At 41.8% G+C, this 57,671-nt stretch carries 45 protein-coding genes and 7 tRNA genes (1 of these 52 only partly in view); 42 read left to right on the top strand and 10 right to left on the bottom strand.

The window, feature by feature from the left end; translation table 11 throughout:
- From AC1XUO_RS15725 to AC1XUO_RS15700, 6 genes are all read left to right on the top strand, one after another.
- Window positions 1–223 carry the 3' portion of a cytochrome c oxidase subunit 3 gene (locus tag AC1XUO_RS15725; RefSeq protein ID WP_483330728.1) on the top strand. Its footprint begins 548 nt before the window's first position, so the window shows 223 of its 771 coding nt (coding positions 549–771); its start codon lies off the left edge, out of view; its stop codon occupies window positions 221–223.
- Window positions 224–250: 27 nt separating this feature from the next.
- Window positions 251–580, top strand: coding sequence for a cytochrome C oxidase subunit IV family protein (locus AC1XUO_RS15720; protein ID WP_090339982.1), 330 nt, complete (start codon window positions 251–253; stop codon window positions 578–580).
- Window positions 581–592: 12 nt separating this feature from the next.
- Window positions 593–1,237, top strand: coding sequence for a hypothetical protein (locus AC1XUO_RS15715; RefSeq protein ID WP_483330727.1), 645 nt, complete (start codon window positions 593–595; stop codon window positions 1,235–1,237).
- An 11-nt stretch (window positions 1,238–1,248) separates the two neighbouring features.
- Window positions 1,249–1,788: a DUF420 domain-containing protein gene (locus AC1XUO_RS15710; protein ID WP_483330726.1), complete on the top strand. Its 540-nt coding sequence runs from the start codon at window positions 1,249–1,251 to the stop codon at window positions 1,786–1,788.
- The gene (locus AC1XUO_RS15705; RefSeq protein ID WP_483330725.1) at window positions 1,785–2,072 is read left to right on the top strand and encodes a hypothetical protein; all 288 of its coding nucleotides are present in this window, start codon (window positions 1,785–1,787) and stop codon (window positions 2,070–2,072) included. The genes AC1XUO_RS15710 and AC1XUO_RS15705 overlap by 4 nt, the downstream gene beginning before the upstream one ends.
- Window positions 2,073–2,232: 160 nt before the next feature.
- A complete protein-coding gene (locus tag AC1XUO_RS15700; RefSeq protein ID WP_483330724.1) occupies window positions 2,233–4,758 on the top strand; it encodes a glycosyl hydrolase in 2,526 nt (841 codons plus the stop codon).
- Between the two features lie 71 nt (window positions 4,759–4,829).
- Here AC1XUO_RS15700 and murI read toward each other — a convergent pair whose 3' ends face one another.
- Window positions 4,830–5,639 (bottom strand): glutamate racemase, encoded by an 810-nt coding sequence (gene murI / locus AC1XUO_RS15695; protein ID WP_483330723.1) that lies wholly within the window; start codon window positions 5,637–5,639, stop codon window positions 4,830–4,832.
- 250 nt (window positions 5,640–5,889) lie between these two features.
- On the opposite strand from murI, the gene AC1XUO_RS15690 reads away from it, so the two are divergent.
- From AC1XUO_RS15690 to AC1XUO_RS15605, 18 genes are all read left to right on the top strand, one after another.
- Complete coding sequence (locus tag AC1XUO_RS15690; RefSeq protein WP_483330722.1) at window positions 5,890–6,480, top strand: RNA polymerase sigma factor; 591 nt, start codon at window positions 5,890–5,892, stop codon at window positions 6,478–6,480.
- Window positions 6,461–7,261, top strand: a complete 801-nt coding sequence (locus AC1XUO_RS15685; RefSeq protein WP_483330721.1) for a hypothetical protein — start codon at window positions 6,461–6,463, stop codon at window positions 7,259–7,261. The genes AC1XUO_RS15690 and AC1XUO_RS15685 overlap by 20 nt, the downstream gene beginning before the upstream one ends.
- Before the next feature lie 19 nt (window positions 7,262–7,280).
- Window positions 7,281–8,393: a porin family protein gene (locus tag AC1XUO_RS15680; RefSeq protein WP_483330720.1), complete on the top strand. Its 1,113-nt coding sequence runs from the start codon at window positions 7,281–7,283 to the stop codon at window positions 8,391–8,393.
- A 165-nt stretch (window positions 8,394–8,558) separates the two neighbouring features.
- A tRNA-Tyr gene (locus tag AC1XUO_RS15675) sits at window positions 8,559–8,641 on the top strand.
- A gap of 58 nt (window positions 8,642–8,699) precedes the next feature.
- Window positions 8,700–8,772 (top strand) — tRNA-Gly (locus AC1XUO_RS15670).
- A 295-nt stretch (window positions 8,773–9,067) separates the two neighbouring features.
- Window positions 9,068–9,139 (top strand) — tRNA-Thr (locus tag AC1XUO_RS15665).
- Window positions 9,140–9,320: 181 nt separating this feature from the next.
- Complete coding sequence (gene tuf, locus AC1XUO_RS15660) at window positions 9,321–10,508, top strand: elongation factor Tu (RefSeq protein WP_483330719.1); 1,188 nt, start codon at window positions 9,321–9,323, stop codon at window positions 10,506–10,508.
- Between the two features lie 101 nt (window positions 10,509–10,609).
- Window positions 10,610–10,680: transfer RNA gene (locus AC1XUO_RS15655), tRNA-Trp, on the top strand.
- Window positions 10,681–10,698: 18 nt separating this feature from the next.
- Entirely contained in the window at window positions 10,699–10,890 is a 192-nt protein-coding gene (secE, locus tag AC1XUO_RS15650) for a preprotein translocase subunit SecE (RefSeq protein ID WP_090340809.1), read from the top strand.
- 32 nt (window positions 10,891–10,922) lie between these two features.
- Complete coding sequence (gene nusG / locus AC1XUO_RS15645) at window positions 10,923–11,477, top strand: transcription termination/antitermination protein NusG (protein ID WP_090339958.1); 555 nt, start codon at window positions 10,923–10,925, stop codon at window positions 11,475–11,477.
- Window positions 11,478–11,556: 79 nt separating this feature from the next.
- Window positions 11,557–12,006: a 50S ribosomal protein L11 gene (gene rplK / locus AC1XUO_RS15640; protein WP_090339956.1), complete on the top strand. Its 450-nt coding sequence runs from the start codon at window positions 11,557–11,559 to the stop codon at window positions 12,004–12,006.
- 33 nt (window positions 12,007–12,039) lie between these two features.
- A complete protein-coding gene (gene rplA / locus AC1XUO_RS15635; RefSeq protein ID WP_235151688.1) occupies window positions 12,040–12,738 on the top strand; it encodes a 50S ribosomal protein L1 in 699 nt (232 codons plus the stop codon).
- Between the two features lies 1 nt (window position 12,739).
- Window positions 12,740–13,270 (top strand): 50S ribosomal protein L10, encoded by a 531-nt coding sequence (gene rplJ / locus AC1XUO_RS15630; protein ID WP_090339952.1) that lies wholly within the window; start codon window positions 12,740–12,742, stop codon window positions 13,268–13,270.
- Window positions 13,271–13,366: 96 nt separating this feature from the next.
- Window positions 13,367–13,747 carry a 50S ribosomal protein L7/L12 gene (gene rplL, locus AC1XUO_RS15625; RefSeq protein WP_235151690.1) on the top strand — a complete coding sequence of 127 codons (381 nt, stop codon included), beginning with the start codon at window positions 13,367–13,369 and terminating at the stop codon, window positions 13,745–13,747.
- Between the two features lie 334 nt (window positions 13,748–14,081).
- Complete coding sequence (gene rpoB, locus AC1XUO_RS15620; protein ID WP_483330718.1) at window positions 14,082–17,945, top strand: DNA-directed RNA polymerase subunit beta; 3,864 nt, start codon at window positions 14,082–14,084, stop codon at window positions 17,943–17,945.
- A gap of 93 nt (window positions 17,946–18,038) precedes the next feature.
- Window positions 18,039–22,361: a DNA-directed RNA polymerase subunit beta' gene (rpoC, locus tag AC1XUO_RS15615; protein ID WP_483330717.1), complete on the top strand. Its 4,323-nt coding sequence runs from the start codon at window positions 18,039–18,041 to the stop codon at window positions 22,359–22,361.
- Between the two features lie 145 nt (window positions 22,362–22,506).
- Complete coding sequence (locus tag AC1XUO_RS15610) at window positions 22,507–22,836, top strand: DUF3467 domain-containing protein (protein WP_483330716.1); 330 nt, start codon at window positions 22,507–22,509, stop codon at window positions 22,834–22,836.
- A 175-nt stretch (window positions 22,837–23,011) separates the two neighbouring features.
- Window positions 23,012–24,100, top strand: a complete 1,089-nt coding sequence (locus AC1XUO_RS15605; protein WP_483330715.1) for a glutaminyl-peptide cyclotransferase — start codon at window positions 23,012–23,014, stop codon at window positions 24,098–24,100.
- Here AC1XUO_RS15605 and nfi read toward each other — a convergent pair.
- The gene (nfi, locus tag AC1XUO_RS15600; protein WP_483330714.1) at window positions 24,092–24,808 is read right to left on the bottom strand and encodes a deoxyribonuclease V; all 717 of its coding nucleotides are present in this window, start codon (window positions 24,806–24,808) and stop codon (window positions 24,092–24,094) included. The two genes, AC1XUO_RS15605 and nfi, sit on opposite strands and share 9 nt — an antisense overlap.
- 165 nt (window positions 24,809–24,973) lie before the next feature.
- On the opposite strand from nfi, the gene AC1XUO_RS15595 reads away from it, so the two are divergent.
- The 7 genes from AC1XUO_RS15595 (at window position 24,974) to AC1XUO_RS15565 (ending at window position 34,244) form a co-directional block, all read left to right on the top strand.
- Window positions 24,974–26,542: a glycoside hydrolase family 43 protein gene (locus tag AC1XUO_RS15595; RefSeq protein WP_483330713.1), complete on the top strand. Its 1,569-nt coding sequence runs from the start codon at window positions 24,974–24,976 to the stop codon at window positions 26,540–26,542.
- Window positions 26,543–26,767: 225 nt separating this feature from the next.
- The gene (locus AC1XUO_RS15590; RefSeq protein WP_483330712.1) at window positions 26,768–27,343 is read left to right on the top strand and encodes a TetR/AcrR family transcriptional regulator; all 576 of its coding nucleotides are present in this window, start codon (window positions 26,768–26,770) and stop codon (window positions 27,341–27,343) included.
- A gap of 460 nt (window positions 27,344–27,803) precedes the next feature.
- On the top strand, window positions 27,804–28,199 hold the full coding sequence (locus AC1XUO_RS15585; RefSeq protein ID WP_483330711.1) for a DUF2958 domain-containing protein: 396 nt from the start codon (window positions 27,804–27,806) through the stop codon (window positions 28,197–28,199).
- Window positions 28,200–28,460: 261 nt separating this feature from the next.
- A complete protein-coding gene (locus AC1XUO_RS15580; protein ID WP_483330710.1) occupies window positions 28,461–30,440 on the top strand; it encodes a T9SS type B sorting domain-containing protein in 1,980 nt (659 codons plus the stop codon).
- A 158-nt stretch (window positions 30,441–30,598) separates the two neighbouring features.
- A complete protein-coding gene (dndC, locus tag AC1XUO_RS15575) occupies window positions 30,599–31,945 on the top strand; it encodes a DNA phosphorothioation system sulfurtransferase DndC (protein ID WP_483330709.1) in 1,347 nt (448 codons plus the stop codon).
- 23 nt (window positions 31,946–31,968) lie between these two features.
- Entirely contained in the window at window positions 31,969–32,937 is a 969-nt protein-coding gene (locus AC1XUO_RS15570) for an HNH endonuclease (RefSeq protein WP_483330708.1), read from the top strand.
- A gap of 110 nt (window positions 32,938–33,047) precedes the next feature.
- A complete protein-coding gene (locus AC1XUO_RS15565) occupies window positions 33,048–34,244 on the top strand; it encodes a hypothetical protein (RefSeq protein WP_483330707.1) in 1,197 nt (398 codons plus the stop codon).
- Between the two features lie 28 nt (window positions 34,245–34,272).
- On the opposite strand, the gene AC1XUO_RS15560 is transcribed toward AC1XUO_RS15565, so the two are convergent.
- The 5 genes from AC1XUO_RS15560 to AC1XUO_RS15540 all read right to left on the bottom strand — a co-directional run bounded on the left by AC1XUO_RS15560 (window position 34,273) and on the right by AC1XUO_RS15540 (window position 37,441).
- Entirely contained in the window at window positions 34,273–35,424 is a 1,152-nt protein-coding gene (locus tag AC1XUO_RS15560) for a cysteine desulfurase family protein (protein WP_483330706.1), read from the bottom strand.
- Between the two features lie 147 nt (window positions 35,425–35,571).
- Window positions 35,572–35,645 (bottom strand) — tRNA-Pro (locus AC1XUO_RS15555).
- Window positions 35,646–35,704: 59 nt separating this feature from the next.
- Window positions 35,705–35,778: transfer RNA gene (locus AC1XUO_RS15550), tRNA-Arg, on the bottom strand.
- A 90-nt stretch (window positions 35,779–35,868) separates the two neighbouring features.
- The gene (locus tag AC1XUO_RS15545; RefSeq protein ID WP_483330705.1) at window positions 35,869–36,648 is read right to left on the bottom strand and encodes an enoyl-CoA hydratase/isomerase family protein; all 780 of its coding nucleotides are present in this window, start codon (window positions 36,646–36,648) and stop codon (window positions 35,869–35,871) included.
- Window positions 36,649–36,781: 133 nt separating this feature from the next.
- On the bottom strand, window positions 36,782–37,441 hold the full coding sequence (locus AC1XUO_RS15540) for a hypothetical protein (RefSeq protein WP_483330704.1): 660 nt from the start codon (window positions 37,439–37,441) through the stop codon (window positions 36,782–36,784).
- A 170-nt stretch (window positions 37,442–37,611) separates the two neighbouring features.
- On the opposite strand from AC1XUO_RS15540, the gene asnS reads away from it, so the two are divergent.
- Window positions 37,612–39,048 carry an asparagine--tRNA ligase gene (gene asnS / locus AC1XUO_RS15535; protein ID WP_483330703.1) on the top strand — a complete coding sequence of 479 codons (1,437 nt, stop codon included), beginning with the start codon at window positions 37,612–37,614 and terminating at the stop codon, window positions 39,046–39,048.
- Between the two features lie 16 nt (window positions 39,049–39,064).
- Here asnS and AC1XUO_RS15530 read toward each other — a convergent pair whose 3' ends face one another.
- On the bottom strand, window positions 39,065–39,787 hold the full coding sequence (locus AC1XUO_RS15530; protein ID WP_483330702.1) for a class I SAM-dependent methyltransferase: 723 nt from the start codon (window positions 39,785–39,787) through the stop codon (window positions 39,065–39,067).
- Between the two features lie 253 nt (window positions 39,788–40,040).
- Here AC1XUO_RS15530 and AC1XUO_RS15525 point away from each other — a divergent pair, with 253 nt between their 5' ends.
- The 3 genes from AC1XUO_RS15525 (at window position 40,041) to AC1XUO_RS15515 (ending at window position 45,015) form a co-directional block, all read left to right on the top strand.
- Complete coding sequence (locus tag AC1XUO_RS15525; protein WP_483330701.1) at window positions 40,041–41,261, top strand: serine hydrolase domain-containing protein; 1,221 nt, start codon at window positions 40,041–40,043, stop codon at window positions 41,259–41,261.
- 61 nt (window positions 41,262–41,322) lie between these two features.
- On the top strand, window positions 41,323–43,287 hold the full coding sequence (gene nuoL / locus AC1XUO_RS15520; protein WP_483330700.1) for an NADH-quinone oxidoreductase subunit L: 1,965 nt from the start codon (window positions 41,323–41,325) through the stop codon (window positions 43,285–43,287).
- Window positions 43,288–43,347: 60 nt separating this feature from the next.
- Window positions 43,348–45,015 carry a complex I subunit 4 family protein gene (locus tag AC1XUO_RS15515; protein ID WP_483330699.1) on the top strand — a complete coding sequence of 556 codons (1,668 nt, stop codon included), beginning with the start codon at window positions 43,348–43,350 and terminating at the stop codon, window positions 45,013–45,015.
- 90 nt (window positions 45,016–45,105) lie between these two features.
- Here AC1XUO_RS15515 and AC1XUO_RS15510 read toward each other — a convergent pair whose 3' ends face one another.
- Together AC1XUO_RS15510 and AC1XUO_RS15505 are read right to left on the bottom strand one after the other, a co-directional pair.
- Entirely contained in the window at window positions 45,106–45,309 is a 204-nt protein-coding gene (locus AC1XUO_RS15510; protein ID WP_483330698.1) for a hypothetical protein, read from the bottom strand.
- Between the two features lie 149 nt (window positions 45,310–45,458).
- Window positions 45,459–45,863, bottom strand: a complete 405-nt coding sequence (locus AC1XUO_RS15505) for a hypothetical protein (protein WP_483330697.1) — start codon at window positions 45,861–45,863, stop codon at window positions 45,459–45,461.
- A 278-nt stretch (window positions 45,864–46,141) separates the two neighbouring features.
- Between AC1XUO_RS15505 and AC1XUO_RS15500 the strand changes: the two genes are divergently transcribed.
- The 7 genes from AC1XUO_RS15500 (at window position 46,142) to AC1XUO_RS15470 (ending at window position 57,594) form a co-directional block, all read left to right on the top strand.
- Window positions 46,142–47,257: an acyltransferase family protein gene (locus AC1XUO_RS15500; RefSeq protein WP_483330696.1), complete on the top strand. Its 1,116-nt coding sequence runs from the start codon at window positions 46,142–46,144 to the stop codon at window positions 47,255–47,257.
- A 22-nt stretch (window positions 47,258–47,279) separates the two neighbouring features.
- Window positions 47,280–47,987, top strand: coding sequence for an ATP-binding cassette domain-containing protein (locus AC1XUO_RS15495; RefSeq protein ID WP_483330695.1), 708 nt, complete (start codon window positions 47,280–47,282; stop codon window positions 47,985–47,987).
- Window positions 47,988–48,193: 206 nt separating this feature from the next.
- Window positions 48,194–51,262 (top strand): serine hydrolase domain-containing protein, encoded by a 3,069-nt coding sequence (locus AC1XUO_RS15490; RefSeq protein WP_483330694.1) that lies wholly within the window; start codon window positions 48,194–48,196, stop codon window positions 51,260–51,262.
- Window positions 51,263–51,340: 78 nt separating this feature from the next.
- Window positions 51,341–56,221, top strand: a complete 4,881-nt coding sequence (locus tag AC1XUO_RS15485) for an Ig-like domain-containing protein (protein WP_483330693.1) — start codon at window positions 51,341–51,343, stop codon at window positions 56,219–56,221.
- A gap of 83 nt (window positions 56,222–56,304) precedes the next feature.
- Window positions 56,305–56,751 carry a nucleoside deaminase gene (locus AC1XUO_RS15480; protein ID WP_483330692.1) on the top strand — a complete coding sequence of 149 codons (447 nt, stop codon included), beginning with the start codon at window positions 56,305–56,307 and terminating at the stop codon, window positions 56,749–56,751.
- Between the two features lie 63 nt (window positions 56,752–56,814).
- Window positions 56,815–57,423, top strand: coding sequence for a superoxide dismutase (locus AC1XUO_RS15475; protein WP_483330691.1), 609 nt, complete (start codon window positions 56,815–56,817; stop codon window positions 57,421–57,423).
- 95 nt (window positions 57,424–57,518) lie between these two features.
- Window positions 57,519–57,594 (top strand) — tRNA-His (locus AC1XUO_RS15470).
- Window positions 57,595–57,671: the final 77 nt, after the last annotated feature.

Below are 57,671 nucleotides of genomic sequence, written 5' to 3'. Positions count from 1 at the left end.
ATACGGACCTCCTGCATTTGCAGACTTCTTTTTCTTCATCACAGGTTTCCATGGAACACACGTATTTAGTGGTGTTATTCTAAATATTCTTATTTTCTTCCGTTCAGCGACTGGTTTCTATGACAAACGCGGAAGTTATGAAATGGTTGAAAAAGTGGGTCTTTACTGGCACTTTGTAGACCTTGTTTGGGTATTTGTATTTACATTCTTTTATCTGGTTTAATCGTAGACCTTTTTAATTCTAAATCACATGGCAGAAGTACATCATATACACGAGCAGGATCCAAACGCAGGTGCGGAACAGCGTAAAGCGATCTGGAAAACTTTCTGGATTTTGCTCGTCCTGACAGCATTAGAGTTCCTTATTGCTTTCACTGTACCTCACGGAACACTGAAAGTTACAATTTTCATCGTGATGACTATTGTGAAGGCATTTTACATTGTAGGTGAATTCATGCACCTTAAGCATGAAACCAAGTCGCTGATTTGGTCTATTATCGTTCCGGTTATTTTTGTGGCCTGGCTGATTCTTGCGCTTCTTTTAGAAGGTAATGCTATTTTTGAAGCCATTTTCAAGTAGAGGCTATTCGTTATGATAAACTTCCGTAAAGCCGGATTACTAATATTGACATTAGTAATTCCGGCTTTAGTTTTTGTGTTCCTTAAGCTGTTTGCTACCAATCATTACGATTTGCCATATTACCACCCGCAATTTACCGCAACCGGTGATATAACATTGAATAATGGTGACACCGTGTTTTATAAGGTTCCGGAAATTACTTTGAAGAAAACCGACGGAAATTCTTTCGTTGCGAAATTAGGAGATGGCAAGATGAGGGTGGTCAACTTCCTGCCACAGGCGTGTGATGATAGCTGTAAAATTGTATTGGGACAGGTAGATAGAATTTATGCATTGACAGAGAGTATTCCTAATCTTCAACTGTTCACTCTTGCGGAAAATTGGAACGGTAAGAACGCAAGTTATCCAGCCTTAATGGATTCAAAAAATTGGCTTGTGCTAACAGGCTCGACTGAGGAAGTTGATGAGGTCTGTACAAGGGTTTTGAAAATGGAAACAAAAGTGCCGAAAGCTAAAACCAATTCGCTCGAATCTAAGTTAGTATTAATAGATACGAAAGGTCAGATCAGAGGATATTATAATTTATCTGATTTGGAAGAAACGGATAGGTTAATGGGTGAGATTAAAATTTTGGATTACGAGAAAAAATCTAATTAATACGAATTGTTATGGCAACTGTATTGGTTGAAGAAAATAAGAAGTACAGAAAAATTATTAATATCCTCGCCATCGCAATCCCGGTTGCAGTGGCCGTTCTGATTGGTATCAGACAAAAGATAGATTTGGGTGCCTGGACGAAGGTTTTACCGCATGTGATTGGGATGTTGAATACTGCGACGGCGATTTTACTTCTCCTGGGTTTTTATTTTATAAAAACTAATAATAGAAATTTACACCGGCTGATGATGACATTAGCGTTTGTCCTCGGAGCGATATTTCTGGTTTGTTACATTCTTTATCATATTTCAAACGAGTCGACGCCGTTCGGAGGTTCAGGATTTATCAGACCGATCTATTATTTTCTGTTGATTTCGCATATCTTGTTGTCAATCGTCGTTGTGTGGTTTGTATTGAGAGCTGTTTATTTTGGTTACAGCAATCAGTTGGCTGAACATCGAAAAGCTGTTAAATGGGCATTTCCAATTTGGCTTTATGTGAGTGTGAGTGGTGTAATTGTTTATTTATTGATTAGTCCCTATTACGTATGAAAAAGTTTCTGGCGATTTGTGGGTTTGTAATTATATTCTTTGTTTTAACGGTTCCGTCAACAATGGCGCAATGTGCGATGTGCAGAGGAAGTGTTGAAAGCTCAATGGGTAACGGAAGAAATAACGTAGGTGTGGGGTTGAATACGGGAATTGTTTATCTGTTTATGATGCCTTATATTTTAGTTGCTGTAATTGGATATATGTGGTATAGAAGCAGTAAAAAAAATCAACAGGAACGTCAATTCATTACTGCCCGCGTTCAGCAGGCTTTACATCAAAAATAAACATTTAAGATATTGGGTGAGGCGAAATCAGATTGTTGGTTTCGCCTCTTTTTGTTGTCTGGTGATGATTAAAAATACATTGCCTGTTTTGAAAAAAAATCGATTTTGTAGGTGTAGAAATTGAGGATGGAGTCTTTAAATTGAAAAACCAGTTTTGATAATGCGATCCATTCTTCTTTTAGTATTCCTTCTTTTTTGTTTGCCGGGCCATGGGCAGACCATTTCAACTTCAAAGCCGTGGACATATTGGTGGTGGATGGGGAGTGCTGTCACGCAGGAAGACATTACAGCGCAACTTGAAGGATTTTCAAAAGCCGGATTAGGCGGTGTGCATATTATTCCGATATATGGTGTTAAGGGTTACGAAAATGACTTCGTTCCGTTTCTTACCGATCATTGGTTAAAAGTGATGGAGCATACTGTCATCGAAGGAAAACGATTGGGCCTTGGTGTGGATATGACAACGGGTACCGGGTGGCCATTCGGAGGACCTAATGTTACCAAACAGATGGCTGCTAAAACAATAAACTTCAAAGATGGGAAATGGAAAATCCTACCAACCAAACAGGAAGTGAAACGTGCAGCACCCGGTGGGGAAGGATTGGTTTTTGATCCGTTTCATCCAACAGCGATGTCCGATTACCTGGTTAGGTTTGATTCCGCTTTTGTTCACGCAAAAGAATTGCCACGTTCCATGTATATGGATTCTTACGAGGCATACGGAGCGAACTGGACGGATGATTTTCTTCGTGAGTTTAAAAAGCGGAGGGGGTATGATCTGCAAAACGAGCCAGCTCTGTTCACCGACACAACAGGAAAGTCAGAATCTATATTGGTAAAAATTGATTATCACCAGACGTTATCAGAACTTCTCCGCGAACGCTACGCCCATGCCTGGACAAATTGGAGTAAGCAAAAAGGATTTCTAACCCGGTACCAGGCGCATGGATCTCCGGGAAATCTCCTGGATCTTTACGACGAGGCCGATATTCCGGAAACAGAGTCCTTCGGTACAAGCAGGTTTTCGATTCCTGGACTCAGAATTGATCCTGATTATTCGATCAAGCAATTCGGCACACCAAATCCACTGGCGATGAAGTTCGCGTCTTCTGCTGCTCATTTTTCTGGTAAAAAGTTGGTGAGTTCAGAAACGGGTACATGGCTTGCCAATCATTTTAAAGTTTCGTTGTCTCAGGTGAAGCCGCAAATTGACGAGTTGTTTACGAGTGGCATAAATCATATTTTCTATCATGGTACAACTTACTCGCCGGTTAAGGAATCATATCCGGGTTGGTTGTTTTATGCATCAACGAACTTTGGACCGGCCTCCCATTTCGCTGAGCATTTTTCATTGTTAAATCAATACGTAGAGCGTTGTCAGAAACTGTTACAGGAGAGTCAGCCGGATAACGATATTCTGGTTTATTTCCCCATCCATGATCTTTGGTCGACGCCCGCAAAATCCGGTGGCGGTGTGCATTTGCTGGAAGTTCATCATGTTGATCGCTGGTTATTGCAATTACCATTTGGGCAGCTGACAACAAAATTATGGAAGGAGGGATATGCTTTTGACTATGTCTCCGACAGGCAATTGTCAAGATTATCAGCCACAAAAAATGGAGAAGTTTCGTCCGGTAAATCTATTTACAAAACGATTCTGATCCCGCCGTCGACATATATGCCTGAGGAAACGTTGAACGAGCTGACCAGACTGGCAAAGTCGGGCGCTAATATTATTTTCGCAGATCATTTTCCAACAAAAGTTACGGGTTATAACTTGAACGGAACACGCCAGACGGAGTTCGTATCAAAACTCAGCGAATTGAAATCGAAAAACGCAGGCGTTGTTGTGTCAAAGGATTGGGAAATTGCATTGCAAAAACGCGGCGTTGTTCAGGAACAATGGGCCAAACTAGGGTTAACTTATATAAGAAAAAAGTCAGGGGGAAACTCAATATATTTTATAGCGAATCTGGCAAACGGGTTCAGCGATGGCTGGATTAATGTTGGTAAACTGACTGGAAATGTCGAGCGTTATGATCCTTTGACAAATGAATCCATTGTTTTATCTACGCGTAAAGAAAAAGGTAAAAATGAAGTTTTCTTAAATTTAATTCCAGGGGAATCGTGTTTTTTAAGGACATCAGATCAATCAACGGAAATCGTAGCTGCTTCAAAACCTGAAAAGCAGTATACAATCGACGGAAATTGGGCTGTTGATTTTGTTAAAGGCAAGCCTTCATTGCCGCCATCTGGTAATTTGAAAAAAGCGGGTTCCTGGGTTTCACTATCTGATACCGCCAAATATTTTTCGGGAACTGCCAGGTATACTCTCAACTTTGATATACCAGTGGAGTTGTTAGCTTCCAAATCGATTATCCTGGATTTAGGAGATGTTCGCGAAGTTGCTGTGGTTAAGCTTAACGGAAAAGAAATCGGAACGGCGTGGTCTATTCCCTTTCAGTTAAAACTAATTCCGGAGTTACTTAAAGAAAAGGGAAATAAAATCGAGATCGAAGTAACAAACCTTTCGGCCAATTACATGCGCCTGCGTGACAAGCAGGCTCCTGAATGGAAGAAATTTTACGATATCAATATTGTTGATATCACCTATCAAAAATTCAATGCGGATAACTGGGAACCCATGCCATCCGGCTTGCTGGGCCCGATTCGTTTCTTATACTAATTTTGTTAGCTACGAATACAGGAATGTTCACGAAGAAGATTTGTGAATAATCCTGTATTCGTAGCTAACAATTATTCCCACAAAGGATAATGTTCGAGCTGGATTTGCTGACCGAAAAATATGTTTGTGGACTGCTCGAAAGAAAGCGTGTAGTCAGAAACATAAAACTGCCGTTTGCCGGTACCTTTTTCGTTGACCAGATAATGTTGTTCAAGCCAGGCACGTAACGAGTGTGCAACAATTTCAGAAGTATCCAAGATCTCAACATCGTTTTCGTAATATTTACTGATCTGGTTTTTGATAAGCGGATAGTGCGTACAACCCAGAATCAGTGCCTCAATTCCATCCAGGGTCGGATCTGACAGATAACTATCAATGATGCTCTCGCTGATATTATTATCAAAAAATCCCTCTTCGATCATAGGAGCCAGAAGCGGCGTCGCCAGTGATTTTAAGTGGATGTTTTTATTTAAAGCATCAACTTTCTTCTTGTAAACATTGGATAAAACAGTTTGTTTCGTTCCAATAAGCCCGATCGTTTTTCCGTCATAGTGCTCTTTAATATAATCAACCACCGGGTCAATAACATTTAAAACTTTCGCTTTGCTGCCTACGTACTCCCGGACAAGTTCAAATGCTGCTGCGGACGCAGAGTTGCAGGCGATCAGAATCAGCTTACAATTTTGCTGTAAGAGCATGTTGCAAATCTTGATGGAATATGCCTGAATGGATGCGGTTGATTTGTCGCCATAAGGTAAATGTGCCGTATCTCCGAAATAAATGGTATTTTCATTTGGCAAAAGTCGGGTAACTGCACTGGCGACAGTCATGCCGCCGATGCCGCTATCAAATATGCCAATAGGCGCTGAGGAATCGAACATGGTAATCGGGAATAATAACTAATTGGCTATAAAACTAAACGAAGCGTAGTAATTATCTTTCTTATCACGAAAAATATATTTCTGTAATCATCATTTTAATATAGATATGGAAATAAAATGCTGATAATAAGTTGGATAGGAGTATAGGAAATCACTAAATTCTTTAATGGAAAAATATTTTTAAAAAATATCCTGTCTCATGCAACCTCGGCAATAGCTTTTAGCATCTTACCATTGAAACAACATTAGAATGGGTCGAATTTTATCATTTTTTAACCAGGAAGCACAGCTGATCAAAGCACTCCGGCAGGAAGACGCCAGGGCGCAGCGGCAAGTGTATGAAAAGTATGGCCCGCGCATGCTGGGGGTATGCTTTCGTTATCTGGGTGATGAAATGACGGCGGAAGATGTGATGGTGGAGGGATTCCTGAAAGTGTTTGGTAAAATTGACCAGTTTAACGGCGAGGGCAGTTTCGAGGGGTGGATCAGGAGAATTATGGTGAATGAGGCGCTGGGACTTTTACGGAAAAGAAAACAAATGCCAGAGGATATTTTGTCTGATGAGGCTGCGAATATTCCGGATTATAACTACGCCGACCAGCATATCGAAACCCAGGAGTTGCTAGATCTTATCGAACAGTTGCCAGAAGGGTATCGCACTGTTTTTAATTTATATGCAATTGAAGGTTATGCGCATAGCGAAATTGCAGAATTGTTAGGTGTAACAGAAAGTACGTCGAAATCTCAGCTTCACCGGGCACGTGCCTTGTTGCAGAAAATGGTGGGAGCCTGGGAAAATGACTTCAAAAAAAAACTGAATTATGAAAAAGCATCCGGTTGATGACCTTTTCCAAAAGAGACTCACTTCATTGGAGAAAAAACCTTCTGAACTCGCCTGGAAACGCATTCAGGAAGGGCAGAAAAAGAAATCGCGACGAATAGTCGCGTGGGTATGGTATGCGGCAGCGAGCGTTGTTTTGACTTTGATTTCAGGTTATCTGGTATGGCAGGGACAAAACGACATTTCGTCACCAATGTATGCTGGTTCTGAAATTGCAAAGGTCGAAAAAGCGGTAAGTAAACAAGTTGAGGTAACAGATTCAATTCAAACGGAAGGCAGAAGCCTGCCGAATGATGAGGTGAAAAGTTCTTTGCCTGCTGAAAAGCCGACTTTGGCAAAACAGGAAATGGTTAAGAAATCTCCTTCAATAAAACCCAATTCAGAACATCAGGCTGAAACCATTAATGCTAACCGTCCTGCGTCGGTCGAGATTGCTAAAATAGATCCTGTTAAAGTGGAGGAAGCGAAAATAGAAAATGCGGAGATCCAACAATCCATTTCTTCCGAAAAGGTAATTCCAAAAACAGTTGAATTAGCGCAACGCGATGAGAAAAGGCCGGATCGCACGATTATTGTCGAAGTTGAGGAGCCTGAAAGCGAAGTTAAAGACAAATCTAAATCCCGTTTATCGCGTGTTTTTCGTCAGCTTAAAAATGTCAGAGAAGCGGAGCCCGTTGATTGGGACGATGTAGGGTTTAATCCTAAAAGTATTATTGCGAGAGCAGATGACCGAACTAATGATGATGGAAAAATATCAGGAAAGCGTGAAAGAAAAAATTAATCGGTAACCCCATTATGTCATGAAAATGAAAATCATTTTTGCTGTCTTCATGCTTTTGTCTTTGACAGAGGTACAGGCAAAGAGTAATATTCCTCCTTCCGTTACAAACAATACAAAGAACGATTCGATCATTGTAAGATTTGGTAACAAAACCAGAATGGTCATCTACGGAGAGAATAAAAGAGAATTGGAGAAAATCCTGAAATACGATTTGAACGCGTTGCTCAAAGACCTGAAAATCCGTTTGGATAGTACACAGCAGGATACGACGTTAATTGTGGAGGAATTCAGCGGCGATGATTATTTAAAAAATAAACCGGACCTGGGCGACGACAAAAATTATGTGCGTATCGGAAAGCGTGGGGGGCTGCGCATTCGGAACGGGAATACGAAAGTGGAGATTGAAAGTGGACGTGTGGAAGTGAGTGATGACGAAGATGGTAATTTTGCCAGAATAGGACAAACAGCAAAATCTTATGTACCAAGCTGGGGATCGAGTCCGCGCAAAGGTTTTAACATTGCCTTGGGATTGAATACCTATGGAAGTAATACGCCTTTAAGCACAGTCGCGGGCACATTAGTCGAAATGCCTGATTTAAAACCATTTGGTTCAAGATACATCAGTCTGGGTTATATTGCATCCACAACGGTTGCAAGAGGGCAAAAAGCAAGGTTGAGCTTTGATTTCGGGATAGATTTTTCATGGTACAATCTGATGTTTGAAGGCAATAATAAAATTGTCAGAAATCAGGATATGGTGAACTTTGAACCTGTGCTGAATGATGAGAAAAACGAGATCAGTTTAAAGAAAAATAAGTACGTGCTGCCATTTGTAAATCTGTCTGTCATGCCGACGATAAGTTTTCGAAGATCTTTCATATCACATATTACAGCGGGAGTCTATGGTGGATACAGGCTGGGCAGTTATTCCAAAATCGTGGAACGCGAAAGTGATGACAAATCTTTCGATCGCCGTAACTTTTTTGCCAATGATCTCCGGTATGGATTAGGATTTGAGCTGGGTATACGCAGGTTTCCGGATTTGTTCGTAAACTATGATTTGAATGAATTGTACGAGAAAAATCAGGGTCCTTCGGTGAAAATGTTAAGTTTCGGAATAAAATTATTTTAAGTATAACCTATTGATTTAGTGTTTGCTAGAATTCTATTTCTGGCGGGCACTAATTTTTTTTGAAAATATTTTTCCAAATAAGTTGCAGCGTATTAAAAAAGGTCATAATTTTGCAGCTCCAAAAGTGGGACAAGAGGTTCTCACGGTTGTATTGAAATGTTGAAAGGGGGTGTACCAGAGTGGCCAAATGGGGCAGACTGTAAATCTGCTGGTGTACGCCTACGGTGGTTCGAATCCATCCGCCCCCACAGTTTAAACCAGCGTTTTCTTTATGTTTACCAGTGTAAAGAAAGGTTTATAACAATTGCGAAAGTAGCTCAGCTGGTAGAGCGATAGCCTTCCAAGCTATAGGTCGCGAGTTCGAACCTCGTCTTTCGCTCATTTTTAAGACACGTCAAGCGACTAGCGAAAACATTCATTTTGAAGCCCTTTCGCTGGTCGCTTTTGGCTGTGGTTTAAACTGAGATTAATTTCTCACGCGAATGTGCTTTACGTAGCATTTCGAAATATTGAATATTGAAATTTTGCTGTTGTAGCTCAGGGACGGTCCGCCGCGCGGTAGAGCACTTCCTTGGTAAGGAAGAGGTCAGGCGGTTTACCTGTGTGATTTAATTTAACCAAAGAGGTCAACAGGATAATGCCAAAAGTGGCATCATCAAAAATATTGAAATTTTGCTGTTGTAGCTCAGGGGTAGAGCACTTCCTTGGTAAGGAAGAGGTCAGGGGTTCAAATCCCCTCAATAGCTCGGAGGAATGTTTTTACATTCTCATCTTCAATTCCATCCTATGACGGATTCGAAGAAAGATTTTGATCCTTGCATTTAGTTTAATTGGTTTTGAAGGGCTTGGTAAATGTAAGCTAAAAGGGATCAATCAATAGTGTTTAATAAATTCGTAATAAATTCAAATTTTAAGCGTACTTAGGACATGGCAAAAGAGACGTTTGACCGCTCGAAACCCCACGTGAATATTGGTACTATCGGGCACGTTGACCACGGTAAAACTACCCTTACTGCTGCTATCACAACTGTGTTGGCGAAAAAGGGTTTAGCAGTACTTCGTGATTTCTCATCAATTGATAACGCACCTGAAGAGAAAGAACGTGGTATCACAATTAATACATCGCACGTAGAATACGCAACAGCAAACCGTCACTATGCACACGTTGACTGTCCAGGTCACGCGGATTATGTGAAGAACATGGTTACTGGTGCTGCTCAGATGGATGGAGCTATCATTGTAGTTGCTGCAACTGATGGACCTATGCCTCAAACTCGTGAGCACATTCTTTTGGCTCGTCAGGTGGGTGTTCCTCAACTAGTAGTATTCATGAATAAAGTGGATATGGTTGATGATCCTGAACTACTTGAACTTGTTGAAATGGAAATCCGCGAGCTTCTTAGCTTCTACGACTACGATGGAGATAACATTCCTGTAATCCAAGGTTCTGCTTTGGGTGGATTGAATGGCGAAGACAAATGGGTTAAAACGATTGAAGAATTGATGGACGCTGTTGACAGCTACATTCCAATTCCTCCACGTATGACTGATCTTCCTTTCCTTATGCCTGTTGAAGACGTATTCTCGATCACTGGTCGTGGTACTGTTGCAACTGGTCGTATTGAAAGAGGAGTAATCAACTCAGGTGAAGCCGTTGATATCCTTGGTATGGGTGCAGAAGGTCTTAAATCAGTTGTAACTGGTGTTGAGATGTTCCGTAAAATCCTTGACCGTGGAGAAGCTGGTGATAACGTAGGTCTATTGCTTCGTGGTATTAACAAAGAAGATATCCGTCGTGGTATGGTTATTTGTAAGCCAGGTTCAGTTAAACCTCACGCATCTTTCAAAGGTGAAGTTTATGTACTTTCAAAAGAAGAAGGTGGACGTCACACGCCATTCTTTAACAAATACCGTCCTCAGTTCTACTTCCGTACCACGGACGTAACTGGAGAAATCACGCTTCCAGCTGGTGTTGAAATGGTTATGCCAGGTGATAACATCACAATTGAAGTGAAATTGATCAGCAAAATTGCTATGGAAAAAGGTCTTCGTTTCGCGATTCGTGAAGGTGGACGTACCGTAGGTGCAGGTCAGGTAACTGAAATTCTTGACTAAGTCAGGAAAGATTTAAAAACAAGTGCATTTCTTATGAAATGCACTTGTTTTTTATAAAAATAGTGTATCTTTGCAGCCCGAAACATTGGTTCGCACGGAATACGGGTGTAGTTCAAGGGTAGAATAGCGGTCTCCAAAACCGTTGATGGGAGTTCGAATCTCTCCACCCGTGCATAAGCAAAAAGCAAAAATGGATAAATTTACTTCGTTTCTAAAAGCATCTTGGGAAGAAATGACCGAGCATGTTACGTGGCCTCCCTTTAACGAGCTTCAGGCGAACACAACATTGGTGCTTGTTGGATCCCTTATTTTTGCCTTTGTGGTAGGGATAATGGACTTTGTCTTTGAAAACGCACTCAGACTGTTTTATCAGTCTTTCTAAGGTATTTTTTTTAGCGACACCCCCTGAATGGTATGAGTGGATTAAATTGGTTTGTATTGCGTGCTGTGTCAGGACAAGAGAAAAAGATCAAGTCCTATATTGAGAATGAAATAACACGGCAGAAACTCACAGAATTCGTTCCGCAGATTCTTATTCCTTCTGAGAAGATATACGAAATGCGTAATGGAAAGAAGCGGGTTAGGGAAAAGAACTTTTTTCCGGGATACATAATCATTTCCGCCGATCTTTCAAAAGGAGAGGTTTTGCACATTATTACAAGTATTCCCGGAGTAATCGGTTTTTTAGGAAACGCAGAAGGGAATTCAAAAGTACCGGTGCCTTTGCGCCAGTCAGAAATCAACCGGATTCTTGGTAGAGTTGACGAAGCAGAACACCACGAAGAAGCACCAAACATGTCTTTCATGAAAGGCGAAACCGTAAAGGTTGTAGATGGCCCGTTCAGCGGATTTATCGGTTTGGTGGAAGAAGTATTCGATGAGAAGAAAAAACTCAATGTAGTTGTAAAAATATTCGGGCGTAATACACCCGTTGAATTAAGTTACGCACAAGTAGAAAAGGATAATTGATCGAAAGAACGGGCAGGGTAAGCTTCCACTTGCATGCAAACCGTTTAATTAATCAGTGAACCGCACAAATTCCAAAACAATGGCAAAAGAAATAGGTGGATACGTCAAACTACAGGTAAAAGGTGGCTCAGCCAACCCTTCACCTCCAATCGGTCCTGCATTGGGATCGAAAGGTTTGAATATCATGGAGTTTTGTAAGCAATTCAATGGCCGTACTCAGGATAAACCTGGTGTGGTATTGCCGGTAGTTATTACGTACTACAAGGATAAGTCTTTTGACTTCGTCATTAAGACTCCCCCGGCCGCAAATCTTCTTCTGGAAGCATCAAAAGTAAAAGTTGGTTCGGCGCAGCCAAACCGTCTAAAAGTTGGTTCAGTTACTTGGGATCAGGTTCGTACGATCGCTGAGACTAAAATGCCTGATCTAAACTGCTTTACAATTGATTCTGCTATGAAAATGATCGCGGGAACGGCTCGTAGTATGGGTATTACCGTAGCTGGCAAAGCCCCGTGGGAAGAAAACAACTGAGCGTAGTTTAATTACGCTAAAGAAACAAAGAACATGGGAAAATTGACCAAAAAGCAAAAAGACGCTCTTTCGAAATACGACGCAACCCAGGCTTATACCTTGGAACAAGCTGCGGAGGTCCTGAAGACGATTTCTTATACTAAATTTGATTCATCTGTTGATATTGACGTTCGTTTGGGCGTTGATCCTCGTAAAGCTGATCAAATGGTACGTGGCGTGGTAACATTGCCACACGGAACCGGAAAGGATGTTCGTGTATTGGTACTTTGTACTCCTGATAAGGAAGCCGAAGCGAAAGAAGCAGGAGCAGATTTCGTTGGTCTTGACGAGTTTATCACAAAGATAGAACAAGGATGGACTGACATCGACGTGATTATCACAATGCCTAGTGTAATGGCAAAAGTTGGTAAGTTAGGTAAAGTATTGGGTCCTCGTGGTCTGATGCCAAACCCTAAATCAGGTACAGTTACACCAGATGTAGCTAAAGCTGTGAAAGAAGTTAAAGCAGGTAAAATTGATTTCAAGGTTGACAAATCAGGAATCATTCACGCCAGCGTAGGAAAGGTTTCTTTTGGACCAGACCAACTTGCACAGAACGCGACTGAGGTTATCAACACCTTGATCCGCCTTAAGCCTTCATCGGCAAAAGGTACTTACGTAAAAAGCATTCACTTGTCGTCTACGATGAGCCCGGGTGTGACTATTGACAAAAACACGATTCCAGGATTATAATATGACACGGGAAGAGAAAGCAGTAATTATTGACGAGCTAAGTCAGAAATTCTCGAACACGCCATACTTCTATATCACCAGTGCTGCAGGAATGACTGTAAGTGAGGTTAACGTACTTAGAGGCCTTTGCTTCGAGCGCGGTATCGAGTATCGTGTTGTAAAGAATACTCTGATTAAGAAAGCATTAGAAACACTAGATACGGATTATTCTTCTTTCGACACAGTTTTGAAAGGTTTTTCCGGAGTAATGTTTCACCCGGAGTCAGGTAAAGTTCCTGCACAGCTGATTAAAGAATTCAAGAAAAAAGCAGGTAGTGACAAGCTTAAATTTAAAGGAGCTTCTGTTGATTCATCTGTTTTTGTTGGTGAAAGCCAGCTTGACGTTCTGATCGCTCTTAAATCTAAACAAGAGATGGTTGGAGAGATTATCGGTCTGTTGCAATCTCCTGCCAAAAACGTTATCTCGGCTCTTTCGAGCGGTGGCAACAAATTGGCTGGTATTCTTAAGACTTTATCTGAGAAAGAAGACTAATTTATTGAATATCTACCCGGGTGAGCTCTACGGGTCAGAATTAATACCGAGCTCATTAATTCATCTATTTGTATAATCACAAAATCAAAAATAAAAATGGCAGATTTGAAAGCTTTCGCGGAACAGCTTGTTAACCTTACGGTTAAAGAAGTGAACGAATTGGCTGCAATTCTTAAAGACGAATATGGTATCGAACCAGCAGCTGCAGGTGCAGTTATGGTTGCAGGTCCAGCTGGTGGCGGAGACGCTCCGGTAGTTGAAGAGAAAACGTCTTTTGATGTAATTTTGAAAGCAGCAGGTGCTAGTAAACTAGCTGTTGTGAAATTGGTTAAAGACCTTACAGGTCTTGGACTTAAAGAAGCAAAAGAACTTGTTGACGGTGCACCGAAACCAGTTAAAGAAGGAGTTGCTAAGGACGAAGCAGAAGCTTTGAAAAAACAACTTGAAGAAGCTGGTGCTGAAGTTGAAGTGAAGTAATTTGCTTTATACAGAACATCAATAAAATCTTGGGAACAAGGCCTGACATTCGTCAGGTCTTTTCCTATTTTGCATGTAAACCAAACAAATTTTACTTCTTTTCGTTTGGTATATATGGCCGAAGATAAAATTCTATTTTCGGTAATCTAATTCTCCTTCCGGATAATTGGTCTGAAACACTTCTTTACTCGTAGAAAAGAAGAAAAGGGACCGTTATTTTATTTTTCTCTACGAGGCAAACGATTAAGGTTTTAAACTAATTAGTGCGATTGCGTGTTGTAACTTGTTACACGTCGCTTTGTTTTCGTTCTACTAACCCAAATCAGACATAGCCTTGGCTACAATTAAAGCAACTCCCAGAATTAATTTCTCCAGGATCAATCAGATTATTGATTATCCGGATCTGTTGGGAATCCAGGTACAATCGTTCCGGGATTTCTTCAGTCTTGATACTTCAGTAGAAGATCGTTCTGACGAAGGATTGTACAAAGTTTTCGCTGAAAACTTTCCTATTGCCGATTCTCGCGACAACTTCGTGCTCGAATTTATTGATTATTTATTAGAGCCGCCAAAGTATTCTGTTGATGAATCTATTGATCGTGGATTAACTTATGCAGTTCCACTAAAAGCAAAATTACGTTTGATATGTAATGATGCTGATCATGAAGAATTTGAAACCATCGAGCAAGAGGTATTCTTAGGAAATATCCCTTACATGACGGACCGCGGTTCGTTTGTAATCAATGGTGCTGAACGTGTTATTGTTTCTCAATTGCACCGTTCACCGGGTGTGTTCTTCTCCATGAGCAAGCACACAAACGGCTCTAAATTATATTCTGCACGTATTATTCCGTTTAAGGGTTCATGGATTGAATTCTCTACTGACGTGAATAATGTCATGTATGCATATATTGACCGTAAGAAGAAATTCCCGGTAACTACGCTTTTAAGAGCCATTGGTTTTGGTTCTGATAAGGATATTCTTGATCTCTTCGGACTTTCTGAGGAAATCGGAGCGACACCTACAAACTTGAAAAAAGCTGTTGGTCGTCGTTTGGCTGCGAGAGTTCTTCGCACCTGGACAGAAGATTTCGTGGATGAAGATACCGGTGAGGTAGTTTCAATCCAACGTAACGAAGTATTGCTTGAGCGTGATTCAACGATCACTCCTGAGGATATCGAAGTTATCGTTGAATCTGGCCAGAAGTCAGTGATCCTTCACAAGGAAGATATGAATGTTGCGGATTATAATATCATTTATAACACGCTGCAAAAAGATAGCTCAAACTCCGACAAAGAGGCAGTTGAGCAAATTTACCGCCAGCTTCGTAACGCAGAAGCACCGGATGAACAAACGGCAAGAGATGTAATCCAAAGTTTGTTCTTCAGTGATAAACGTTATGACCTTGGTGATGTTGGTCGTTACCGTATCAACAAAAAACTGGGTTCTGATACAAGTCTTGACGTTCGCGTTTTGACAACAGGTGATATCGTTTCAATTGTTAAGTATTTGATCGGTTTGATCAATGCAAAAGCAGTTGTCGATGATATTGACCACTTGTCAAACCGTCGTGTTCGTACCGTTGGTGAACAACTTTACGCACAGTTCGGTGTAGGTTTGGCTCGTATGGCCCGTACCATCAAAGAACGTATGAACGTACGTGATAATGAAGATTTCAAGCCTGTTGATTTGATCAATGCGCGTACGCTTTCTTCTGTTATCAACTCTTTCTTTGGTACCAACCAGTTATCACAGTTTATGGATCAAACGAATCCATTGGCTGAGATTACCCACAAAAGACGTATGTCTGCGCTTGGGCCTGGTGGTCTTTCTCGTGAAAGAGCAGGTTTTGAGGTTCGTGACGTTCACTACACCCACTACGGTCGTCTGTGTACAATCGAAACTCCTGAAGGACCGAACATTGGTTTGATTTCATCTCTTTGCGTATTTGCCAAGGTTAACGGAATGGGTTTCATCGAAACTCCATACCGCGTAATCGATGGTTCAGGTAAATTGACGAACGAGCTTATATACATGACTGCCGAAGAGGAAGATTCCAAATACATCGCGCAGGCTAACGCCTCGGTTGATGCAGAAGGAAACTTTACGGTAGACAAAATCAAGACGCGTTTTGAAGGTGACTTCCCGATGGTTGATCCTTCTCAGGCATCTTATATGGACGTTGCTGCTAACCAGATTGTATCGGTTGCAGCTTCTCTTATTCCTTTCCTTGAACACGATGATGCCAACCGTGCCTTGATGGGATCTAACATGCAGCGCCAGGGTGTTCCATTGTTGCGCCCACAAGCGCCAATCGTTGGAACGGGCCTTGAGAAACGTGTTGCGATGGATTCACGTGCATTGGTAGTAGCTGAAGGTGACGGTGTGATTGAGTATGTCGATGCAACTAAAATTGTTGTCCGCTACGAAAGAACAGATGAAGAGCGTCTTGTTAGCTTTATCGAAGACAGCGTTTCTTACGATCTTGTTAAATTCCGTCGTACCAACCAGGATACTTGCTTAAACCTTCAACCAATGGTTCTTAAAGGCCAGAAGGTTTCAAAAGGTGAAGCATTATGCCAGGGATATGGAACAGAAGGTGGAGAACTTGCTTTGGGTCGTAACCTTTTGGTTGCGTTCATGCCTTGGCAGGGATACAACTTTGAGGATGCGATTGTAATCTCGGAAAAAGTAGTTCGTGATGATATCTTTACTTCGATTCACATTGAAGAATTTGAATTGGAAGTTCGTGATACGAAACGTGGAGAAGAAGAACTGACTGCTGAGATTCCTAACGTAAGTGAGGAAACTGTTAAAAACCTTGATGAAAACGGTATCGTACAAGTTGGTACGGAAGTAAAAGAAGGAGATATTTTAATTGGTAAGATCACTCCAAAAGGTGAATCAGATCCAACTCCGGAAGAAAAACTTCTTCGTGCAATCTTTGGTGACAAAGCCGGTGATGTGAAGGATGCTTCGAAAAAAGCACCACCATCTATGAAAGGTGTTGTTATCGATACTAAACTTTTCTCTCGTCCTACGAAAGAAGAGCGTGCAAAGCACAAAGACGAGTTGAAGTTACTGATGAAGAAATATGGCCGTGACCTGACAGCACTTCGCGGACGTATTATCGAGAAATTGGTTTCTTTGACTGATGGTAAAACAAGTCAGGGTGTTAAGCATAAATTTGGTGATGAGTTGATCAGCAAAGGAATGAAATTCAACGTGAGAAATATCTCTGAGAATTTGTTCCCTGCAAACAACCCATACCGTGATGAAAGCCAGTATGCAGTGGTTGAGGAAGTAAACTTGATCGGTGACGTATTGACTGATTCATGGACTGAGGATGCGCATACAAACCGTCAGGTTTCTCTTGCATTGAAGAATTATCTTAACGCTCGCAGCGAGTTAATGGGCCGTTTCAAACGTGACCGTTTCGCTCTTGAAGTTGGAGATGAACTTCCTGCTGGTATCGTGAAACTTGCGAAAGTATATATCGCTAAGAAACGTAAATTGAAAGTAGGGGATAAAATGGCAGGTCGTCACGGTAACAAAGGGGTAGTTGCCCGTATTGTACGTGATGAAGATATGCCATTCCTTGAAGACGGAACACCAATGAACATCGTGTTGAACCCGCTTGGGGTACCTTCACGTATGAACATCGGTCAGATTTACGAAACAATTCTTGCATGGGCAGGTCTTAAACTTGGTCGTCGCTATGCTACTCCTATCTTCGATGGAGCTACGGAAGCAGAAGTTGCGGCTGAATTGAAAGAAGCTGGTTTGCCGGATTGGGGACGTACTTATCTATACAACGGACTTAGCGGAGAGCGTTTTGACCAGCCAGTTACAGTTGGACTTATGTACATGATGAAACTGGGTCACTTGGTTGATGATAAAATGCACGCGCGTTCGATTGGACCATACTCGCTTATTACACAACAGCCGTTGGGTGGTAAGGCTCAGTTTGGGGGCCAGCGTTTTGGAGAAATGGAAGTGTGGGCACTTGAAGCATTCGGTGCATCCCACATTCTTCAGGAAATCCTTACCGTGAAATCGGATGATGTAGTGGGTCGTGCCAAAGCATACGAAGCTATCGTAAAAGGTGAAAACCTTCCGAAACCTAATATTCCGGAGTCATTCAATGTACTTGTTCACGAGCTTCGTGGATTGGCATTGGAAATTACGCTGGACTAATTTTTAGTCGTAAGCAGAGCGTCAGAAATGTCGCTCTGCTTAGAAATGCAATACAAATTGAGTTTCGACTAACAGACAAACGACTCTTTAATTATGTCTTTCAAAAAGAACAAAAAACTAAATAGTGATTTTTCCAGAATGACAATCAGTCTGGCATCACCTGAATCGATACTGGAAAGTTCATTCGGTGAAGTAACCCAGCCTGAAACTATCAACTACCGGACTTATAAGCCGGAAATGGGTGGTTTGTTCTGTGAGCGTATTTTCGGTCCTGTGAAGGACTGGGAATGTCATTGTGGAAAATACAAACGTATCCGTTATAAAGGTATCATCTGCGACCGTTGCGGTGTGGAAGTTACTGAGAAAAAGGTACGTCGTGAGCGTATGGGACACATTGAGCTTGTGGTTCCTGTTGCACACATCTGGTACTTCCGTAGCTTACCGAACAAAATCGGTTATTTGCTTGGATTGTCTACCAAAAAACTGGATCAAATCATTTACTACGAGCGATATGCCGTAGTTCAGGCGGGTGTTAAAGAAGAAGATGGCGTTAGCTACCTTGACTTCCTTACAGAAGACGAATATCTTGACATCGTTGACAAACTTCCTCGTGAAAACCAAGCGCTTCCTGACACGGATCCGAACAAGTTTATCGCGAAGATGGGTGCTGATGCGCTGGAAATGCTTTTGAACCGTATCAAACTGGATGAGCTTTCATACGAACTTCGTCACCAGGCTGCAACAGATACTTCCCAGCAACGTAAGGCGGAAGCGCTTAAACGTCTGAAAGTTGTTGAGGCTTTCCGTGATGCGAATACGCGTGTTGAAAACCGCCCGGAATGGATGGTAATCAAAATGGTTCCGGTAATTCCACCAGAACTTCGTCCACTTGTACCGCTTGACGGTGGTCGTTTTGCGACTTCTGACTTAAATGACTTGTATCGCCGCGTTATCATTCGTAACAATCGTCTGAAACGTTTGATCGAGATCAAAGCGCCTGAGGTGATCTTGCGTAACGAAAAACGTATGTTGCAGGAAGCGGTTGATTCGCTTTTTGATAATAGCCGTAAAGTGAACGCAGTACGTTCTGAAGGGAACCGTGCTTTGAAATCACTTTCTGATATGCTTAAAGGTAAGCAAGGACGTTTCCGTCAAAACTTACTTGGTAAGCGTGTCGATTATTCTGGTCGTTCTGTAATTGTTGTAGGACCAGAATTGAAACTGCACGAGTGTGGTTTGCCGAAAGATATGGCTGCTGAATTATTCAAGCCGTTTATCATTCGCAAGCTTATCGAGCGCGGAATCGTTAAAACTGTAAAATCAGCTAAAAAGATTGTAGATCGTAAGGATCCTGTGATTTGGGATATTTTGGAAAACGTTTTGAAAGGACACCCTGTTCTTCTAAACCGTGCTCCAACGCTTCACCGTTTAGGTATCCAGGCGTTCCAACCTAAGTTGATCGAAGGAAAAGCGATCCAGTTGCACCCATTGGTGTGTACTGCATTCAACGCTGACTTTGACGGTGACCAGATGGCCGTTCACGTGCCATTGGGTCAGGAAGCTGTTTTGGAAGCTTCAATGTTGATGCTTTCTTCTCATAACATCCTTAACCCTGCGAACGGTGCACCGATTACGGTACCATCACAAGATATGGTTTTGGGTCTGTATTATGTAACAAAAGGTCGTGTAAGTACGCCTGAGTATCCAATTATTGGTGAAGGAATGATTTTCTACGGTCCTGATGAAGTTATCATTGCGATCAACGAAGGCAAACTTTCCAAGCATGCCAATATCAAATGCCGTCTGCGTGTACGTAACGATGACGGAACTTTTGAAATTAAATTAGTCGACACAGTTGCCGGCCGTATCCTGTTCAACCAGGCGGTTCCAGCTGAGGTAGGTTATATTAATGAATTGCTTACCAAGAAAAAATTACAGCAGATCATTGGTCTGGTATTCAAACTTGCAGGTGTTGCCCGTACGGCGCAATTCCTGGATGAGATCAAAGAACTCGGTTTCCAAATGGCCTTCAAAGGTGGTTTGTCAATGGGGCTTAATGACGTAATGGTACCAGACGAAAAAGTAAAACTGATCGAGCAGGCGAAAATAGACGTTGAAAACGTTTGGAGTAACTACTTGATGGGTCTTATCACTGAAAACGAACGTTACAACCAGGTTATCGATATTTGGACGCGTGTTAACTCACGTATCACAGAAACGTTGATGAAGCAATTGGAAACGGATCAGGGTGGATTTAACTCCATCTATATGATGATGCACTCCGGTGCGCGTGGTTCCCGTGAACAAATTCGTCAGCTGGGTGGTATGAGGGGTCTTATGGCCAAGCCTCAGAAAAACATGGCTGGTGGAGCAGGTGAAATTATTGAAAACCCGATTCTTTCTAACTTTAAAGAAGGTCTTGACGTTTTGGAATACTTTATCTCAACACACGGTGCACGTAAAGGTCTTGCGGATACAGCCTTGAAAACAGCGGATGCAGGTTACCTGACCCGTCGTTTACATGATGTTGCGCAGGATGTTGTAGTGGTTGAAAACGACTGTGGTTCGCTGCGTGGTATTGCAATTTCAGCTTTGAAAGACAACGAAGATATCGTTGAACCACTTTCTGAGCGTATTTTGGGCCGTGTTAGTGTACATGACGTGTTTGATCCTTTGTCGGGAGAAATTATCCTTACATCTGGTCAGGAAATCACAGAAGAGATTGCTAACTACATTGATGAAACAAGTATCGAAAGCGTAGAAATTCGCTCTGTACTTACTTGCGAAACACGTAATGGTGTTTGTGCGAAATGTTACGGACGTTCTCTTGCTTCGGCTTATATGGTTAACATCGGTGAAGCTGTGGGTGTAATTGCATCGCAGTCAATTGGTGAGCCAGGTACGCAGCTTACACTTCGTACTTTCCACGTGGGTGGTACGGCATCCAACATTTCAGTTGATGCCAACATCAAAGCGAAGTTTGACGGAACAATTCAGTTTGAAGAACTTCGTCTGGTTGATTCTGTAAATAATGACGGAGATCCGATTACAGTGGTAATGGGTCGTTCAGGTGAGGTGAAAATCGTTAACCTTGAAACTGGTCAGTTATTAATCTCTAACAACGTTCCTTACGGTGCTCAGCTTCTTGTAAAAGATGGCGACAAAGTAACGAAAGGACAGGAGCTTTGTACCTGGGATCCATATCACGCGGTTATCCTTTCTGAATTCACTGGTGTTGTTTCTTTCGACGCTATTGAAGAAGGAATTACTTACCGTGAAGAATTTGATGAGCAAACAGGTTTCCAGGAATCAGTTATTATCGAAACACGTGATAAAACCAAAAACCCGGCTATCGTGGTGAAAGGTAAGAGCACATTGTTGAAAGATCAGACTGAAAAAGGTTATAACCTTCCGGTTGGAGCTCGTTTGGTTGTGAAGGCTGGTGCCAATATTAAAGCTGGTCAGCCTTTGGCAAAAATCCCTCGTGTGGTTGGAAAAACCCGCGATATTACGGGAGGTTTGCCACGTGTAACGGAACTATTCGAAGCACGTAACCCATCAAACCCTGCAACAGTTTCTGAAATCGACGGTGTTGTATCATACGGAGGAGTTAAACGTGGTAACCGCGAGATTCATATCGAATCAAGAGATGGTACACAACGCCGCTACATGGTTGCTCTTTCGAAACACATTCTTGTGCAGGATGGTGACTTCGTGAAAGCAGGTGATCCGTTATCGGATGGAGCGATAACACCAGCGGATATCTTGTCGATTAAAGGACCAACAGCAGTTCAGGAATATCTTGTGAATGAAATTCAGGAGGTATATCGTTTGCAAGGTGTGAAGATCAATGACAAGCATATCGAGTGTATCGTACGCCAGATGATGCAGAAAGTTGAAATCCTTGACGCAGGTGATACTAACTTCCTGGAAATGCAAGCGGTTGACCGCGTTGTGTTCCGCGAAGAAAACGATAAGATTCTTGACATGAAAGTGGTTGAGGAAGCTGGTAGCTCCGAAACACTGAAACCAGGTATGATTATCTCTGTACGCCGTCTGCGTGATGAGAATTCAAGCTTGAAACGTCGTGACCTTAAATTGGTGACTGCGCGTGATGCACAGGCAGCTGTGGCGAAACCTACTTTGATGGGTATCACACAAGCTTCGTTAGGTACTGAAAGTTTTGTTTCTGCGGCTTCGTTCCAGGAAACTACCAAAGTATTGTCTGAGGCTGCTGTACGTGGAAAACGTGATGAACTGAAAGGCCTGAAAGAAAACGTGATCGTTGGTCACTTGATCCCGGCTGGTACAGGTATGCGTAAATACATAGACATCCTTGTTGGTTCGAAAGAAGAATATGATGCCTTAGCTGAATCCCGCGAAAAACAATCACGTAAAAAACGTGAATTAGTTTAGTCGGAATTTTAATAGAATAAAAGAGTCGGTTCTGTGCAAGCGGAACCGACTCTTTGTTTTTAGATACTATATTATTTTAGTAATTTTCACCTTTGAAAATCATAAGTAATTCTCCAGCACCTGAATAACCACCGAAAACTTGACGATGGAAGATAACAACAAAGAAAACGAGCAGCAGATTAATGTAGAACTTTCGGAAGATATGGCCGAGGGTGTATATTCCAATCTTGCCATGATCGCTCATTCAAACAGCGAATTTATACTGGATTTTATTCGTCTGATGCCGGGTGTACCTCGTGCTAAAGTGAAGGCGCGTATTATCATCACGCCGGAGCATGCCAAGCGTTTAGTTGCCGCATTGAAAGATAATATCGAAAAATATGAGGATCAATATGGTCCGATCCAAAGCAATCACGACGCTGATCCGTCCTTCAACTTTCCGATCAGTTTCGGAGGACCTGGCGGAGAAGCCTGATAAGTAAATAATTTTTTGTTTAAATCCTGCTGCTCAAATACTCTGGCGGCAGGATTTCTTGTTATAAATCGGTTGAGTCAGCCATTTCAGTTCCAATAAATATATTTATCCCAACAAAGAAGAAATGGTTTTAGCCTTTTTGCGGATATTGCAATAGAATTGTAAAACACCATTTATGAATACCCGTAACACGCATTTTCTATTTATTCTATTCATAAGCCTTGCTGTATTTTCTTGTAAGCAAGAAAAGAAAACGGAAACAAATCCGGAAACTGAACAAAAACCAGCAACAGCAGTATTGGCCAGAACACGATTTACTATTGGAGATTCCATAAAAATAGGATTTTCCCAGCCTGTTTCTCAAATTGAAGTAAAATGGAATGGTGTGTTGGTTCCTGATGCCAAACTAGCTTCTGATTCCGTGTTCATAAGCGCAGCCTCTGAAAAAACCGGTTGGAAGCAACTGATTGTGCGTGGTACCACGAAAAGCAAGGAAACATTTGCTGACACTTTATCCGTTGAACTCTTGTCGGACCTTACTCCCAAGGTGCTCACTTACTCCGTTTTATCTTCCTATCCGCACCAGAAAACAAGTTTTACAGAAGGACTTGAATTTTATAAAGGTGAATTGTATGAAAGTACTGGTGAGAACGGAAAATCGCTTTTATTAAAAATTGATTTAAAAACGGGAGCTACGCTGAAATCAGTACCACTTACCGATCAGTATTTTGGAGAAGGTTTGACCATTTTTAAAGATAAAATTTATCAGCTGACGTGGACGACCGGTGTAGGCTTTCGATATAACATGGATTTTACACTGGATAAAACTTTTACCTATTACACCCAGGGCTGGGGGATGACGCATACCGATTCCAGTATTATTATGGGAGACGGTTCTAACAAACTATATTACTTCGACGAGGAGTTTAAAAAAACAGGTGAGCTGGAAGTATACGACGACAAGGGACCGGTTTTGAAAATAAATGAGCTGGAATATGTTGACGGTTATGTTTTCGCTAATATCTGGGAAACTGATAAGATTATCCAGATTGATCTTGCCTCTGGTAAAGTTGTTGGCAGTATTGACATGAAGAAAATTATCCCGGCCGAAGTCGATCAGACCGGATCCAGTGTTTTAAACGGCATTGCATACCAGGCATTCGAAAATGCATTTTACATAACAGGAAAAAACTGGCCGACTTTGTTTAAAATCAAAGTGTCTGGTGCTGCAAAAAAGACGCAAAAGACGCTGGCTTCAAAATAGTAATTTAGGAGTCAATTCATGATAGCCGGCTTCTAATTTTCCTGTTCGAAATAGGTTTACAAAATCATGTGCGCGGCGCGTTGGTTCGGGCAATCGGTAGCTGCCAGCACAATGCTGCATGATATCCAGACAATCCTGCAAATCCATTTTATTGCCTGGGGAAACAAAAACCGGATTGGTCTTCAATTTGGATCGGAACGCATAACCAATTGTTTCTTCCTTTGTCATGATGGGAGAAAAATCGCCTTTTTGAAATCCCGGCTCCTGCCATTTTCCGAATAATATATTTTTAGCACAGCCCATCGTTGTAGCTCCCGTTATTGCCCCGAAGTGAGCGGCAATTCCCATTTTTCTGGGATGGGCAATGCCATGGCCGTCAACCATAATGACATCAGGTTTAACCGGCATTTGTTCTAATGCCTGAACCAAAGCTGGGACCTCCCGAAATGCCAAAAATCCGGGAATATAAGGAAAACGTGTTCTGCTTTCTACGAGCGAATAGGCGATGGGCTGCAAATCGGGATAGCTCAGCACAACAATGCCTGCAAAAATGATCTCACTAAACCTGTTTAAAGAAATATCAGCACCTGCAATGGTCTGAATTGGTTTCGTCAAAGGTTTGATCAATATTCTTTCTCTAAGCTCCGATTGTATTACTTTGGCTTCTGCCAGATTAAGTTCGTCGTATTTTAAATTGTCCTCTTCCATCATGCTGTCATTTAGGATGCATGAATTACAAATCTCATTCCACATCCTTACTTCTGATAAATTACCAGTTCCCGACGAATTAACTTATTATGAAATTAACCTCAAATCGGCTGTCTTATATTAAAATAAATTACTTCCTTAGCCGACCAATCAATCCTGATCCGAATGAAAATCCTTTCAATAATATTATTAATCACGATTTCTCTGGCTGAAAACGCACTCGCTCAAAAGCTGAATCCCGGACCCGTAGTGACTTATCGGAACCCTGTTATTTTTGGTGATTTTGCAGATCCGTCCGTGATCCGTGTAGGTGATACCTATTATGCTGCCGGCACTTCCTCAGAATGGGGGCCTGCATATCCGATTTATAGTTCCAAAAATTTGGTTGATTGGGAATATGTAGGCCCTGTCTTTGCAGAATTACCAGCTTGGACCATGGGCAGTTTTTGGGCTCCGGAATTGTTTTATCGTAACGGTACTTTTTTCGTCTATTATACCGCCCGCCGCAAATCAGACAAACAATCTTTTATCGGCGTTGCAACTACGAAAGATTTAAAAAAGGGTTTCAAGGATCATGGTGTCATTATCGAATGGACGAAAGAAGCCATTGACGCTTTTATCGTGGAAGACAAAGGGAAATTATTTATTACCTGGAAGGCTTACGGCCTGGATAAGGACAGGGGAATAGAAATTCTTGGTGCTGAGCTGTCACCTGATGGTTTGAAAGTAGTTGGTAAGGAATTTAGTTTAATAAAAGCCGATCCTGCGGGATGGGAATCTGGCGGGGCAGAGGGGCAGGCCATTTTTAAGCGTGGAAATTACTGGTATATGCTATATTCGGGAAATGCTTGCTGTGGTGATAAATGTGATTATCAGGTTGGCTTTGCCAGAGCAGAAAAATTGCAGGGACCCTGGACAAAATATTCTGGAAATCCGGTTCTGTTTGGTGATGACACCTGGAAATGTCCAGGGCACGGAACCGTGGTCGTAACACCAGATAACCGTTATTTCTATTTACATCACGCTTACAATGGTATAGATTTTACGTTTTCCGGCAGACAGGGAATTCTTAGCGAGCTTATTTGGGACGAAGCTTCAAAGTGGCCTGCATTTCGTTATGGGAAAACGCCGCCTGCACAAGCAGAAGCTCCTATCGGAATGAGTGCTGTAATAAATTCCAATCTGCTCATCCATTATGATAAGGATACACTGAAAGCTCCGTGGGTTTATGATGTCAGTTTTCCAAAACCAGAATTTACAGTGCAGAATGGATCTCTTCAGATTGAAAACAATAACCACACAAACACAGGAAATTTTCTCGGATTAACAGTCAAAAAGGGCAATTATACTTTTTCGGCAGAGGTGATTTCTCAAAATGATCTGACTCAGAATATTATTATATATGGAGATGCGAATAATGCCGTCGGTTATGGTGTTCGCAAGGATCATATTGAACTTTGGCAGATTAAAGATGGTGTTGTCGAAGTCATCAGTAAACAGGAAATTCCTGAAAAATATAAAGACATCAAATTGAAATTGAAAACACATTATGGACGGTTTTATGAATTCAGCTGGGATGTAAAAGGCCAGAAAATTGATTCACTGTCCAATTCTGTAAAAATAGAAGCACCATGGCTGCCGCGTTGGGACAGAGCACCTCGTGTCGGTATTAATGTTGCAGGAAATAAGGCGGGCAAGGGTGAAATCAAGGCTGTTCAAATGAAGTATGACTAAGTCGAAAAATGTTGGAGTCGTCTTTCGTAGAAAGTAAAATCAGGTGTAAGAATGCACAGAGGAGTTTTGCATCTTTCCCAACTTCATAACGCCATAAGTTACTATTCCTGAGGTTAATCTTAATTATTCAGGTTAACGCACGAATACAGAAAAATAATTGTTTTACTAACAAGATTTGGTTTTAAAATATTTTGGAACAAGTGTTCTGGATAGTAATTTTGCATCATGGCACGTAAGAAAGAGTTTGATCCGGAAGAAAGGATGGAAAAGGCGCGTGATCTTTTTTGGCAAAAAGGTTATAACGCTACTTCCATGGAGGACCTCGTACAGACTATGGGGCTGAACAGGGGTAGTATATATGACACGTATGGCGATAAACACAGCCTATATCTGCAATGCCTGGGAAACTATGCGGCCGAAAAATTAAGGGAACATAAGGAAGCCGCGTTGGGGACTTCTCCGATGGAAAAAGTGGAAAATATGATTCTGAGCGTCGTAGAAGCCACAGTGAATACCGGGAAATGCTGTATGGCAGTGAACTCAACATTTGAGCTGGCAACGGTAGATCAGAGCGTTCATTCTATTATTAACAACAACTGGAAAGATATTGTTGAATTTTTTGAACAGCTTCTGACGGATGCCAAAGAAGCTGGCGAAATATCAGCTGAAAAGGATCCCCGATTATTGGCGGAGTTTATTGCGGCCAATTTTACAGGATTATGGCAAACATACATATTATCCAGGGATAAAAAGCAAGTCGAGAAATTAGCGCAGTTCTTGATTGGTATGATTAAGAACTGATATGTAGTTAATAAATTGTGACCAGCTGATCTTTTTGACGTACAATATTTGAGGGAATAATATGTTATTACAGCATAGTTAGATTCTCCTAAATCAAAGTTTAATTTATTAAATAGTGATCATATAATCTTCTGATGGTCTGTTTTGAGACAACTAAACTTGTATTATACCTAAAAGGATTGTAAGATGAAAAAGAGGCTGCGTAAAAAAGCTTACCAAAAATGGGTGAAATGGTGGGTTGAAAATTCTGAAAAGTTCAATAATGAGATTATTGAATATCATCCAATAATTCTTCTTTCCTGACAATAGGATAAAGAATAACGAGAGGAAGCCGGCATTAGTGGTTTCCTTTTTTGTTTGTAAAGAAAAATATGTGCGTGAAAGCGGATATTCATACTTTTCTCCCCTGTTATTAATTGTCAAATATTACGATAGCTAGTATATTTGGAACATGTCAAAAATGATTACAGAAGATCTCAGAGCGATCATGATCCAGAATGCTTACGAAGTTCAAAACGAACTTGGCAAAGATCATGCTCCGGTAGTAAAATTATATTCACAATATGGAAAAGCGATCTGGCTTTTATCAGAACTTGATTCGACTAACAACATCGCATTTGGGCTATGTGATTTGGGCCAGGGGTTAACTGAATTAAGTTACGTCTCGATCGAACATCTTGAAAGTATTAAACATGCAAGGCTGAAAGTGCCGATGGTGGAAATGGATACGAATTTTGTGCCCCAATATCCTATGAGCGTTTATGCAGAAGCTGCTAAAATGGTTAAGAGAATAACAGAGGATGAGGAAATTTTGAAACGTGCTGTAAAGGTTATTGCAGAACGGGAATTCAGTTAAAATAGAATGTTTTTACGGCCGTATAGGAATTAAGGTTTTCTATACGGCCGCTTTTCAACCAAATCAATTTCTCTTCTGGATTTCTGTGAGCCCACTTCTCCTGCGCCTCTCAACCGGATTCCAGAATTCAGATACCTTACCAAATAAATTATTCCGGCTTCAAGACTGAATTGCAAGGTTTTCTTGTAAATTTAAAATGTAGAAATAATTCGAGGTAAATATTTCTATTTACTCACGTTAAGCGTATTCTACGCCCTCATCATGAAGTCGGTATTTTTTAAAACGATCGTTATACTTTTTTTGTATACCCATGCGCATGCCCAGTCGGTTGAGCATGTTTATCGTTTTGTAAATAATCTTAGGGTTGCCGAACCTGCTTGCGCTCCTGATCTTGTTCCTGCGAAGGATCCTGGTTCTTGTAGTAATCTTAACAATCCGGGGAACTTCGTTGACGATGAATTGTCTTGTGGCTTTGCGCGAAGGGTTTATCATAATAATCAGAATTTCGGCTTGATGTATGCAAATACTGATGGCATAATTGGCGATGATTATACCATTCAACTATATATAAAAAATACGAATTGGGCGGAGGGCAGAACCAGGATCATAGATTTTTCAGACGGTCAGAAAGACGAAGGGATTTACTTTACAGGTAATAGCGGAGCAGACAGACGATGTATTGAATTTGATGTTACGGGAAGCGTAGGTTTGTGTCCATATTTTAAGGAAAACACCTATTACCTGCTAACCCTGACACGTGAAAGCGCGACTGACATTGTGACCCTATACGCCGACGGAATCTTGTTCGCCACTTATAAAGACGTTGACAAAAAATATGTGGGTAAAGCAGGAATCCCAATCAATTTTTATAAAGATGATGGTGTGGTGCCTTGTGAGTCCGGTGAAGTCAATTTTGCTTTTTTGTCGGTTAGAAATAAATACCTGGAAGAATCCGATGTCAGGCAAGAATTTACAGATATCTGTTTTATTTCCTCCACAAATCAAGCGGCGGATTTTCTGGTTGATCCTAATCCATTGTGCGGAACTGGTAATGTTAAAGTTGCGTATACCGGTAATTTGCCTTTGAATACAGCATACGATTTTCAATGGACTTTCGACGGTGCCACTGTGTTAAGCGGTTCGGGAAGGGGCCCGTATCTTCTTCGTTGGGATACTGTGGGTAAAAAATTTGTTGGACTGACAATCACAAATAATACCTGCGGAAACAACATTGTGAATATAAAAAACATTATCACCGCAGTTTTGCCGACGATTTCGCTGGAAATTACTCCTGACGAATGTAAAGATCAGTCCGTGATGATGGTTTTAGCCACAAATGGTGCTGAGCCTTATATATATTCGCTGGATTCTGTCACTTTCCAAACCTCTGAGATCTTTAATTTATCAGCGGGTAGTTACAGGGTTTTTGCGAAGGATAATGATGGTTGCGTTAAGGATACTTCTTTCGTCATTAAGGCAAATGGAAATCTTTTACTTAAAACAATTCCCGATACCACTATATGTGTGGGTCAGGAAATTCAACTTGTTACGACGGGAGATGCGATATCGTATGCCTGGAGCCCGGAAGTGGGGCTTGATGACCCAGCAAGTAAAGATCCGCTGGCTTCACCTGTCCAGACAACGGATTATATCATCACGGCGACCCGGGAAAATTGTATTTTAAAAGATACAGTACAAATAAAAGTGATTCAGCAGATTGAATTAGAAGTTTCTCCAAACGCCACGATTCCACCCAACGTCGCATACCAACTGAATTCCTCGTCTGACCAGTTGGCTGGAATATCAAATGTAAGTTATCTATGGAGTCCGTCTGCCGGACTCGACAACGCTGCTATTCCGAATCCAAAGGTTACACTGAATTCAAGTCAGACTTATGCGGTTACAGTCACTACGCCCCAGGGATGTAGCGGAACTGGTACAGTGGAATTGACCATAAGGCCTCCTGCCTGGATAAACCTGCCCGATGTTTTTACACCGAACGGTGACAATGAAAATGAATTGTTAAGGCCTGTTTTTAACAACATTTCATCGCTTAACTATCTGAAAATCTTCAATCGCTGGGGAGAAGTTATTTATTTTTCGAAAGAACTCAGCGAAGGTTGGGATGGAAGTTTGAAAGGTATCAGGTTGGAAAATGGTAGTTATGTTTGGAAATTGGAGGCGGTGACCGATGGTGGAGAAGTGATTAACAGAAGTGGGACGGTTTTACTGGTGAGGTAGTTTCTCGTTACAGTTGTACTTAGTTGTAAGTAGAGATTTCCTCTTGCTTTCTTCTCTGTACTACAATAAATCTTTCAAGTACCCGAAGGTATACTTGTTTCTTACGCTTTGCACATTAAATTTTGCTAATTTGCATATTATTATTAATTGCCGAATTCATGTCTCTTAAAGTACCATTTATTGAAAGCGAAATTCTTGATCAATACCTATATGACGAAAATCCTCGTCCTTGGGTGATTGGTTTTAGTGGAGGAAAGGATTCTACGCTTCTATTACAATTAATCTGGAATGCACTAAAAAAAGCCCCTGAGCAAATGAGAACCAGGGAGATATATGTTGTTTGTAACGATACACTTGTAGAAAACCCTAGAATTGTTAAGTTTATTGAATCGACGCTTAAAAGGATTGAGGTTGCTGCTGTTGAGCAGGGTTTACCAATTAAGGTGCAACGGACGACTCCGAGATTAGAAGATACTTTCTGGGTGAATTTGATAGGAAAAGGTTATCCAGCTCCTAACAACTCATTTAGATGGTGTACCGAAAGATTGAAAATCAACCCCACTACTCAATTTATCAAAAGTAAAATTGATGAGCGTGGTGAAGTAATTATTCTTCTTGGGACAAGAACAGATGAAAGTTCGACCCGATCGCGGTCAATGAAGAAACATGCGCTAAAAGGCCAACGATTGCGAAAACATATGTTGCCTAATGCGTTTGTGTATGCGCCAATAAGTGATATGGAAACCAGTGAGTTGTGGCAATATCTAATGCAGGTTTCACCTCCCTGGGGTGGTACGCATAAAGAATTGGTAACATTATACAAAAATGCCAATTCCGGAGATTGTCCATTAGTAATAGACGAAAGTACGCCAAGTTGTGGTAACAGCCGTTTTGGATGCTGGGTGTGTACTGTGGTGAAACGTGACAAGTCTATGGAAGGACTTATCGGAAACGGGGAAGAATGGATGCTTCCTTTGGTCGAGTTTAGAGATTATCTTTTAGAATCCAGAGATATTCGTGAGAACCGAGAAAAACGCCGCCGCTTTGAAGCGAAGAATGTGGAGGACGAAGAGACCTGGGGTCCCTATGTGGAAGATGTTCGGGCAACGATGCTCAGGAAGCTTTTATATGCGCAATATGAAATCCAGCAGGAGCAGGGGGAAACGTTGCAGCTAATTTCTCACCAGGAACTTATTGCTATACAAGTAATTTGGTATAGAGAAGGGCTTTTCCGAAATAGCATTGCCGATATCTACAATAGTATATTCAATACACATATTGATATGAGTAAACGTGTTTTGAAAATGCGTGAGGAGGAGCAGCTTTTAAGAGAAGTTTGCGTTGACCAGCCTGAACTTTTTGATTTAATTCAACGAGCAGTTAAATTGGTGAAAAGCAAGTCGATTATGGTTAAGAAAAGAGGAATGCAAAATGATATTGAAAACTTGCTTGATAATTACATTGATAGGAAAGAGCTATTAGATAAGAAACTTGTTACTATATAATTAGAATATTACTCATCGTTAAGTTGACTTCTCAATTACAAAAGTATCTTCTCGTATTCAAAAAACTAAGAATTGACAGGTCACATGGGTTAGCACCTCATAAACCGATTCTGTTACTCTCAATCTTACAAGCTGTTCGAAGTTCTTTGATTCAACAAAATAAAATTTTCATCACTCCAGAGATCGTATCATTGTTCAATGCTAACTGGAGTGTTCTGGTTTCTTCAACAAACCATCATTGTAAGTTTTTTCTACCCTTCTATCACCTTTCGAGTCAGTCTTTTTGGAAATTAGTGCCAAAGTCAGGTTACGAAACATTACTTACGATTAAATCTGCAATCAAAAGTTTTTCTGGTTTGAACGCAGCCGTGGATTATGCTTTTCTGGATGAAGATCTATTTCTTTTAATGAAAAATGCCGATACTAATGAAGTGCTAATGCAATTTCTGTTAGACGAATATTTTCCAGATACCAAGCACTTACTTACGGAAACATCCAATTACATTGAAAATAAGTACGCTTCAATTGAGGAAAAAATTCTATATGAACCAGCCGAGGAATATAAGAGAGAAATTCAGAAGCTTCTAAAACAGCAAGAAGATGAGGAAATTTTTATTCGTGGAGGTATTTTTAAAAGAGAGATCCCTAAAATCTATAATAATACTTGTTGCATTTCAGGAATGAGAATTGACGTCACTTTACAAATTTCTCTTATTGATGCCTGCCATATAGTACCATTCTCTGAAAGTTATAATGATACAATCTCTAATGGAATTGCCTTATGTCCAAATTTGCACCGGGCATTTGATCGCGGATTAATTTCCATTGATGAGAATTATCAGGTGCGTGTCTCAAAAGTGTTTAGTGAGGGACAAAGTGATTATTCAATAAGGAAGTTTGATAAAAAGACGATTGGACTACCCAAGGATCATAACTTTTGGCCCAATGTGGAAAACTTGATTTGGCACAGAAGGAATGTTTTTAGAGGATAATCATATTTTACAAATCTTACATTTTTCGTCCATTATCACTTTTACCAAAGTTCGAATTAAACGCTTATATTATTATCAATAAGAGCTATACTATTCCAAGTTATGATATAATGTATAAGCACGAAAGAATTTTCCAAGAACTACAACACGAAAGCGCTGGTATTTGGTATATAAGCGATAAATACGGGGCAAAAATTATGGTGAAGGCGCCTTCCTCTTCCATAAAAGCGCTATTAAAGGGTTGTAGAATTGAGTTTGTTTTCGGTCGTGATAAAAACCAAAATCCCAATATTTCGCATACCGGTCTTAGGATATATGATGACCAGGCACATTACCTATCAATTTGCAATGTTCAAAGATTTTTAGATGAACATCTATCGATTGCTAAGATAATGAATCTTGAACAAGTAGAGATTCAATTCTATAATGAAATTAATGTATGTCAAGCATTCGGTATGGTGACATTTGATATTCGGGATAAACATGACGTCCATGCTCTATTTCGTAATCCTAAGACATTATATAAAGGAGATTTTGACAATATCCTTAGACAATCGCTAGACAACTTTCAATTTAGCCTTGGTATCAACTATTCATTTTCTTTGACTCCAAAACCAATCGGGATTCTTGTTGTAAGTGCAACTATTCATAATTGGCAAATTGTTCAGAATACCTTCATTGGTATTAACGAAGATGCTGAAATTAAAATATCGGACGTGCTTGAAGGAAAAATTCTTGAGTTGGAAGCAATGGTCCTAATAGAATCCTTATTTGGTGAGTGTGTATGGAGAAGCCCACAAATTTGGAGCAAAGCACAAAAGCGAGAGCTGATAGATATTTTCGCCTACTCCGAATATGGTATTTTTCTTATTGAAGCGAAGGCATTGGGTATACTAAATACTTCTGTGGACGTTTCTATGAGTAGAAAAGTTGCAAATTTGAATAAGGATATTTCAAAGGGGATTAAGCAACTAATCGGTGCTACTAGAACCATAACTCGCGGTCAGTCTATTTTCTCAGTCGATAACAAGGAAATTATATTCGAACGCGCCTTATTGCCTCATGGAATTATATTGGTTTCAGAGTTATTGCCATTTGGCGATTGGAAAGAAGCCATACATGCCATATTACACGCTATGTTAAGGACAAAAATTTATATTCATGTGATGGATATGAGTGAGTTTACAAAGTTTGTTGGTTATTCAAAAAGAGACAAAAATAAATTTGATTACTTTTTGATACAGCGAATAGAAAATTTCATAAAAAATCCATCATTGATAATTCATACAGAATTTGTAAATGGATAGACGCCCTGATATTGGTCAGCTTAGTTGGTTAGTATTTTGTTACCATCGCCCGCAGCCCCTCAACCATCAACTTCACATTGCTAACTACATCTGCAACTTCTTCAATCGTATTAAACCTCCCCAAACTAAACCTTAAACAAAAAAACGCTTCCGCTTCAGAAAGTCCATGGGCTAAAAGCACATGCGAAGGCTCAATGGATGCCGAAGTACAAGCGGAGCCATTGGAAACAGAAATATCGTTCAGCCCCATGATCAGCGCATCAGAATCACAGCCTTCAAAAAGAATATTGGTAACATTGTATAACCGGTTCTCGCGGTTTCCGTTGATTCTGGTACCATCAATTTGAAGAAGGCTTGATTCCAGTATCTCACGCAAAGCGCCTATTCTGGCGGAATCCTCTTTCATTTCCTTTTTTGCGATCTCTGCTGCTTTTCCCAAGCCTGCAATTCCTGCTACATTTAAGGTGCCTGAACGTTTTCCTCCTTCATGTCCGCCGCCGTGTAACAAGGCTTCCAATTTGATACGCCACGGACGCCGTTGCCGCACAAATAATGCGCCTACGCCTTTTGGTCCATAAAATTTATGTGCAGACAAGGGCATCAGGTCAATGCCAAGCGCATCTACATCAACCGGTATTTTACCAACTGCCTGTGTGGCATCCGTCATGAATAAGGCACCGGCCTGATGTGCAATTTCTGAGATTTTTTGGATATCCTGGATTACGCCTGTTTCATTGTTTACCAGCATAACGGATACCAAAATTGTGTCTGGTCGTAATGAGGATTTTAGTACTTCAATATCCAATAATCCGTCTGTTTGTACTGGAAGATAAGTTACTTCAAAGCCTTTGGTTTCAAGATAACGACAAACATCAAGTACAGCAGAATGCTCAGTTTGAACCGTGATAATATGTTTTCCTTTATTTTGATAGTTTTCAGCAACACCTTTTATTGCCAGATTAATCGCTTCCGTAGAACCGGAAGTAAAGACAATTTCCTCTGTTCGTGCATTAATTAAATCCGCTACCTGTTGGCGGGCAACTTTTACCGCATCATTGGCTCCCAAACCAAAAGTATGTGTGGAGGCAGCATTTGCAAAATTGTCAGTCAGATATGGCATCATCGTTTCCAAAACTCTTGGATCGATGCGGGTAGTGGCGTTATTATCGAGGTAAATCATTTCAGAAGATTCATGATACAAATTATTAAATCTTATAACGCAATTTACAGATAAACCAGTTGAGCAGATAGGTTTTTGACTTAAAAGGTAAGAAACTCTTAAAAGCAAAAAACACCTGACAAATCAATGTCAAGTGTTTTTTTTTTGTCGGGGAGACAGGATTCGAACCTGCGACCCTCTGGTCCCAAACCAGATGCGCTACCGGGCTGCGCCACTCCCCGAATCAAGAATTTTTCTTTTCAGTAAAAAGCACTTATCAACAATGATAAGTGCTTTTCTGTGGACTTGTAGGGATTCGAACCCCAAACCTCCTCATCCGTAGTGAGGTGCTCTATCCAATTGAGCTACAAATCCGTTCCTTGAATTGGACTGCAAAGGTAGAAGATGACTTCGGTTTATGCAAGTATGGAGACAAATATTTTTTAAAATTTTTTAAACTATCTACTATCTGCCCTGATAATCAGGTTTTTTCTTTTGCAAAAAAGATGAAATTCCTTCGGCCGCATCCCTGGTTTTGTATAGCATATCCTGATTCTCCATTTCCAAATTCAAAATTTCAGACAGATTCGATTCGAAAGAATGGTTCAGCACTTTTTTCATAGCAGCAATCGCCAGGGTAGGAGCATTGCGATAATAGGAAACTGCTACTTCCACTGCTTCGTCCAATTTTTCTCTTGGCACTGATTTGTTAATTAACCCAATCTGAACGGCTTCTGGTGCGAAAACTTTTCTACCAGTAGAAGCCAATTCAAAGGCTCTTGCCATACCGACCAGTCTTGGTAAGAAGAAGGAAGCCCCGGCGTCGGGCATCAGACCTATGTGAACAAACATCTGGCTTAAATAGGCGTCGTCACTGGAAATAACCATATCACAGGCCAAAGCCAGTGAGCAACCGGCACCAACGGCCAGGCCGTTCAATTTACAAATCACTGGTTTCGGAATATTTCTCAGTGCTTCGATCATCGGGTTATATCCATCGCGAAGCATTTCGCCGGCGGATTTGCCCGATTCCATGGCAGTCTTTAAATCAGCCCCTGAACAAAATGCCTTATCTCCTTCACCGGTCAAAACAATTACCCGAACAGTCTGATCTGTTGCTGCTTCGTGAACCGCCTCAGTAATTTCTCTGATCAGATCAAGACTCAAAGCATTATGAACCGCCGGTCTGTTGAGTGATATCCTGACAACGCCGTCGCTATTATCAAAAAGAAGGTTCTGGTACATGGCAAATCGGTTTGAGATGAATAATTCTTATGTGGAGGTCGGCTGGAATTCAGCAATTTCAAATATTGATCTATTTCGATTTTCTATAACTATTTAACCGTCGACCGCCGAAAGCTGATTGTCGACAGCCAAATCAAAAGAACAAATATACCGTTGCGCTGCTGATCGTCAATCCGCAAGCCAATCCTGCGATAATCTGGGCTGGTGTATGTGCGTTTAAATATAGTCTTGCGCTTAATAAAAAGCCACTGACCAAAACGACCACCAGCAGTGGCATAAGTAATAATTGTTCATCAAAACGAATGATCATACCGGTGATGATACCAATGGCACCACCCACTCCGGTAGCATGTGCACTTATTTTCCATGACAAACTTACGAGTGCGATAACGATCATAGAGACGGTGACACTGCCTAAAAGTATCGCAATCTGTGGTGCCAGTTCTGCGATTGGTTGCAGCTGCCAGCCAAACAGATACGTCGCGATGGCATAAATGATCGCACAAGCCAAATAGGGCAATCTTCTTTCACGCAACGAATCAACGTGTAAAGTGCTCACGATGCCCAGGCGATAGAAATAATATATGATGATTGTTGGTGCTACAAACGTGTTTAAGAAAATCAAAAGCAGTAAACTGCCAAGTCCAGGAAGTTCCAGTGCGCTGACACCCATCAGGTCGGGAGTGATCAGGAAAAGAACTGCAAACAGGTAGGTAGTAATGATCAGGGGGTGAAATACTACTGATAAAAAAGTCGCGATACGGGTATTCAAAACAGAAAAAACGTTAGTCATAGTTTGCAAGAAACAAATTTAATCCATAAACCAGTTCAGACAAGGTCTTTCAAAACATAAAAGTAAGTTGGTCTATTAAAATAGGTTTTCGTAGGGTATTTTGTAATTTTGCGCCTCATAAAAAAGAAGTTTACAGTTGAGTTTTATATAAGGATTGAATTTATATTAAGATGGGACCTTTGCAGATCAAAGAATTATTACAACAGACTCCGGATGGACAATCCGTTACCCTGAAAGGTTGGGTACGTACGAAGCGTGAAAGTAAAAATGCGATTTTCATAGCGCTCAACGACGGATCGACCATTCATAATATACAGGCGGTTGCAGCTCCCGGACAATTCTCTGCTGAACTTTTACTTACTGTTACCACCGGATCTTGTTTAAAAATAACGGGCCAGCTGGTAGAATCGCAGGGCTCAGGTCAGGCTGCCGAAGTTAAAATTGAGGATATACATGTGTATGGCGTTGCCGATCCTGATGCTTACCCTTTGCAACCGAAAAGACATTCGCTGGAATTTCTGCGTGAAATAGCCCATTTGCGCCCACGGACAAATACTTTCAGCGCGATTTTACGTATTCGCCATACTTTGGCATTTGCAGTTCATAAATATTATAACGATAGAGGATTTTTCTATCTGCATACGCCAATTATTACGGCATCTGATGCAGAAGGAGCGGGAGAAATGTTCCGGGTAACCACCTTGGATCTGGAAAAATTGCCAAGAACTGATGAAGGTGCAATTAATTTTAAGGAAGACTTTTTTGGAAGAGAAGCAAACCTGACAGTTTCTGGTCAACTGGAAGGGGAGCTGGGCGCTATGGCACTTTCTAAAATATATACTTTCGGTCCGACTTTCCGCGCAGAAAACTCAAATACAACACGTCACCTTGCTGAGTTCTGGATGATTGAGCCTGAAATGGCTTTCTTCGAGCTGGAAGATAACATGGATCTGGCAGAGGATTTTATCAAATATGTCATCGGTTACGCACTGGAAAACTGCAAAGACGATCTGGCATTTCTTGAAAACCGTCTGGCTGAAGAAGATAAAAACAAGCCACAAAATGAACGTTCGATCCCGCTTTTGGAAAAACTGAATTTTGTTGTTGAAAATGCGTTTGAGCGTTTGACTTACACTGAGGCAATTGATATTTTACTAAAATCAAAACCGCATAAAGAAAAGAAATTCCAGTTTCCGGTGGGATGGGGAATTGACTTATCGAGTGAACACGAGCGTTATCTGGTAGAAAAACATTTCAAAAAACCAGTCATCCTCACGAATTATCCACGAGAAATCAAGTCGTTCTACATGAAACTTGACGACGATGGAAAAACGGTTCGTGCGATGGATGTTCTTTTCCCTGGTATCGGTGAAATCATCGGTGGTAGCCAGCGTGAAGACAACTACGAGAAATTATTAGAACGTGTTCACGAAGTGGGCATCGATCCTGAAACGATCTGGTGGTACCTGGAAACACGCAAATTCGGTACCGCGCCTCACTCCGGTTTCGGTCTGGGTTTTGAGCGTCTGGTATTGTTTGTAACAGGAATGAGCAACATTCGTGACGTAATTCCTTTCCCAAGATATCCAAAAAGCGCTGAGTTTTAATCAGCGCTTTTTGAAACTATTTTTCACCGTAATAGCAAGCAAAAACGCTGTTACGGTGAAGAATATCATAATGAGAAAAGCCGGCATACCTCAGCAAACCAAGCTGAAACGGCAACGAACGCGGAGAGTCTTCCTTATCGATATAAGCGAAGACTTTGTCTTTATATTCCACACCGCCTAAGGATTCAAGATAATCTCCATACCGATCCCACATTAGTTTATTAACGCCCGGTTCATCAAAGGAAACAAGATCAGAGACGTAAATCCTGCCACCCGGTTTCAGCCATTTATATAATTTCTCGAAAGTTTCCTGCCAATCCTCATGGTCGCGAAGATGATGTAAAACCGCGCCTGCGAGCATACAATCAAAAGTATTTTCTTCAAAATCCAGATCGCGCAGATCAGACTGATAAGTTTGTACATATTTAACGCCTGCCGCTTCGACGCGCTCGCTGGCCCGGGTGAGCATAGGCTGGCTCAGATCGACCAGATGGCATTCCAACGGATGAATTTCCTGCAAAACACGCAGCGTAAAATTGCCCGCTCCGCAACCTATGTCAAGAATTGTATCATCAGGTTTCAAATGCAAAGCCGCCGTTTGAGCAACCAGATCAAGAACCAGCGGGGCATCGATCGTTGCCTGCTGTCCTGTTTCAAGTTTGCTAAAACGATCGACATCATTGTCAAATCGTGTCTGAATCTCCTGGATTGTCGATTTTTCTTTTAATGGAGTCGTCATTGTTGTTCTTTAAAATGTATGGTGCTAAGTTATTTTGGAATCAATCTAAATCAGCGTTAGGGTCGTTACTTTCTGTTTTATATCTTTGTAAACCTGGGAATCTCGAATTTGAATATGCTTTAATATTAAACGAGAAAGCAATATAATGGATTGCCGGCTTACGATTAGATTGAAATTATAAGACAAAATATAAAAAATGCTGATGAATTTTCGTTGGCATAGAACGTTTGAAAAATTTAATGGCCAAAAGCCTATGTTGAAAAAAGTGCAGCCGAAAATGTGGTGGGCGGCGTTGTTTGCCGTAGTAGTAATCGTGCTTTCCTGGGTTTGGGTAAGTAACAGCAGGTCTCATGATCTGGTCAATTTCAGGAGAAATGCCAAATCCAACCCCAATCTGGATCCTACGGAAATACGTGATCCGGATGCGAAAACACTTCTTAAAATAACACAAATCGAAGATATTTTCAGAAGGAAAAGAAGGGCGGGTTTTAACGGAAATGTACTGGTCGTTCAAAAAGGGAAAGTGCTTTACCAGGGCTCGTTTGGTTATGCGCATCTGAAAGACAAAGATTCTTTGCAAAGTCATTCCAAATTTCAGCTGGCGTCATTGTCAAAACCTTTCACGGCCGTTGCGGTGCTCAAACTGATTCAGGACGGGAAGGTGAGCCTGGAAGATTCTGTTCAAAGATTTTTTCCGGATTTTCCATACCACGGCGTAAAAGTGGATATGCTGCTGAGTCATAGAAGCGGTTTGCCAAATTATATTTACTCTTTTCCGGATAGTGTTCGGCATGGGAAGAAATTTCCAACCAATATGACGGTGATGGACTGGTATGCCAAAGTGGTTCCAACCCCTCATCCATACAACAGACCGGGGCGATCTTTTAATTATTGCAACACGAACTATTGCGTTCTGGCTGCAATTGTCGAAAAGGTGACCGGTGGGTCTTTTGACAATTATTTGCACAATGAAATTTTTGCGCCGCTGGGCATGAACAATACCGTTTTGGTGACTGACACTTCCGAAGCGTCGATGATGTACAGAACGGTTGGTCACCAATATGGCCGTATGCTGGCGAAGGATTATTATGATGATGTTGTCGGAGATAAGGGGTTATACTCAACGACAGGAGATATTTACCGTTTTTATGCCGGCCTGACTTCCGGTTTGCTGATCAATAAAAATCTTTTGAAAGAAGCATGGACGCCAAGAAGTTTCGAGCGCGACGGTATCAGAAATTATGGTTATGGATTCCGGATGCATGTGAAACCGGATCATTCAACCCGTTTTATTTATCATGGCGGATGGTGGAAAGGTTATAATTCAATGTTCTGGATATGTCCGGAAGATGAGGCGGTTATTATCATCCTGGGAAATTCATACAACCGAAATATTTACGATATCAAAGAATTGTTGACTGTGCTGCATGGCAGCGAAAGCGATAAGCTTGAAGATATTGAGAAAGATCTCTAGCTTAATTTGAAATCGGACGGTAATTCAGGATATTTGCCGGACTAAACGAATACTCACCTCAATGTCAGAAACTGATTACACCGTACCTGCTTCCTTACTTCTGGGTTTACCGATTCTGGCATTTTTTGTATTATGGCTTGGCGGAAAGAACCTGAACAAATCAGCGGGTTGGTTAGGTGCTTTCATAACGGCAGTCGGACTGGGAGTAAGTCTTTTTTATGCGGATATTGACACACTGCACACTGTTTCTTTCAATTGGGCGCTTGTTGGCCAGACAAAAATAACCATATCTTTTCGGTTCGATGAGCTGACAGCAATTATGCTGATCATTGTTCATTTTGTGGCTTTACTTGTGCAGATTTATTCCATATCTTATTTGCATGGCGATAAGAATCTGCATCGTTATTTTGCTTTCATTCAGCTTTTCCTGTTTTCCATGGTAGGTATTGTCCTGGCGGGAAGTTTGCTGGTTATGTATATTTTCTGGGAGCTGGTCGGTCTTTCATCCTACCTTTTAATCGGGTTCTGGTATTTCAAACCACGTGCTGTCTGGGCTGCACAAAAAGCTTTTGTCTTAAACAGAATTGGAGACGCCGCATTTCTGACTGGAATTTTAATGCTGTTTTACTATATTGGTTCTACCGACTTTGAGGTACTTGTCACTTCAATCCAGTCACTTGATCCCGGAATATTAACCGTGATTGGCTTATGCCTTTTTGGAGGTTGCATGGGAAAATCAGCGCAGTTTCCTTTATCTGGCTGGCTTCCTGACGCCATGGAAGGGCCAACGCCGGTATCCGCACTGATCCATGCAGCGACCATGGTTGCTGCCGGAATATTTTTATTGGCAAGAATTTCTTTCTTATTAACACCCGAAGCCCAAATTGTTATTGCCTGCATCGGAACCATTACGATGGTAATCGGAGCAGTGAAAGCAACGCAGGTTTGGGATATTAAACGCGTACTGGCATATTCTACCATGTCACAGTTGGGACTGATGGTTATTGCGGTCGGGCTGGGAAGCTGGCGCACGGCACTGTTCCATTTAGCAACGCACGCATTTTTCAAAGCCGGATTATTCCTCTCAGCAGGTTCTGTAATTCACGCCGTAACGCCATCTGAAACAGACGAAACTTTTGATCCGCAGGATATGCGTACGATGGGCGGCCTGAGAAAATATCTGCCGATTACCTTTGTTTGTTTTGTCATCTGTTCGTCGGCTTTGGCGGGACTTCCGTTTTTCTCAGGGTTTTTATCAAAGGATGCGATTATTGTAGAGGCATTTTTGTGGGCAGAAAAACACGGTGCTTGGGCTTATTTATTTCCAATTGTCATTATGATTTCAGCGGGGATAACAGCTTATTATATGACGCGGCAGGTTTGGTTGATTTTTTTGGGAGAAAAACGATACCAGATTTTTAAATTGGTTCATCCGCACGAATCTCCCATATTGATGTGGGGGCCTATGGCTTTGCTCGCATCACTTTCCGTTTTTATCTGGTTTTCCTGGAATCCGTTCGATGCTTCCCATGGCTGGTTTTTAGAATTGGTCGGAGCGGAAGAATTCGGCCATATTCTCTGGGTACCTTTTGTGGCAACGGGTATAACTTTGATATCCATTTTTCTGGCATTTCGCGAAACAAAAGCCGAAGATCCATTCTCGATCTATGCAGGGAATGCTAAAAATTCGGTTCCTTTATTGAAAAAGCTGGCCGGGCTTAACGAATTTTCAAGAGAAGCATTTTTTATCAAATCATTTGCTTTTATTTCAAAAGGATTAAAACAATTTGAGACACAGATCGTCGATGCTTTTGTGGATGGTGTTGCAAAATGGAGTGTTGTTTTTGCACATATACTAAGTTGGGGAGACAGGAATATTGTTGATGGAGGGGTTAAGCTGGCTGTTTTCACAATTAAATCTGCGGGTCAGGGGGTTCGTGGATTTCAGAATGGAAAAATACAATCCTATTACCTGGTCACCGCCTTGGGAGTTTTACTTCTGATTTTGTGGCTTACTGTTTTATAGGAAAATAGTTGGAGCGTTCAGCGCTCTTTTATCTCATATATTTTTGTTTCAGTTTATATAATGATTGACCATATACTTTCCTTACTGATTGCCATTCCCTTATTCGGAGCCGTTGCGGTTTCTGTCTGGCCTTCGCAGCGTCCCGGTGATTTCAGGATGATTGCGCTTTCAGTATTGCTACTGGAATTACTGACCGGATTATCCTTATTTCTGTTTTTTCAAAATCAAAATACGGGATATCAGTTAAGCGAAACGGTTGACTGGATCACGCTGCCAATTGGTTCTCTTGGCGTGGTTTCGATTGATTATGCGTTGGCCGTAGATGGTATCAGTTTTCCGCTGGTGATATTGGCCGTTGTTGTATTGTTCGTTGGCATGATCAGTTCATGGAGTATCAGCCAGAAAACCAGAGCTTATTTTGCGTTGTATCTTGTTTTAAGCGGAAGTGTGATCGGTTGTTTTCTGGCGCAGGATTTCTTTCTGTTTTATCTGTTTTTTGAGTTTATGCTGTTGCCGATGTATTTTCTAATCGGCTTATGGGGTGGGCCAAGAAGAGAATATGCCGCACTTAAATTTTTCATTTATACTTTTTTCGGATCGCTGTTAATTCTGATCGTGATGATCGGATTATATCTTTCCGTGATCGATCCGGTGGAAACGGCTCGCGCTGTCGGTATTGTTGGTACTGAAGATCTTGTACAGACCGATGTTATTTTACAAATTCAACAATGGCTTGCGGATGGCAGAATAACACCGGATCAACTGGTTCATACCTTCCGGTTTGTCTATCTGGCGGATGCCGGAAATTATATTCCAGGTTCAATTTTAAGTCCTGAAACAGAATTTATTTTAATGGGTATACCCGTTCGCCTGCTTGCGTTCTGGTTTTTGTTTGCCGGTTTTGCAGTCAAACTTCCGGTGTTCCCGGTGCATACCTGGTTACCCGACGCGCACGTTGAAGCACCAACACCTATTTCCGTTGTACTGGCCGGAATTCTTTTAAAAATCGGAGGTTATGGTTTTATCCGGATTGTCGATGGATTTTTCCCGGCTGAGGCGCAATACAGTATGGTTCCGTTGGCAATACTCGGTATGATTTCCATCGTGTATGGTGGCTTTAATGCCTTGGGACAAACGGATCTGAAAAAGATGATTGCCTTTTCTTCGGTTTCACACATGGGTTTTGTGTTATTGGGTGTCGCAGCTTTTACGGCGGAAGGAATTAACGGTGCTATTTATCAGATGGTTAGCCATGGTATACTTTCTTCAATGCTCTTTCTTTTGGCCGGGATAATTTATGACCGGACTCACGACCGGCAAATTGATCATTACCGGGGTCTTATCGGACCGATGCCACGTTATACCATACTGACTGGAATTGCCTTTTTTGCTTCTTTGGGATTACCTGGTTTTTCAGGTTTTGTTGGAGAATTATTCACGCTGATGGGCGCATTTCAGGCGGGACCTTTGCCGGTCTGGATTCCGGCACTTTCAACTTTGGGAATTGTTCTTGCAGCCGCTTATTTTCTTTGGACTTACCAGCGTATGTTTTTCGGGACGTTCTGGTATAAAAACGACGATTCAATCATGCTTACCGATCTGACAACCCGCGAAATTGCACTGTTGACGCCATTAGCCGTTATTTCTGTATTGCTTGGAATTTTACCGGGATTGCTATTTGATATCACCGGGCCTACGGTTCAGGCGTTTTTGGAGCGGTTGCAGTAGTTTTTGCCACTAATACACAAATTTTTCACGAATTGCTTTTAGGATGAAAATTGATGGTGGAAATTTGATTTTAGTAATTAGAAGGTATAATCAGACACTTTTATATTCTCTGCTCTTTAAGAAATCTGAGAATAAGATTCTGGTGCCGTCATCTTCATTTTTTGCCTCATCATATAATCTTAGATCTTCCTGATCTTCCAAAGCTTCAATAATGCTATCAAACTCCTTCTGAGAAAGTATGACGAGTTTTTCTCCATCGTCATTAGTTGCGTATTTTGGATGTAAATCGATCATAATCTTATTGGTTACATTCGATAAATTGTGGAAATGAAGTAAGTGAAAGTTGGCCTATCACTTATCAATTTAAGTAATGATCTTATAATTTCAAAAATGACCTCTATTGAACTTAACGAATAATTTCAATAGAAGTCACGATTGTAGTGCTATTTCCCGAAAATCCGGTCCAGACTGAACCTGTTTTTCTTGGCCAGAACTTCCAGTTTTTGTTGCTGTTCGTTTGTCAGTACATACAAAATCTCCTCCCTTTTCGCCTGAGAAAGCTGGTTATGATCACGACGTTTGGCATCGTCATTTTTTGAAAGTTTTCTATCCTTCCGGGCGTAGCGTTTCTCGATTTTCTTAATCTGCTTAACTTGTCTTTTTGTGAGATCAAGGTCAGCTGCAAATTTTTCCAGATTTTTTTCCAGCCGCTTATTGTTCAGCTTAGGATTGATTGTGGAGGTTTCCTCATAATCTTCAGAATCCTTTGACGATTGGTTCGTCGACGTGGCGCATCCTGTGAAAAATAAACCTGTTAGGGTAAGAAAAAGAAAAAATAGTTTTTTCATTGATTGCTTTTTTGTTTGGAATGAAATGTTGTTGCTACTAACGAAGATTAGTTTCCAAAGAATATAAACCAGGCTTGAAAAAATGAATATCCAAAAACTTCTTTCATTTTCCGGTACATAATATGTCGATTCAAATAAAATAGCAGCCGCGGCAAATCACTGATAGTATTTTTGCCCAAGAATCCAGTAATTGTAGTTGTGTTTATGTCGGAAACCAAAAAAGCTTTTATTATCCGTCGTTTGTACCAAATTTAATTTCCTATACCCTAATTTTTTCAATGAAAGAAAGCTCTACTTCACACCGGTTGTTGTCGCTTGATACACTGCGTGGCTTTGACATGTTTTGGATTTCAGGCGGCGAAGATATTTTTGCTGCTTTAGCCAAAGTTACCGGCTGGTCATGGGCCGTTTTGATTGCGCATCAACTGACACACCCTGATTGGAACGGTTTTCGCGCTTATGATTTAATTTTTCCGACTTTCCTTTTTATGGCAGGTGTTTCAACGCCGTTCTCGTTGGGAAGCCGTTTGGAAAAAGGGGTGCCTGCTTCTGATTTAATTCGTAAGGTAATCCAGCGCGGCATTGTTCTGGTACTTTTGGGTATCATTTATAACAATGGGATTTTCCATACCGAATGGCATAATATGCGCTATCCAAGTGTGCTTGGGCGTATCGGTCTGGCAGGCATGTTTGCGCAGATTATTTATTTATATACGGGAAAAACAAGTCGCTGGATATGGTTTGTTGGTTTGTTACTTGGTTATTGGGCATTTATGATGTTTTTTCCTGTCCCTGGTTGCGAACCCGGAATGATGACGATGGAATGTAACCCGACAAGTTATCTGGACAAACTTATCCTTCCTGGTCGTCTGCACCTTAAAATTCATGATCCGGAAGGATTTATTTCAACAATTCCAGCGATCGCGACTGGGCTGATGGGTATATTTTCAGGAGAAATTCTACGTACGGACGCTGCAAAACTTTCGCAAAATAAAAAAGTACTTTATTTGGTGATAGGTGGTATCGTAAGTTTAATACTATCACAAGTATGGAATATTGTTTTTCCGATCAATAAGAATTTGTGGACGAGTTCGTTTGTGCTTTGCGCTGGTGGTTGTAGTACACTTCTGCTTGCGTTATTCTATTGGGTTATCGATGTCTTAAATTACCGCCGCTGGACTTTCTTTTTCGTGGTTATCGGTATGAATTCGATCGTGATTTATATGGTCGGGCGGTATATTAATTTTGAGTTTACGGCAGAAGCACTTTTTGGCGGTGCGCTCGAATTCTTCCCGGAACCGGTTCAGGCTGTTGGCGGTGTGATTGCATTTATCATGGTTCAATGGACATTTATGTATTTGTTATGGAGAAATAAATTATTTTTGAAAGTTTAATTATTCACGCATTGAATTTATAATGTCAATTCAGGTTACGAATCTTACGAAGGTATATGGAACGCAGCGGGCGGTGGACGGGATTTCGTTTTCCCTGAAACCCGGGGAGATTGTAGGTTTTCTTGGCCCAAACGGCGCAGGGAAATCTACAACGATGAAGATTCTGACCGGCTTTTTAAATGCAACTTCCGGCACAGCGACGGTAGCAGAATTCGATGTGAACGAGCAACCGATGCCTGCCCGGCGTTCCATTGGTTATCTGCCCGAACATAATCCGCTTTATCTGGATATGTATGTACGTGAATTCTTATTATTTTCTGGAAAGTTATATGGAATGCGGGGGGCGTCATTGAAAACACGCGTGGAGGAAATGATCGCGCTTTGCGGACTTGAAGTTGAAAAAAGAAAAAAGATTGGACAGTTATCAAAAGGATATCGCCAGCGTGTGGGTTTAGCACAATCTTTCCTGCATGATCCTGCGGTACTGATTCTGGACGAACCAACTACTGGTCTGGATCCCAATCAAATACAGGAAATCAGGGAGCTTATCCGGACGGCGGGGCATAACAAAACTGTTCTGTTTTCGACGCACATCATGCAGGAAGTGGAAGCCTTATGCGACCGTGTGATCATCATCAACAAAGGACGTGTAGTAAGTGACAGTTCATTGGAAACATTAAGACAAACTGGTAAATCACTTGAAGAAACTTTTCGAAGCCTTACCGTCTGAATAATGGTTAAGGATTAATTGTTAGTGGATAGAACTTAAATGTCTGACAGCCGACGGCCGATTGCCGACAGCCCTCTAATAATTAGAATTGCCTTAAAACAATTAAAAACCGGATTTTTTACTGTTAGAAATTGTTATTATTGTGATTATCAAAAAAATATTTTAGCTCAACGACTGAGAACTGCTTGAATATTACTTCCTCTTAAATGTCGGAAATAGAAATGGAAAAAGGGTTGGGAAGCCGTCTTCGTATTGTTGCAGGTATTGTAGTTCTTGTTGTATTTAGTACCGTTGCGGTAGCCTGGAAATTGATACAGGCCAGAGAACCATTTTTTGAAATTACACAACCTGTGGTAGAGAAAAAGGTTAAAACGACGACTAAAAATCGCCGTGATCCTGTGGTGGTTCTACCTGAAAATCAATGGGTAGATAGTACTTTGTCTTCACTTACACTGGAACAGAAAATCGGCCAGTTGTTTATGGTCGCTACCTTCTCTAACCGCGATGAATCCACCACCAGATATATTGACCGACTGATCGACGAATATCATTTAGGAGGTTTAATTTTTTTCCAGGGCGGCCCGGTTCGTCAGGCACAGCTTACCAATCATTACCAGGCCCGTTCCAAAGTTCCGCTTTTTATCGGTATTGATGGAGAGTGGGGGTTAGGTATGCGTCTGGATAGTACCATTTCTTTTCCAAAACAAATGGTCTTGGGAGCCGTTCAGGATGATGAGCTTATTTACCGCATGGGCAGCGATATTGCCAGACAATGCCGTCGCCTGGGTATACAGATAAATTTTGCTCCCGTTTCTGACATCAATAGTAATGCGAATAATCCGGTGATCGGTATCCGCTCCTTTGGTGAAGATCGAGAGAACGTAACGCGCAAGGCAGTGGCCTACATGAAAGGTTTACAGCACAACGGCGTGATCGCGACTGCAAAACATTTTCCCGGGCACGGTGATACCGATGCCGATTCTCATTTTACACTGCCCGTACTGACTCATACAGAGCAACAACTCAACGAAGTGGATCTTTATCCTTACCGCCAGCTGATTGCCGACAGTTTGATGGGCGTTTTGAGTGGACACTTGTTCATTCCTGCTTTGGATAATACCCCGCAGCTTGCAAGTTCGCTTTCAGACAAAGTGATCAACGGATTGCTTAAAAAACAGATGGGTTTCCGCGGTCTTGTGTTTACAGATGCGATGAATATGCGTGGTGTTTTGAAAACCGGGCGTGCTGCCGAGGTTAACCTGAAAGCGTTAATTGCAGGAAATGACGTTTTACTTTATCCTGAAAATGTTGCGGAAACGATCACCAAAATTAAAGAGGCACTTAATCAGGGTACCATCTCGCAGAAATTTCTGGATGATAAAGTAAAGCGGATTCTGCAGGCCAAATATTGGTCTGGTTTAGGGGAATATCAGCCCATTGATATCAATAATTTATATGCTGACCTGAATACAGAAGATAGTAAACAACTAATCCGGGAAATCAGCGAGGCGTCTGTAACGGTTGTCAAAAATGACAATGGAATTTTGCCGGTGAGGGAGATAGAAGGCCAGAATATGGCAGCGGTGAGCATTGGAGAAGGGGTGAATTCGGTATTTCAAAAAATGTTGATGACCTATAAGCCAATCCGGCCTTATTCATTTTGGGAGGAGCCAAGTCAGGAGCAGATAACGGAAATGTTGAATTATCTGCAGCCTTATGAAACGGTTGTGGTTGGTTTACACGGCATCGCATCAAATCCAAAACGTAATTATGGTGTTTCGTCTGGCTCAGCAGAGTTTGTCAGACAATTGAAACAGCAAGGCAAAAAGGTGATACTTTGTCTGTTTGGTACACCATATAGCATCCAGTTTTTTCCTGACACAGATGCTTTGATCTGTGCCAATCAGGATGGAACTGACCAGCAGGAAATCGTGCCGCAGATTATTTTTGGAGCATTAGCTTCGCAAGGCAGATTGCCGGTTTCGGTATCGAACTATAAAGCTGGTGATGGGGTGGCAACTGAGACAATTAATCGGATCAGTTTTGGGACACCGGAAAGCGTCGGAATGAATAGCGTAATGCTAAAAAATATTGATGAAATCGCAAATGCTGCGGTAAATGACCGTATTTTTCCGGGATGTCAGGTGGTTGTGGCAAGAAAAGGAAAAGTGGTATATGACAAATCATTCGGCGGGCTCAGCTATCGCACGCCTGACCGGGTGACTTCGGAAACAATTTATGACGTAGCTTCGGTAACCAAAATGGCTGCGACTTTGCAATCGATTATGTTGTTATATGATCGGAAACTGATCAATCTGGATGAACGCGCTTCTCATTATTTACCAGAATTACATGCAACAAACAAACAAAACTTCACCATTCGGGATCTTTTGATGCACCGTTCGGGCCTGGTTTCTTTTTATCCGACTTTGTGGGACCGGACAAAAACCAGTGCCGGAGGATTGTTGCCTGAATATTATAGTTCCAAACCGGATAGTATTTACAATCTTCAGGTAGCTCCAAGGTTGTTCGCAAAACCTGCGCTGCGTGATTCTGTCTGGAAATGGGTTGTGAAATCGCCCATGAATAACACCAGAGATAAATCAGGAAAATATGGATATCTGTACAGCGATCTGGGTTTTCTGACTTTGCAGAAAATTGTAGAAAAAATTACGGCACAGCCTTTGGATGCCTTCGTGGCTACGAATATTTATGAGCCGCTTGGACTCAATTACACTGGTTTTAATCCTTTGCGCCGGTTTTCTGAAAAACAAATTGCTCCAACCGAACAGGATTACCGCTTTCGTAATCAACTGCTTCAAGGTACTGTTCATGATCAGATGGCGGCCGTTTTGGGCGGCGTTTCAGGACATGCCGGATTGTTTTCAACAGCGACAAACCTGGCGGTTCTTTTTCAAATGGATTTGTGGAAAGGCAGATACGGCGGAAAAATATTCTTTCAGCCAGGCACAGTTCAATTGTTTGCCCGTATGTATGACGAGTCAAAACACAGGGGTCTTGGCTGGGACAAAGCACCGGTAGACGGAAATAGTTCTTATGTTTCGGCACAGGCCTCAGTTAATTCCTTCGGACATACCGGTTTTACCGGCTCGATCGTCTGGATGGATCCGGAAGAAGATCTGGTATTTGTGTTTTTGTCAAACCGCATTCATCCTGATCCTGAAAACAACAGTATCACCACGCAACGTACCCGTCGCAGAATTCACGATGTAGTATATACTTCGCTTCTGGAAAGGAAAAGCATTCTTCACTAATCAGTTACAAATGTATTTCAAAAATATCTCTAACTTTACCTTGACAAAGGTTAGTGAAAAGACATTTTTGAAATATACATGAAAAGAACATCTATTAAAAAAGGAATTTTTACGTGCATTGCGGTTATTCTTGGAATAGCTTCTTCGTTTGCTCAAACGGTTAATACCGGTGCTGTAACGCCAACCGCTGTTTGTGTGGGCGGATCGCTTTCAGTTGCCTATACTATCACTGGTACCGTAACCGGTTCCCCGACTTTTTCGGTTGAAATATCGGATGCGACCGGGACATTTCCTGCAACTCCGACTGTGATTGGTACAGGAACGGCAAGTCCGATATCGGCAACAATTCCTGCCGGGACTGCGGCTGGTTCCACATATAAGGTGAGGGTTACTGCACCGGCTCCTGTTGTCACAGGTACTCCAAGTGCTGCTATTGCGGTTAGTGCAATTCCCGCCGCACCGGTAGTAACCTCACCGGTAGCTTATTCGCAAAATCAACCTGCGGTGCCACTTTCTGCAACTGCTCTTTCTGGTAACACTTTGAATTGGTATGGAACTAACGAAACAGGTGGAACTGCTTCCAATAGTATCCCAACGCCTTCAACCGCCGCTGTCGGAACAACAACTTATTATGTGAGTCAAACCAATGCCGCAGGTTGTGAAAGTGCTCGTACGTCCATTAGCGTTGTGGTATCAGCTTGTGTATCGCCTGCTCCGCCAGTTGTTACTAATCCTGTAAATTACACACAAAATCAGGTAGCCGCTCCGTTAGTCGCAACGGCTTTAAGTGGAAATACGCTGAGGTGGTATGGCAACAATTCATCAGGAGGTACCGCAACGACCACAGCGCCGACACCGTCAACCAGCACTGTTGGAACGCTTGTGTATTATGTAAGTCAGGTAACTTCTGCGGGTTGTGAAAGCGCTCGTGCAGAAATAAGCGTGGTGGTTGCAGCTTGTATTGCACCTGCTGCACCAGTTGTGACCTCTCCCGTTTCTTATATTCAGAATCAAGCTGCCAGTCCGCTCGTGGCCACCGCACTTACAGGTAATACTTTAAATTGGTATGGTCAAAATTCATCTGGCGGAACAGCGACCACAACGCCTCCGACTCCGCTAACTACAACTATTGGTACAGTAACTTATTATGTAAGCCAGACGAACGCGGCAGGTTGCGAAAGTACTCGTTCGGCAATTAGTGTGGTAGTATCTGCCTGTTCAGTTCCAGCTCCACCAGTTGTAACTAATCCTGTAAATTATACTCAGAATGAAACACCAGTTGCATTAATAGCAACGGCTTTGGCAGGAAATTCCTTGAATTGGTATGGAACGAACGCGTCGGGAGGAACTGCGTCTGCAACAGCTCCAACGCCATCAACTGCGGCTGTTGGTACCATTATTTATTACGTTAGTCAAATTACCTCATCGGGCTGCGAAAGTCCACGAGCTGCAATAAGCGTAGTTGTTTCAACTTGCACAACACCTGCACCGACCGTAACAACCCCAGTTTCATATAATGAAGGAGCAACTGCTGTGGCTCTTACTGCCACAGGAACTGCTTTAAAATGGTATACTGCTGCCAATGGTGGAACGGCATTAGCCTCTGCGCCGGTACCAGCAACAACAACAGCAGGAACAGTTTCTTACTACGTAAGCCAGACTTTAAATGGCTGTGAAGGACCTCGTGCAAAAATTGATGTCGTTGTGTCCGCAGTGGCCTGTGCAACTGTGGCACCAACCGTAGCTAATGTTACTTATTGTTTATCTGAAACTCCGGTAGTTTTAACCGCGACTGGAACGGCATTAAAATGGTATACTGTCGCAACAGGTGGAACCGCATTGGCAGCAGCACCAACGCCATCAACAACAACTGCCGGTACCGTTTCTTATTATGTAAGCCAAACATTAAACGGCTGTGAAGGTCCTCGTGCAAAAATCGATGTGATCGTTAATCCGCAAACACCTGCGCCGACGGTAACAACGCCTGTTTCTTACAACGTAGGAGCAACGGCTACCACTCTTACTGCAACCGGAACTGCTTTGAAATGGTATACTGTTGCCTCTGGCGGCACTGCATCGGCGACAGCACCAACACCATTAACAACAACTGCCGGTACCGTTTCTTATTATGTAAGCCAGACTTTAAACGGCTGTGAAGGACCTCGTGCAAAAATTGATGTTGTTGTGTCCACAGTGGCCTGCGCGACAGTTGCCCCAACAGTAACAAATGTTACCTACTGTTTATCTGAAACTGCAACTGCTTTAACCGCGACCGGAACTGCTTTAAAATGGTATTCCGTTGCAACGGGTGGAACCGCATTGGCAACAGCACCAACGCCATCAACAACAACTGCGGGTACAGTTTCTTACTATGTAAGCCAGACTTTAAACGGCTGCGAAGGTCCTCGTGCAAAAGTCGATGTGATTGTAAATCCTCAGACACCTGCGCCGACGGTAACAACGCCTGTTTCTTACAATGTAGGAGCAACGGCTACCGCTCTGACTGCCACAGGAACTGCTTTGAAATGGTATACTGTTGCCACTGGCGGCACTGCATCGGCGACAGCACCAACGCCATTAACAACAACTGCCGGTACCGTTTCTTATTATGTCAGCCAGACTTTAAACGGCTGTGAAGGACCTCGTGCAAAAATTGATGTTGTTGTTTCCACAGTGGCCTGCGCGACAGTTGCCCCAACAGTAACAAATGTTACCTATTGTTTAACTGAAACTGCAACTGCTTTAACCGCGACTGGAACGGCTCTAAAATGGTATACTGTCGCAACGGGTGGAACCGCATTAGCGGCAGCACCAACGCCATCAACAACAACTGCCGGTACAGTTTCTTATTATGTAAGCCAGACTTTAAATGGCTGCGAAGGTCCTCGTGCAAAAATTGATGTGATTGTAAATCCTCAAACACCTGCGCCAACCGTTGCCAATGTTACTTATTGTTTATCTGAAACGGCTGTGGCATTAACGGCAACCGGAACAGCTCTTAAATGGTATACAGTTGCCACAGGTGGAACCGGTGTAACAACGGCGCCGATACCCGTAACTACGACTGCCGGCACCAAATCCTATTATGTAACCCAAACTTTAAATGGCTGCGAAAGTCCTCGTGCGAAAATTGATGTGATTGTAAGTCCGCCCACTGCTGCTCCAACAGTTGGCGCGGCTGTGGTATATTGTTTCAACGAGACTGCAACACCATTAACTGCAACCGGAACAGCCTTGAAATGGTATACAGTCGCAACGAATGGAACAGCCTTAACGACGGCACCAACGCCATCAACTTCTGCTGCTGGCACAACATCTTATTACGTGAGCCAAACACTAAATACTTGTGAAAGTACTCGCGCAAAGGTTGACGTGACTGTAAAACCAGCTGTGCCGGCTCCGGCCGTTGCAGCCGCAGCGATCGAATATTGTCAATCTGTTAAAGCATTACCACTTACTGCAACCCCGGCGACTGGTGCGGAGTTAAACTGGTATGGAACAAATGCCACTGGCGGGACTGCTTCAACGACGGCGCCAACGCCATCCACCGAAACAGAAGGAACGACATCCTACTACGTGAATCAAAAAGATGCAGATGGTTGCGTAAGCAGTCGGGCCAAAATTGATGTAAAAATAAACGTTACTCCCAAACCGGCATTAGCAACATCTTTTGTGGAATATTGCCAGGGGGCTACCGCCTCGCCGCTTAGTGCAACCGGTACTTCCCTTAAATGGTATCTGACATTAACAGATACCAACCCACGTACATCTGCCTTAACTCCTTTTACTGAAAAAGTTGATGATTATTCTTTCTATGTTACGCAGACAGGAACTAATAATTGCGAGAGTCAGAAAGCTGAGATAAAAGTACATATCAAACCATTGCCATCGGCGACGATTTCAGGAAACAATGCTGTTTCACCAGGACAATCAACTACGATTACAATAGAATTCACCGGCGATGCACCTTGGCAGTATACGCTGTCAAACGGGCAAACCGGAACATCAAACAATGCGACAACGCAGGTGACTGTTACTCCGCAGGCAACGACCAACTACGTAGTGACGAGGGTTTCTAACGCCTGTGGCGTGGGACTTTCAAATGGAGTTGCAGTGGTTACAGTTCTGATTCCAACCATCACTACTGGTAGCCCATCTGTATCGCAGATATGCGCCGGCAGAAGTTTTACTATTCCATTCCAAAAGTCAGGTGATTTTCCAACCGGAAATATTTTCACGGCTCAGATTTCAACAGTGAATGATATAACGAAGTTTGTGTCTATCCCTTCGACTGACAACGGAACTATCCTGACTGCCACAATTCCGGATACAGTTAAAGCAGGAAGTTATTTTATAAGAGTTGTAAGCGCCGGACAGGGAAACACACTTCCGGGAAGTGTAAGCTCTGTAAAAATGACTGTTAACCCATTGCCGGTCGCTACGATTACAGGTCCGTCCAACGTGTTAATGGGGCAGAGTGCAACGCTGAGCATTGCGATCACAGGTGACGCGCCCTGGACTTTTAACTTAAATGATGGCGCGAAAGATACATTGATTTCTTCAAGTATTAGTCCTATATCGGTCAGGATTGCGCCCAAAACGACGTCGGTTTACAGGATTACTTCGATATCAAACGGCTGCGGTGTAGGTAGGGGAGCGGGCACATTCCGTGTTCAGGTTGATCCCGTGTTAGGTACAGAACCTCCGGTTGTTGCAGCTGACTGGTTAAAGATATACCCGACCATGATTGAGAATAAATGTACGGTAGAAATTACTTCTTCAATTTCGACCAAAGAGGCACTGTTTGAAATCTTTGATCTAAACGGCCGCTCCTTGTCGAAAAAATCTATAAGTCAAAAAGTTACAGAAGTTGACTTTACATTAAGACCACGAGGAATGTATCTGCTGAAGGTTCAAAATGGTGACCGTATTTCGGTGCAACGGATTTTTAAACCGTAAAATGTATTGTAAATATTGAAAAGCGGGAAGTATATTGCTTCCCGCTTTTGTTTTTGGAGTAGTTCTCAACCGAACCAATCAAGATGACTTCTGATTTTTTAGATAATTTTTTCATGGCCGAGGCACTGCGTCAAGCCGAAAGAGCATTTGATGATGGGGAAATACCTGTTGGCGCGATTGTTGTAGTCGGTGAAAGAATTATAGGGAAGGGATATAACCAGACAGAGCGATTAAAAGATGTAACTGCTCATGCGGAAATGCTTGCCATAACAGCTGCGTCAGAATATCTGGGAGGAAAGTATCTTCAGGACTGTACCTTGTATGTTACCCTGGAACCTTGTGTGATGTGTGCAGGAGCGTTATACTGGACGCAAATGAAACGTGTTGTGTTTGGCGCATCGGATGAAAAAAGAGGTTTTTCGGGTCTTGGCAAAAATATTTTACACCCGAAAACACAGTTAAAAAAAGGAATTCTGGCGGAGGAAAGCCAGGCACTGATACTTAAGTTTTTTAAAGGATTAAGAACATAAAGCAGTTTTCTGCTGTTAACCAACTAGGAAATCATATTCAATAACCAATAAACCTTATTCATAATGGCATTTACACTTGATCCGTTACCGTACGCAAACAATGCGTTAGAACCGCATTTTGATGCGCTTACAATGGAAATTCATCATGATCGTCACCACCAGGCATATGTTACCAACTTGAATGCAGCAGTAGCAGGCACCGAGCTGGAAGGTAAAAGTATAGAAGAGATTATTAAAAATATCAGCAAAGTTCCGGCACCAGTTCGCAACAATGGTGGTGGGCATTGGAACCATACATTTTTCTGGAAATCTCTTTCGGCAAACGGCGGCGGAGAACCAGTTGGGGAACTGGCAAAAGCTATCACTGAGAAGTTCGGTTCTTTTTCAGCATTCAAAGATGAGTTCAAAAAAGCATCAGTTGGACGTTTTGGTTCAGGATGGGCTTGGTTGATCGTGAAAGATGGCGGTGAAATTGCTATCACTTCGTCTCCTAACCAGGATAACCCATTAATGGATATCGCAGAGACAAAAGGTACACCTGTTATCGGACTAGACGTTTGGGAACATGCTTATTACCTGAAATACCAAAATAAACGCCCTGATTATATCGATGCCTATTGGAACGTAGTAGACTGGAAAGCTGCTGACGCTCTTTATGTTGCAGCGAAATAGTCAAAAAATAAATAAAAAAGGTTTACAGTTTTCATAAAAAATATCAATTTTTGTTTGGAAGCTGTAAACCTTTTCCTAATTTTGTGTCCTCAAACGGAGGTTGTAGCTCAGTCGGTTAGAGCGCTAGATTGTGGTTCTAGAGGTCGCGGGTTCGAGACCCGTCTCCCTCCCATTTAGAAGTTTTTAATATCAACAAAATGCCTGTAAATCAATGATTTACGGGCATTTTTGCTTTCCGGGATATCCCA

The sequence above is a fragment of the Dyadobacter sp. HNCC25DJ186 genome (assembly GCF_056895235.1).
Note: the sequence above shows the minus strand (reverse complement) of the source record. Positions and strands in the feature narration are given on the sequence as shown.

What these genes read in the sequence shown, in the direction of transcription:
- AC1XUO_RS15720 (WP_090339982.1), top strand. Translation starts at nt 251, where the DNA reads ATGGCAGAAGTACATCATATACACGAGCAGGATCCAAACGCAGGTGCG.
- AC1XUO_RS15715 (WP_483330727.1), top strand. Translation starts at nt 593, where the DNA reads ATGATAAACTTCCGTAAAGCCGGATTACTAATATTGACATTAGTAATT.
- AC1XUO_RS15710 (WP_483330726.1), top strand. Translation starts at nt 1,249, where the DNA reads ATGGCAACTGTATTGGTTGAAGAAAATAAGAAGTACAGAAAAATTATT.
- AC1XUO_RS15705 (WP_483330725.1), top strand. Translation starts at nt 1,785, where the DNA reads ATGAAAAAGTTTCTGGCGATTTGTGGGTTTGTAATTATATTCTTTGTT.
- AC1XUO_RS15700 (WP_483330724.1), top strand. Translation starts at nt 2,233, where the DNA reads ATGCGATCCATTCTTCTTTTAGTATTCCTTCTTTTTTGTTTGCCGGGC.
- murI (WP_483330723.1), bottom strand. Translation starts at nt 5,639, where the DNA reads ATGTTCGATTCCTCAGCGCCTATTGGCATATTTGATAGCGGCATCGGC.
- AC1XUO_RS15690 (WP_483330722.1), top strand. Translation starts at nt 5,890, where the DNA reads ATGGGTCGAATTTTATCATTTTTTAACCAGGAAGCACAGCTGATCAAA.
- AC1XUO_RS15685 (WP_483330721.1), top strand. Translation starts at nt 6,461, where the DNA reads ATGAAAAAGCATCCGGTTGATGACCTTTTCCAAAAGAGACTCACTTCA.
- AC1XUO_RS15680 (WP_483330720.1), top strand. Translation starts at nt 7,281, where the DNA reads ATGAAAATGAAAATCATTTTTGCTGTCTTCATGCTTTTGTCTTTGACA.
- tuf (WP_483330719.1), top strand. Translation starts at nt 9,321, where the DNA reads ATGGCAAAAGAGACGTTTGACCGCTCGAAACCCCACGTGAATATTGGT.
- secE (WP_090340809.1), top strand. Translation starts at nt 10,699, where the DNA reads ATGGATAAATTTACTTCGTTTCTAAAAGCATCTTGGGAAGAAATGACC.
- nusG (WP_090339958.1), top strand. Translation starts at nt 10,923, where the DNA reads ATGAGTGGATTAAATTGGTTTGTATTGCGTGCTGTGTCAGGACAAGAG.
- rplK (WP_090339956.1), top strand. Translation starts at nt 11,557, where the DNA reads ATGGCAAAAGAAATAGGTGGATACGTCAAACTACAGGTAAAAGGTGGC.
- rplA (WP_235151688.1), top strand. Translation starts at nt 12,040, where the DNA reads ATGGGAAAATTGACCAAAAAGCAAAAAGACGCTCTTTCGAAATACGAC.
- rplJ (WP_090339952.1), top strand. Translation starts at nt 12,740, where the DNA reads ATGACACGGGAAGAGAAAGCAGTAATTATTGACGAGCTAAGTCAGAAA.
- rplL (WP_235151690.1), top strand. Translation starts at nt 13,367, where the DNA reads ATGGCAGATTTGAAAGCTTTCGCGGAACAGCTTGTTAACCTTACGGTT.
- rpoC (WP_483330717.1), top strand. Translation starts at nt 18,039, where the DNA reads ATGTCTTTCAAAAAGAACAAAAAACTAAATAGTGATTTTTCCAGAATG.
- AC1XUO_RS15610 (WP_483330716.1), top strand. Translation starts at nt 22,507, where the DNA reads ATGGAAGATAACAACAAAGAAAACGAGCAGCAGATTAATGTAGAACTT.
- AC1XUO_RS15605 (WP_483330715.1), top strand. Translation starts at nt 23,012, where the DNA reads ATGAATACCCGTAACACGCATTTTCTATTTATTCTATTCATAAGCCTT.
- nfi (WP_483330714.1), bottom strand. Translation starts at nt 24,808, where the DNA reads ATGGAAGAGGACAATTTAAAATACGACGAACTTAATCTGGCAGAAGCC.
- AC1XUO_RS15595 (WP_483330713.1), top strand. Translation starts at nt 24,974, where the DNA reads ATGAAAATCCTTTCAATAATATTATTAATCACGATTTCTCTGGCTGAA.
- AC1XUO_RS15590 (WP_483330712.1), top strand. Translation starts at nt 26,768, where the DNA reads ATGGCACGTAAGAAAGAGTTTGATCCGGAAGAAAGGATGGAAAAGGCG.
- AC1XUO_RS15585 (WP_483330711.1), top strand. Translation starts at nt 27,804, where the DNA reads ATGATTACAGAAGATCTCAGAGCGATCATGATCCAGAATGCTTACGAA.
- AC1XUO_RS15580 (WP_483330710.1), top strand. Translation starts at nt 28,461, where the DNA reads ATGAAGTCGGTATTTTTTAAAACGATCGTTATACTTTTTTTGTATACC.
- dndC (WP_483330709.1), top strand. Translation starts at nt 30,599, where the DNA reads ATGTCTCTTAAAGTACCATTTATTGAAAGCGAAATTCTTGATCAATAC.
- AC1XUO_RS15565 (WP_483330707.1), top strand. Translation starts at nt 33,048, where the DNA reads ATGTATAAGCACGAAAGAATTTTCCAAGAACTACAACACGAAAGCGCT.
- AC1XUO_RS15560 (WP_483330706.1), bottom strand. Translation starts at nt 35,424, where the DNA reads ATGATTTACCTCGATAATAACGCCACTACCCGCATCGATCCAAGAGTT.
- AC1XUO_RS15545 (WP_483330705.1), bottom strand. Translation starts at nt 36,648, where the DNA reads ATGTACCAGAACCTTCTTTTTGATAATAGCGACGGCGTTGTCAGGATA.
- AC1XUO_RS15540 (WP_483330704.1), bottom strand. Translation starts at nt 37,441, where the DNA reads ATGACTAACGTTTTTTCTGTTTTGAATACCCGTATCGCGACTTTTTTA.
- asnS (WP_483330703.1), top strand. Translation starts at nt 37,612, where the DNA reads ATGGGACCTTTGCAGATCAAAGAATTATTACAACAGACTCCGGATGGA.
- AC1XUO_RS15530 (WP_483330702.1), bottom strand. Translation starts at nt 39,787, where the DNA reads ATGACGACTCCATTAAAAGAAAAATCGACAATCCAGGAGATTCAGACA.
- AC1XUO_RS15525 (WP_483330701.1), top strand. Translation starts at nt 40,041, where the DNA reads ATGTTGAAAAAAGTGCAGCCGAAAATGTGGTGGGCGGCGTTGTTTGCC.
- nuoL (WP_483330700.1), top strand. Translation starts at nt 41,323, where the DNA reads ATGTCAGAAACTGATTACACCGTACCTGCTTCCTTACTTCTGGGTTTA.
- AC1XUO_RS15515 (WP_483330699.1), top strand. Translation starts at nt 43,348, where the DNA reads ATGATTGACCATATACTTTCCTTACTGATTGCCATTCCCTTATTCGGA.
- AC1XUO_RS15510 (WP_483330698.1), bottom strand. Translation starts at nt 45,309, where the DNA reads ATGATCGATTTACATCCAAAATACGCAACTAATGACGATGGAGAAAAA.
- AC1XUO_RS15505 (WP_483330697.1), bottom strand. Translation starts at nt 45,863, where the DNA reads ATGAAAAAACTATTTTTTCTTTTTCTTACCCTAACAGGTTTATTTTTC.
- AC1XUO_RS15500 (WP_483330696.1), top strand. Translation starts at nt 46,142, where the DNA reads ATGAAAGAAAGCTCTACTTCACACCGGTTGTTGTCGCTTGATACACTG.
- AC1XUO_RS15495 (WP_483330695.1), top strand. Translation starts at nt 47,280, where the DNA reads ATGTCAATTCAGGTTACGAATCTTACGAAGGTATATGGAACGCAGCGG.
- AC1XUO_RS15490 (WP_483330694.1), top strand. Translation starts at nt 48,194, where the DNA reads ATGTCGGAAATAGAAATGGAAAAAGGGTTGGGAAGCCGTCTTCGTATT.
- AC1XUO_RS15485 (WP_483330693.1), top strand. Translation starts at nt 51,341, where the DNA reads ATGAAAAGAACATCTATTAAAAAAGGAATTTTTACGTGCATTGCGGTT.
- AC1XUO_RS15480 (WP_483330692.1), top strand. Translation starts at nt 56,305, where the DNA reads ATGACTTCTGATTTTTTAGATAATTTTTTCATGGCCGAGGCACTGCGT.
- AC1XUO_RS15475 (WP_483330691.1), top strand. Translation starts at nt 56,815, where the DNA reads ATGGCATTTACACTTGATCCGTTACCGTACGCAAACAATGCGTTAGAA.